Here is a 57,671-nt window from a genome sequence, read left to right as displayed (position 1 = left end):
GATGACGACTTGCCCTACGGTAAGGAACAACTGACATTCGAACTGACCGCCCAGGGCCGCGCCCTAGGACTAACTCTCAGTGAGGTAGCCACCCAGCTACGGGCGGCCTTCGACGGCAGCTTGGCTCAACTTTACAACGAAGACGATGACGAAGTAGAAGTGCGTGTGATGCTGCCCGACAGCGAACGTCGCCGCTTCAGCGCCATTGAACGCCTACCGATCATCACCAGTCAGGGTGAAGCCATTCCTCTGCGCGACGTTGTCACTTTTGACGCCCGCAAGGGGGTCGATCTGCTACGCCGGGTTAACGGCGAGCTGGCAGTGACCGTATACGCAGACCTAGACCCGGAACAGGGCAACGCCAACGAAATCATCGCCATACTCAACGACGGCATTCTCCCGGAGCTGAAGAGCCGATATGGCATCGGCGTTGGCTACGAAGGCAAACTGCAAGAACAAGCCGAAAACCTGCAAGATCTGGCCACCGGCGCCCTGGTTGGCCTAGCCATTATCTATATCGTGCTGGCCTGGGTGTTCAGCTCCTATTCCTGGCCGCTAGCGATCATGACAGCGATCTTCTTCGGCCTCACCGGTGCGGTCATCGGGCATATTTTCACCGCCCCGTTTGGAATCAAATTTTCCATGTTCTCGGCCATGGGACTATTTGGTCTGTCCGGCATTATCGTTAACGACTCCATTGTTCTGGTGAGCTTTTACCAACAACTGGTGGCGGAAGGCATGGAACGTTTCCAAGCAATCACCGAAGCCTGTGTGCGCCGTTTACGTGCAGTGTTGCTCACCTCCATTACCACCGTGGCCGGGCTCACCCCGATTCTGTTCGAAAGCTCCTTGCAAGCCCAGTTTCTCAAACCCATGGCGGTGAGCCTGGTGTTCGGGCTACTGTTCGGCACCGGGCTGATTCTGCTAGTCGTGCCCGCCATGCTTATGCTGATCGAAGAACAGCGCGATCGTTTCCAAGGGCTCAGCCAACATCTAGCACCACGCCATTGGCCCAACCTGCTACAGCGCGCTTGGCGCTTTGATCCTATCCATTATCGCCAACAACCCGGCCCGCAAGGCCTAGGCGGCAACCTATGGTGGGCGATGCTACTAGGGCCCACCCTGCTACTAAAAGTGTTTGCCTGTCTGCCACTGCTCAAATCAGTGGCCAGCGAACACGCTAACCTGCAGCTGATCGCCCCCGCCGGCGTGCTCTGGTTGCTAATGCTTGGCTTGGGTCTGGCCTTCCTGTGGAGCCTATTCCGTCGTCGCCAACAGACCCAGGCATTGGCGCTGTACTGGCTGCTAATAACGGGGCTGGGCAGCCTTACCATTGCCTCATTCGCCCCACTGGTGGGGCATCACGGCGAAGCCCTGGCCAACAGCTTCTGGTCCCTGGCCCGCTGGACCCTGGTGACGGGCCTGATTGTGCTACCGATCCTGCTATGGGGACGGCGCAGCGCTCACACGCTGACGAGATGACAACGCAAGCACAAGTCACACCCGAGTATACTGGGCGCACAGCGGCGAACTGTTACCGCTTGCTGCCCCCTCGCGACGCTAAGCGGCACACATGTGCCATAATTCGACAGCTTACCTTTTAAGCCGCCACTGGTATGATTCGCGATTGGGTCGAGACATATATAAAAAACAGCCGATGGGATCAATACCGGCTTGAGGAGAGCAGCATGGCCAAAATTCTTGTGGTGGACGATTCCCCAACCCAGCGGAGCAATCTGGTTAAGATTGTCCAAGGCCAGGGCCATGATGTCGTTACTGCCAGCAACGGCATGGAAGGAATTGAAAAAGCCAAACAGGAACACCCCGATTTGATCCTTATGGATGTGGTTATGCCGGAGCTAAACGGCTTCCAGGCAACCCGAAAGATAACCCGCGACCCTGTCACCGAGAGCATCCCGATAATTCTGGTAACCACTAAAGATCAGGAAACGGACAAGGTTTGGGGCGAACGGCAAGGCGCCTTCGGTTATGTGGTGAAGCCGCCGCAGGAAGCGGAACTGGTCGCCAAAATCAATGAAGCTCTGGCCTAAGTGATCGTCTGCGGGCCATAACCCGCACTGACCAAGTGTCCATGACCTTCACCGCAGCCACAGCCGCTTTTACAAGTCAATCTATCAACGACCGGATTCATTCCCTATGATTCCGGTCGTTTTGTATTTAAAGAGCGCTTGCACGCAGCACGCTTGCAGACCGTACGCCGTCAGGATATATCATGCGTAGTATCGAACAGATTATTGCCGAAGAAATCGGTTGCCAGGAACGCCAGGTCAACGCTGCCGTTGCCCTGCTCGACGAAGGTTCCACCGTCCCCTTTATCGCCCGTTACCGCAAAGAGGTGACCGGCGGGCTGGACGACACCCAGCTGCGCAACCTGGAAGAACGGCTGCGTTATCTGCGCGAGATGGAAGAACGCCGCGAGACCATCCTGAAGAGCATCACCGAACAGGAAAAGCTTACCCCTGAACTGGAAAAAGCCATCAAGGCTGCCGACACCAAGACCCGGCTGGAAGATCTCTACCTGCCCTACAAGCCCAAGCGCCGTACCCGCGCCCAGATTGCCCGCGAAGCTGGCCTGGAACCGCTGGCTAACAGCCTAATAGATGATCCTACCCAGGACCCGGAAGCACTAGCCGCCGGTTACTTGAACGAGGAACACAAGATTGCCACCGCCAAGGACGCCTTGGACGGTGCCAAACAGATCCTCATGGAGCGTTTCGCTGAAGATGCCGAGCTGCTCACCCGCCTGCGCACCTTCCTCTGGGACAAAGGCCAAATTCAGGCCAAAGTGGTGGAAGGCAAGGAAAAAGACGGCGCCAAGTTCAGTGACTATTTTGATCACAGCGAAACCCTCAAAGGGATCCCCAGCCACCGCGCACTGGCCCTGTTTCGGGGCCGTAATGAGGGCATTTTGCATGTCTCAATGGTGCTGCCGGAAGAGTTGGAAAATGCTCAACCGCATCCCTGCGAAGCCATGGTCACTGCCGTAGCGGACTGGCAGCACGCCGGCCGGGCCGCCGATGATTGGCTCAAAGAAGTGATGCGCTGGACCTGGAAGATCAAACTCAACACTCATCTGGAAACCGAATTACTGGGCCGAGTGCGTGAAATGGGTGAAGAGGAAGCCATTCAGGTTTTCGCTCGTAACCTGAAAAGCTTGTTGATGGCCTCCCCCGCCGGCCCTAAATGCACCATGGGCCTGGACCCTGGCCTGCGTACCGGCGTGAAAGTGGTTGTCGTGGATGCCACCGGAAAGCTGCTGGAACACACCACCATCTTCCCTCACCAGCCAAAGAAGCAGTGGGATCAGTCCCTCAGTAAGCTGACTGCGCTGAGCAAACAGCATGGCGTGGAATTGATCGCCATCGGCAACGGCACTGCTAGCCGGGAAACCGACAAGCTGGCCGGCGAAGTGGTGAAATTGCTCAAGGATCAGCCGATCCAAAAAATTATCGTTTCTGAAGCCGGCGCCTCGGTCTACTCTGCCTCGGAAATGGCGGCCCTGGAATTCCCAGAACTAGACGTGTCTTTCCGTGGCGCGGTATCCATTGCCCGCCGCCTGCAAGACCCACTAGCCGAGTTGGTAAAAATCGATCCGAAAGCCATCGGTGTTGGCCAGTACCAGCATGACGTAAGCCAGGTAAAATTGTCCCGCTCACTGGATACCGTGGTGGAAGACTGCGTGAACTCGGTGGGCGTGGATGTGAACACCGCCAGCGCCCCCTTGCTGGCCCGTATTGCCGGCCTTAACAGCACCATCGCCGGCAACATCGTTTCGTTTCGAGAGAAGAACGGCGCCTTTGCCAGCCGCGCCAACCTGAAACTGGTGCCGCGCCTAGGCGACAAGACCTTTGAGCAAGCCGCTGGTTTCTTGCGCATCATGAACGGCGAAAACCCGCTGGACCGCTCCTCGGTTCACCCAGAAGCCTACCCGGTGGTGGAAAGAATTGCCGAGCAGCATGGCCGCCCCCTAAAGGATCTAGTGGGTGATGTGCCGTTCCTGAAGAAGGTCAACGCTGCCGACTTCACCGACGATAACTTCGGCTTACCCACCGTCACCGACATTCTCAGTGAATTAGAAAAACCCGGCCGCGATCCGCGCCCGGAATTCAAAGCCGCGGTTCTCAAGGAAGGGGTGGAAACCCTCAAGGATCTCAAGCAAAACATGATCCTCGAAGGCACCGTCACCAACGTGACCAACTTCGGCGCCTTTGTAGATGTGGGTGTTCATCAGGACGGACTGGTGCACGTATCCGCACTGGCCGACAAATTCGTGGAAGATCCGCACCAAGTGGTCGCCCCCGGCGATATCGTTAAAGTGAAAGTGCTGGACGTGGATCTAGACCGCAAACGCATCAGCCTGACCATGCGCATGGGCGATCAACCCACGGAGAAACCCAGCGGCCAACGCCCCACCAGCAACCGCGCCAACCAAGCAAACAAAGGCAATAACCCACGCCGTGGCGGTGGTAATGGTGGAGCTCAACGCGCTGGCGGCCAGCCCCAGGGCGGCGGCGGCACCTTCGCCGACCTATTTGCCAAAGCTAAGGAAGAGAAGCAGAAGAAAGACAGCAAGAAGCGCTCCTGAGTGGAGCGACTTCTCAGCGTCATTCTATTGCCCCATGATTGTCGGAATTCCGTCACACCCGCGGCCGGTCCCTTATCTGACTGGTCGCACGACAGGTCCCAACCATGAAGCATCTTGAACAGCGAATTCATGCCCTGCTGAATGCAGATGCCGCAGCCACCTTGGCCGGCATCCGTCGTGGCATCGAAAAAGAAAGCCTGCGCATCACCACCGATGGCACCCTGGCGCAAACGCCACATCCTCGTGCCTTGGGCTCTGCGCTAACGCATCCGTACATCACCACGGATTATTCTGAAGCCCTGCTGGAATTTATTACGCCCCCGAGTACCGAGCTGCACAAGCCCATTGAATTTCTCGAGCAACTGCACCGCTATGTGTACAGCCATATCGGCGATGAAGTGCTGTGGGTGAATTCCATGCCCTGCATGATCGGCAAAGACAGCGACGTACCCGTAGCGCAATATGGAAGCTCCAACGTGGGCCGTATGAAAACGGTGTACAGAGAAGGGCTCGGCCACCGCTACGGTCGCAAGATGCAAACCATTGCCGGAATTCATTACAACTTTTCCTACCCGGACGCATTTTGGAAACTGAACCAGCAACTGGAAGGTGATAACGCCCCATTACAGGATTACATTTCCCGTCGCTATTTCGACCTAACACGCAACTTCCAGCGCTATTCCTGGTTGCTGGTCTATCTGTTCGGGGCCTCACCCGCGCTGTGTGCTTCTTTCCTGGCCGGGCGCGAGCACGACTTGCTGGAGCGCTTCGATCACTCCCTGTATCGCCCCCAGGCCACCAGCCTGCGTATGAGCGACCTGGGCTACCAGAACAACGCCCAATCATCGCTGGCGATTAGCTACAACAATCTGGATGAATACGTCAGCACACTCACTCATGCCATCAACACCCCGGAGCCGGCCTACGAAAAAATGGGCGTTAAAGTCACCGACGCCGATGGCAACGTGAAGTATCAGCAACTCAACGCCAATATTCTGCAAATCGAAAACGAGTACTACTCGTCGATCCGCCCGAAACGCACCATCAAACCCGGCGAGCGCCCCACTACAGCGCTGCAAGAACGCGGCGTGGAGTACATTGAAATCCGTGCGTTGGATTTAAACCCGTTCGAGCCGGTGGGCATCAACCAACAAGAAATCCGGTTCTTGGATCTGTTTGCCACCTATTGCCTGCTGCGCGAATCACCGCAACTGGAAAAATGCGACCTGCATGCCAGCAAGGAAAACCTGCGCAAGGTGGTTTACGACGGTCGAAATACCGACATCCAGCTATACAACTGGGGCAAGTCGGTGAGCCTAAAAAACTGGGCATCAGAAAAACTGACGCAAATGCAGCCCATCGCCGAGTTGTTTGATCGCGCCCACGGCGGCAACAACTATGCCGAGGCGCTGGCGCACCAACAGGAAAAAGTCGACAACCCCAGTGCCACTCCGTCTGCACAGATTTTGGAACAACTGGAGAGCCGTAATCAGGGCTTTTTCCAGTTCGCCATGGAGCAGGCCTTGGCCCACCGCGATCATTTCCTGTCCGGTCAGCGTTGCGACGCCACCAACCAGCAGCTGGAAGCGCTGGCCGCCGACAGCTTGGCCGAACAAGCCGCAGGCGAAGCCGCCGATCAGCAATCCTTCGAGGAATATCTAGCGGATTACTTCCACGATTAGCTCCCTCGAGATCCGAATCCGCCCTATGTATCAACCGTAGGGCGGAAGTCGGCCGCCGGCCACCTCACCCGCCGCCAGCAATCAACATGACATTGCATTGCGACCCACTCCGCTGTACAGCCCACCGTTAATACCTCAGTAGAATCGCGCCTGCTGCTTTTGCACAAAAAGAATGCGGACTCGCGCGCTATGTAAACCGTGCAACAGCGGCATGTCTCTAAACCGGAAGTGATGCCTGGTGTGGCTGAAACCTGCAGGCAAGAAAGCACCAAGAAAGCCTGACGCCGCTCCCGCAAAAGAGTCCAGACTCACTCTGACCTCTTGCGTGGAAAACAATGCTTGCAGGCGAAGACCGCAGCCGTGGAGCGCAAGCATCTCTTCATGCACCGGGCGCCCTGCGTTAACGGGCTATCGAAAAGCCCCTTGCTGCCACCGCCGCTTTTGCCTACCCTTCGCCGATCCCTCGACGAAAAGAGCCGCCCATGTCGTCCATTATTCCTGCTCCACGCCCGCTTAATGCTCTCGCTTTTCTGGCCTGTCTCGCGGCCATTGTCGGGGCGCTCTATCTGCAGCATGTAGATGGGCTCGAGCCCTGCCCGCTGTGTATTTTTCAACGCGTCGGCGTGATCGCCGGGGCCGTGATTCTGCTCATCGCCAGCCTGCATGGCCCGAAGAACATTGGCGTGCGCATCTATGGTGCCCTGACCACCCTAGCGGCCCTTGGCGGCGGTGCAGTCGCCGCTCGTCACATTTGGCTGCAGAATCTGCCCGCCGATCAGGTGCCTGCCTGCGGCCCCGGCCTGGATTACATGCTAGAGGTTTTCCCTCTGCAGAATGTGCTTCAGCAAGTGCTGGCCGGCTCCGGCGAATGCGCCGAAATGGATTGGTCCTTTCTGGGGCTGAGCTTGCCAGGCTGGTCCATGGTGGTGTTTGCTGGGCTGCTGCTCGTCGGCCTGATTCAGATGTTCCGCCCCCTGACCCGCTGAGCCCGCCATGATTGATGGCTTGCTGATTCTCTTACTGTTCCAGTTTTTCGGTGAGGTCATTATTCGCCTCACCGGCATCCCCTTGCCTGCCTCTGTGGTCGGCATGGTACTGCTATTGTTGGCATTGCTGTTGAACGCCCCCTATACCCAGCGGGTAGCGCCTGCCGCCGGTGGCCTGATCAAACACATCAGCCTGCTGATTTTTCCGCTCGGAGTAGGTATCGTGCTGCAATGGCACCGCTATGAAGACTATGCGCTGGCGCTAGGCGTTGCCGTAGTGTTGGGGACCATTCTCAGCATGATTGTGATCACATTCATGTTGAAAAAACTGCTCGGCGGCAAACACCAGGAAGCCAGTAACAAGCCCCATGGAGACGACCATGCTGGCTAATTTAGATAACCTGGCCGAACTGGTACATACGCCGTTGTTTGGCCTGCTATTAACCTTGGCCAGCTACCGTTTTGCACTGTGGGTATACGGGCGCAGCAACAGCCTGCCCATTTTTCACCCGTTTCTTGTGGCATCCATTCCAGTAATTATTGTGCTGCCGTTGGTCAACGTAGACTACGAGGAATACCGCGAACAAACCCAGATGATTTCTTTCTTGCTAGGCCCAGCCACTGTCGCCCTGGCCTGGCCGCTATACCGGCAGTTACACACCGTGCGCAGCGTGCTCAAGCCCATTCTAGTAGCCACGGTCTTCGGCGCCACTCTCTCTGCCGCCATTGCCGTAGGCTTGGCCTGGTGGCTGGGTGCACCACCTGAAGTTGTGGGCTCGCTGGCACCTAAATCCATCACCACTCCGATTGCTGTTGAAGTGGTGAAGTCCACGGGAGGGTATGTGTCGCTAGCAGCTGGCGCTGTGGCCATTACCGGCATCGTCGGCGCACTCAGCGCCGGCCCCATCTTTCGATTGCTCAGGGTCACGGACCATCGGGTGAAGGGGTTTGCGCTAGGGCTAGTTGCCCACGCCATCGGCACCGCCCGCGCCTTCGAATACGGTGAGAAAGCCGGGGCCTTCGCGGGCCTGGCGCTGGGCTTGTGTGGGCTAGTGACGGCCATCGCCCTCCCCTGGCTTTGGCCCTGGGTGGCGCAATACTTGTAAACAACCCCACAGCCTGCACGCGCGCTTTACGTTACATACCGCTGTTACAAAGCACTAAAAATACCCGCCTTATAAGAAATCCGTCTTTGCCCGCAAGTGGCTGACGTTAGGCTGTTTTTTCGCCAATTTGAGCTCGCCCATCAAAAAGGTCACTTTCTGCCCATTGCCCCACCATCTCACCCCGTCCTAGTCTCAATAGCCCTGCTGAAGAATCAAAACCATCGGCCGCCGAGCTATTCACTGCTTACCGGCCTAAGGCAGTCTCAGCCATTCACTAAGGAGGGAATACAATGGCGAGTTCAACATCTGCAGCACTGGCTCAATGGCAACGTATCGAAGCACTGGTTCAGGCTTGGCTGGATGAACGCCAGCAGCTGATTGTGCTGCTCTGCACTATGCAGGGCTTGAAAGGGCTTTCTGCAGTCCAACCCAACGATAACCCACAACCCATACACCGTCAGGTTCAACGCTTTTGCCAACTGTTGATGGATTACATCAGCGCAGGTTACTTCGAGGTATACCGAGAGCTAGTCAATGAAGCCCGGCATTTCCAGCGAGACAACCCGACACTGACCCGGCAGATTTTGGCCAAGCTGGACCGCTCCACTGATGCAGCTCTTGCCTTCAACGAAGATTTTGAGCACCCAGACCAGTGTTTGGCGCAACGAGATGTGCTACCAGAACGCATCAGTGCGCTGATGGAAACCCTAGAAGAACGCTTTGCACTGGAAGACCAGCTGATCCTCAGCATCCATCAGCAAGATCCCCCTTACCAACAGGCCACACATTAATAAAGGATATATTGCGAGTTGAACGTTGAACCGCGGGGTGGAGATGTTGCAACACGACTTTGTTTAGGGCTTCGCCCGTAACCTTCAGACCCGCCGCGGATTTATAAAAAATCGCGCGCCGTTTGAATTCAACGGTGTAGGCTCTCTTCACCTATTCGTTGCATTTTAACGTTGAATGTTCCTCGGCATTTCATCAAAAAGGGCGCCCGAAGGCGCCCTTTTTGATGAAGCGTGAAACGGCGGGGTTTATTCCGCGTCATCACCACTGCCTTTCACATCCAGAAGCTCGATTTCGAAAATCAGCACCTGGTTAGGGCCAATGTCGCCACCGGCGCCTTGCTCACCATAGCCCAAAGACGGCGGCAGGACGACTTTCCACTTGTCGCCTTCCTTCATCATGGGTAATGCTTCTTGCCAACCTGGGATGATCTGCTGCAGACCGAATGTGGCCGGCTTGTCGCGCTCGATAGAGCTGTCAAACACCGTGCCATCGGGCAGAGTTCCGTGATAGTGGACTTCCACGGTGTCTTCCAGGGTCGGAGACGGCGCACCCTCTTCACCCGAAGCCAACACTTCGTATTGCAGGCCGCTCTCGGTGACGGTAACACCTTCACGCTCGGCATTGTCAGCCAGGAATTTTTCGCTGGCTTCCATGTTCTCGCCAGCCTTTTCTTCCAGTTTTTCCTGCTGAGCCGCGATCATGCGCCCCTGAAAATCGCGGATCAGTTGATCCAGATCTTCGTCACCGAGACGGGATTCACCCTTCTCGTCAATACCATCACGTAGGCCAGCGACCATGGCATCCAGATCCAGGCTCTCTAGGCTGCGCATTTGCTCTGCACTGCGAAAACCCAGTGCGTAGGACGCCTTTTGGTCATCCGTTTTTACTTCTGCATTGTCCTGACCACAGGCTGCCAGCAAGACGGTACCCGCCAGCACGATTCCCAATTTCTTCATTCTGCCTCCAATTGGCCTACGATTATTGTTTCTGTTGTGTCTCAAGCCCCTTGCCACCGCGCATCTCTTCCGCGCTGATCGTGCTTGGAGCCTTCACTGTAATGGGGTCCACCGACACTCCCGGCGGTGGAATTTGGCCATACTGCCAGTTTCCACCCGGGTCACGCCAGCGATACAGCTCAGTCTCGTCCTTTTTTCCCAGCCAAGGCGACACTTTGCCATCGAACAGTTTTTCCGGCTGTTGCCAATTCCGCTCAACATGTTGCCAGTCCAGTAGAGGTTTGCCTCCACCTAACGGCACAGTAAACAGTGCCGTAAGCACCGCTACCAACAGCACGGTAATAATGAGCCCGAAGCGCATAATGCCGAATTCCCCCTATATTGAGCCTCTTCACAGGATCGAGTTCCCGATGAGAGCAAAATACGATCACAATTTACATGACTTTTGCCACTTTTGCGGTAATGCCAAGTTCGAGAGCACAGCTCACTTTCGTTCGACCATGCTCCAGCCGGCATTCCGGGTGAGCTAGAATCATGCGAAATAACCATACAGAAACTGTATAAACAGCGCACAGAGTCGCCTATCGGAGGGGCAGCGACTCCCTGAATAAACCCCACATATCGCGCTTAGTGATTCTGGTCGCAAACAGAAAAGAGGCTTACTGCAAGACCAGCATTGATATCCGCGCCACCGCCCCCACCACCCGCATCCTGCAAAGTGTGGCGCTAACACCCGGCTACCGCCGTCGTCGCCAACCAGGCCCGTACCCGCACGAAAATCTACGAAGCGCAGCGTCAATTTCTGTTCAGCCTGAAAATCCCCTTCCTGGTAACCCTGCACGATACTCAACGGTATGTGCCGGCCAGACTCGCTGTCTGCGCGATCACCACACGGCCCGCCAGATTCATTTGAACCTTCAACGTGAAAGGTTCAAAAGAAAAAAACCTGGAATGTTTCCGATTCCTTCATCCAAGCTTGCCGTTATTTCTGTTCAGCCAAATCCCGCATCGCGCCAGTTAGCTTGCTCAAATCATCCGCTTCAATGACGAATGGCGGCATGATGTAGACCAGCTTGCCGAATGGACGAATCCACACACCCAACTCAACAAAACGCGCCTGCACCTGCTCCATGGCGACAGACTCCTTCATTTCCATCACGCCAATGGCACCCAGCACCCGGGTATCGGCCACCGTAGGCAACGCCTTCAACGGCATCAGTTCGTCTTTGAGCTGAGCTTCGATAGCGGCCACTTTTTGCTGCCAGCCGGAATCCAGCAACAGCTGAATGCTGGCATTCGCCACGGCGCAGGCCAACGGATTGCCCATAAAAGTGGGGCCGTGCATCAATACGCCCGCCTCACCTTCACAAATGCCTGCGGCCACCTGGCGGGTGCATAACGTGGCTGCCAAGGTCATGTAGCCGCCGGTAATCGCCTTGCCCAAACAAAGGATATCCGGGCATACATCCGCATGCTCCAGAGCAAAAAGCTTGCCTGTGCGGCCGAAACCGGTGGCGATTTCATCAAAGATCAGCAGCACACCGTACTCATCACACAGCGCGCGCACCGCTTTCAAATAAGTCGGATGGTAGATACGCATACCGCCGGCGCCCTGCACGACAGGCTCCAGAATCACCGCGGCAATTTCCTGGTGATGCTCCGCCAACATGTGCTGAATGGAATCCAAGTCCGCCGTATTAAAATCACTGTCGTAGGGGCACTGCGGCGCCTCCGCAAAATAGTGCTTGGCCAGCACACCACTGAATAGCGAGTGCATGCCGTTGACCGGATCACAGGCAGCCATGGCGCCAAAGGTATCGCCGTGATAACCGTTACGCAGGGCCAGCAATTTGTCCTTCCCGGCATACCCCTGACTCAACCAATACTGCAGCGCCATCTTAATCGCCACTTCCACAGACACCGAACCGCTATCGGCAAGAAACACTTTTTCCAACGGCTCGGGCGTTAGATCAACCAGTTTTTTCCCCAGTTCCACCGCCGGTTCGTGGGTCAATCCGCCAAACATCACATGGGCCATGCGGTCGATTTGATCCTTGGCTGCCTGATTCAGCACGGGATGGTTATAGCCATGCACCGCCGCCCACCAAGACGACATACCGTCCACCAGCTCGCGGCCATCCTCCAGCATTAACCGTACCCCTTTGGCACTAGCCACGGGAAATGTGGGCAGCGGTTTGGAGGTGGAGGTATAAGGGTGCCAGAGATGGTCACGGTCGAAGTCGAGATCGGTGGTCATGGGGCGAGGTCCAGATAAAACGAGGGAAGACAGGATGGCAGCGGAGGGGGGAAAGTTCAAAGTTGAACGTTCAAAAGAGCGTCTGAAATGTGTGCCAAATCGTTAACGCTCCCGCCGCACCATCACACCTGAATCCACGGTTTTAAACTTTCAACTCAACCAATCGGCAAAGTGCGCTCTGCAACCCTTCGCACTGAGCCATTTCCGGCACCAACACCAATAACCAGCTCAGCGGGTCTACCGATTTGCCTGCCGGTAGCAGGTTATCGCACAAAGCGGGCAAGGTAGTCAGCAACCAACGCTCACCTTCCAGCTCCACTTGCTGGAGTTGGCGTTTGAACTCGGGCAACCGGTCATCCTGCCCAGCCTTGCGGCGCACCGCGCGCAAAGGGCGCAGATAATCCGCTTCGAATTGCTCGGCCACTTCTGCCAACCGCCGGCCGGTTCGGGCATCCGGCTGCTTTCCCGCCTCCGCCAGCCATAACCCACACAGCAGTAATGACACCGGAACTTGATATTCATCCTGCAAATGCAGGCAGCCATTCTCGAATGCCTTGTCCTGCCAGCACCCCAGCGCAAAACGCCACAGATCCGTTTTTATTTTATTACTCACTGGCATCCCCTGATTTACCGCCCTCGGGCAGGTTGGTGCTTAAACAGGCCATCGCTTACACTGCGCCGGTTTCCTGCATGTCTTTCACTGCACGCAGGCCACCGTTTTCAGGCACAAATAGGCTTACCATGCTGTCTCTTGAACATATCAACCTTCGCCGCGGTCCCGACTTGCTGCTGGAAGACGCCAACCTGGTCCTACACAAGGGCTGGCGCGTAGGCTTGGTGGGCCGCAACGGCAGCGGCAAGAGTTCGCTATTTAAGCTTATCATGGGCGAACTAGAGAGCGATGGCGGCAACATTAACTGCCCAGCCGACTGGCGCTTGGCCATGATGGCCCAAGAAGTCCCGGCGCTGGATCAGCCCGCCATCGACTATGTTCTCGACGGCCACCATGGCCTACGCACCGCGGAACGCAAACTGGCCAAAGCGGAACAGGCCGGCGATAACCATGCCATTGCTCTGGCCCACGGCGAGCTGGATGCCTTGCATGCCTGGCAACAACCAGCCAACGCGGCCATCTTGCTAGCCGGCCTCGGCTTTAGTGAAGCCCAACAACAACAACCGGTCTCCAGTTTTTCCGGCGGCTGGCGCATGCGCCTTAACCTAGCCCAGGTACTGATAAGCGATGCCGACCTGTTGCTTCTCGATGAGCCCACTAACCACCTGGATCTGGATGCCATACTCTGGCTGCAGAGCTATCTGGTTCAGCAGCCCGGAGCACTACTCGTTATCTCCCACGACCGCGCCTTTCTGGATGCCATCGTCACCCAAATTCTGCACATCGAGCACAATAGCCTGAAGCAATACACCGGTGGTTATTCTGACTTCGAGCGTGAACGTGCCGAGAAACTGGCGCTGCAGCAAAAAATGCACGACAAGCAACAAACCCAAGTAGCCCACTTGCAGAAATTTATTACCCGCTTCAAGGCAAAAGCCAGCAAAGCCAAGCAGGCCCAGAGCCGGGTAAAAGCGCTGGAAAAGCTAGAACTGATCGCCCCCGCCCATGTGGATTCCGGCTTCAGTTTTGATTTCCACCAGCCAGAAAAACTGCCCAACCCTATGGAAAACCTGGATGCGGTGCAGTGCGGCTATCGCAATGACGGCATAGATACCGTGATTCTCGATCAAGTCACCCTGAGCCTGCGGCCGGAAAGCCGCATCGGCCTGCTGGGCCCCAATGGGGCGGGCAAATCAACACTGGTACGCACCTTGGTCGGCGAACTGCCCACCTTGGGCGGGCATTTTGAAAAAAACGACGACCTGAAAATTGGTTACTTCCACCAGCAACAGGTGGATCGTTTGGACGCCAACGACACCCCATACCAGATGCTGTCGCGCTTCTACCCTCAGTGGAGCGAATCAGAATTACGCAGCGAACTGGGCCGCTTCGGGTTTCAAGGCAATGACGTATTCGCGTCCATCGGGCGTTTTTCCGGAGGTGAAAAAGCGCGCCTGGCTCTGGCCATGATCGTTCAACAAAAACCCGCCTTGCTGCTGCTGGATGAACCGGCCAACCACCTGGATCTGGACATGCGCGAAGCGCTGACACTGGCCCTGCAAGCTTTCGAAGGCGCGGTAGTGATGGTCTCCCACGATCGCCACCTGCTGGAAACCACCGTGGACGACTTCTACCTTGTGGCCAACGGCAGTGTCAGCCATTTCGATGGCGACCTGGACGATTACGCTCGCTGGCTGCAACAACACCGCCGCGACGGCAAACCAGTGAAAGAAGAAAAACCCAGCGATGGGCAAGATGCCAAAGCCCGTCGCCAGCAAGCCGCCCAGCTACGTCAGCAGCTACGGCCACTAAAAAAACAGGTAGACCAGTTAGAACAACAGCTAGGCCAGTGCAGCGAAAAACTGCTAGCCGTGGAAGCCGCTTTAGGCGATGAAGCGTTATATACGGACCCAAATCGAAAGAACGAAATGAACGGCTTGCTCGGTGACCAAGCGCGCCTGAAGAAACAGCACGACGAATTGGAAGGGAAATTATTAGACGCCATGGAAGTGTTAGAAGAGGCAGAAAGCGCAACGTCGTAAGGGGGGCTTTCCTATCACTCCCGGGTACCGCGCTCACTATCGAGGTTGCAGATAACGAGCCAACACCCCAGGCCCACAACCAATATAAAAAAGCCGGCTAAGGAGACCTTGGCCGGCTTTTTTTATCTCCATCGAGATCTCAGCAATGAGGAACTCGACCCTTACTCTGTAGCCGCTTCTATAACGCTTCAATAATGGTAGCGTTTGCCGTCCCTAAGCCTTCACAGATAGTCAGCAGGCCGTACTTGCCACCACGGCGCTTGAGCTCATAGACCAACGTACCCATCAACTTGGAGCCGGTGGCCCCCAATGGGTGGCCTAACGCCTGAGCACCACCGTTCACGTTCATTTTTTCGTAATCCGCACCCACCGCCTTCATCCAGGCCAATGGCACCGAGCCGAACGCTTCGTTCACTTCATACAGATCAATATCCGCCATACTCATGCCGGCCTGCTTAAGCACTTTCTCAGTGGCCGGGATCGGGCCTTCCAATACCATGGTCGGGTCAGAGCCCACCACCGCCATGGCATGAATACGCGCCAGCGGTGTCAAACCCAGTTCTTTAACCGCAGCCTCGCTGGCGATCATAACGGCGGAAGCCCCGTCCGTTATCTGGCTCGCGTTGGCGGCACTGATATGTCCCCCTTCCTGCAGAGGTTCTAGCGCTTTGATCGCGTCCAGCTCTGCTTCCCAGCGAATCCCTTCATCGACCACATGGTCTTCCTGAGAGCCGTCTTCCAGGGTCACCGGTACCGGGATGATCTCATCGCTGAAACGACCCGCTTGCGTCGCTGCAGCACCACGCTTGTGGGAGTCATAGGCGAACTGGTCTAGCTCTGCCTTGCTCACTCCGTATTTTTCCGCCATACGCTCAGCCCCATGGAATTGGCTGAATGTTGCACTGGGATATCGCTTGCTGATTTCACCGGTAAACGGGTTGCCCAGTTCTTTCGCCGCAAGCACCGGGGAACCGATCGGCAGCTGGCTCATGGATTCCACACCACCCGCAATTACCAAATCCTGAGTGCCACTCATCACTGCTTGGGCTGCAAAGTGGATGGCCTGCTGGGAAGACCCACACTGGCGGTCAATCGTAACCCCCGGCACAGATTCCGGTAGGCAGGAGCTCATAATGGAAGTGCGCGCCACGTTAAAGGCCTGTGGGCCAATCTGGCTCACGCAACCAAAAATCACGTCGTCGACTTTCTCTGGAGCCACACCCGTGCGCTCTACCACTGCATCAATAACACGGCCACCCATGTCCGCCGGGTGTACCTTGCTCAACCGACCGTTCTTTTTACCACCCGCGGTACGCACCGCCGCTACGATATATGCTTCTGCCACCGTACTCTCCTCGTCATCACACGCTGTTGACTATCAGGTCATAAAGATGGCATCGAGGCTACGCCCTCTCCACAAGGAACCTCAATGACCAAAATAGACCACCGGGCGTGGATCTAGTCATTTCCAGGTCAACACAAGTGCGAGGGAATACGAAATCGATTACATAGCCAATGCTATAGCGAGCACTATGTACCTCCCTGCCCCCTGTTAGGCTTGCTCACCAACATGTTGCAAAATTAACGAGGTCAGCCCGTGGGCATTACCGAAATATTCCAGTAGCTCAATCGACAAATCCGGGAAGCGCTGGCGGGCATCCTCCACTTGAGCGGGGATATCCCTGCCTACATGCTTTCCCTTATTAAAGAATAAAGGATACAGCTGCACTGTTTTCACTGGTTGGTGTTCAAGCTGTTGAATCGCTTCGATCAATGAGGGGTTGGCGAGCTCAAGAAAACAGGGCAACACGGCCACATATTCCTGCCCGGCACCGGGGCCAGACTCTGCCACCGTATTCACCAACACACGAAACTCATCATTCGCCGTTTCACTGCGGCTGCCATGGGCCATGATCAATAAAGCTTTGGACATGATCGCTCCTTCGGAGCAGCGGGAAATTGGAAGCTCCACATTGCAAGAATTTCACTGACCTCGGGTATTACCCGCGCTTGATCTTTCAACTTGCAACGCAAAGGCTTGCTCTATAACGATTGCATGGCGGCGGGCCAGCGCCTCACGATCGTCATCGTAGCCGCCACCAATCACCGTTGCTATAGGAATATTCCGGCTTCGGCAACGGACGATGACACCCCGGTCTCGATCGGCGATGCCTTGCTCAGAAATATGCAGCCGCCCTAACGGATCATGCTGGAAAATATCCACCCCGGCATCGTAAAGCACCAGATCCGGCTGCTCTGATTTCAGCAATGATTCCAACGTGGAAAATACCGTATCCAGATAATCCTGATCCGTCATCCCCAGCGGCAACTCCACATCCAGATCACTACGCATTTTGCGAACAGGAAAGTTTTTCTCGCAGTGAATGGAACACGTGAAAGCCCGAGGCTCATCTGCCAGCATGGCAGCCGTGCCATCGCCCTGATGCACATCGCAGTCAAACATCAACACCTTATTGACCACGCCCCGATCCAACAATTGGCGGACCGCAAACACCTGATCATTGAAAATACAGAAACCGGAACCGAAATCGTAATGGGCATGATGGGTGCCACCGGCTAGATGGCAGGCAATACCATTTTCTAGTGCCAACTGAGTTGTCATTAGCGTTCCCATAGGCGCAATACAGGATCGCTTCAATAAGGCTTCACTCCAGGGCAACCCCATGCGCCGCAACGCCTTGGCATCCAGCGTACCGTTCACCATGGCCGATACGTACTGCGGGCAGTGAGCCTGACTTAATAATGCGGCCTTAGCCCGGCCAGGACGGAATTCGTTGTCGACACACGCAATTCTGCGGCGCCGCAAATGAGTATGTAATAGAGAGAATTTCTCCATGGGGAAGCGGTGCTTCCCAGGAAAAGGAAAACTGTATTCGGGGTGATACACAAGCGGCAGCACGGGCAACCTGGCAGGCAGTGGTAGGTCGCCGTATTGTGTCGTTTGAAAGATAAACCGGCAAATAACTCAGGATTCAGCGGAGGCCTTGCCCCCTTCACCCAACACCCGGTACAGAGTGACGCGAGACTGATACTGATTATAAATCAGGTCGAGACTGTTCTGGCGGGCACTGTTAAAGCTGCTTTGTGCACTGAGCACATCGGTAAGTTCAGTTTCTCCTTCCCGATAACGCACCTGCGCCACCCGGTAGGCTTCCTCGGCTTGCCGATATGCCTCTTCACGATACTGTTGTTGCTCAGCCAAGCCCTGCACATTACTCAATGATTGCTCCACTTCCTGCAAGGCCACCAACAGAGTACCGGTATAGCTGGCCACCTGTTCTTCCCAGGCGGCCTTGCTTTGCTCAATCCGAGCATCACGTGCACCACCATCAAACAGCGTTTGCGCCAGTGACACTCCGAGGCTGTACACCGCGTCGCCATTGAATAATGAAGACAATGCACTGCTGGCATAACCACCATTGCCGGTGAGCGAAATAGAGGGCCAGTAGTCCGCCCGGGCGGCGGCCACGGAATAGTCCGCCGCCATCAAGCTGGCCTGAGCCTGAGCAACATCCGGGCGCTGGGCCAGCACCTGATCCGGTAGCCCGGCCTGAATTTCCGGTAATTGCAGGCTACTCAGGGCGCCACCGCCCACCAGGAATGCCTGCGGCATTTCGCCCACTAATACCGCCAGGGCATAGCGGCTCTGGCGAAGTTGATGACGCAGGGAGGGCAGCTGCGCCTCCACATTGGCGACCACCGTTTTCTGCTGAGCCAGATCCTGGGGAGAAACGGCACCGTTCTCTACCTTGGCTTGCACCACATCCAATACTTGCTGGGCCAGCGCCAGATTTTCTTCTGACAGCGCCAGATTATCCTGCAGATACAACACCTGCAGATACATATTCACCACACTGGCAATGACCGTGAGCTGCACGGTATCACGGCTGAACTGACTCGCCAGCAGGGAAGCCCGCGCCACATCACGGCTATTGCGAAGCTGCCCCCACAGGTCCAGCTCGTAACTGGCACTCAGTGAGGCATTGTAGCTATCGGTGCTTCCGCCTTCGCCAAATACACCACTACGACTGCCTCCTGCTCCCAGCCCTATGGTGGGAAACAGTGCTGAACCGACCTGACTCAATTGCGCATCGGCCTGCTCAACTCGCGCCGCCGCCACCAGCAAATCCGTATTGGCCGCCAGCGCCTTTTCCACCAGCTGATCCAGCTCCGCGCTGTTAAATTGTTGCCACCATTGCGGGTGGTTCACCATGGCCTCACTGGCCTGCTGCTGGTTGAGCCATTGCGTTGGCATTCCCTGTTCCGGAGCTTGCAGGCCGGACTGCATGGCACAGCCGGAAAGCAAAACAAATACCATCACCCACAACTGTTTATTGATTGCCTTAATCATTACTGAGCGCCTCCACTGGGTTTAGGCGCGCGGCCTTCAACGCAGGTGCAAAACCAAATAACAAACCGATTCCCGCAGCGCAGACAAAAGACACCACCATCACCGGCACGGAGAACACAATCGCCATGCCAAACAGCATCAATAACCAACCCACCAATACCCCTATCACTACGCCAACAATGCCGCCCAAGGCCGATACCACCACCGACTCGGTAAGAAATTGCTGAAGAATATTGCGCTGTCTTGCCCCGGTAGCCATACGGATACCAATTTCATGGATACGTTCGGTCACACTCACCAACATGATATTCATCACTCCGATTCCGCCGACTAACAAGGAAATGGCGGCAATGGAACCGAGCAGAGCCGTTAAGGTGTTTTGGGTTTCCGACACCATTTCCAGCAGCGAGGCCATGTTGAAAACGCGCACATCCTGCTTGCCATGACGCTGGGTTAACAGCGCCACCGCAGCGGCTTCCGTGGCATCGATTTGCGTCACATCATCCACCGCCACCGTAATAGAGTTAAGATAGTTTTGTCCGAATAAACGCAGGGTTCCGGTGGACAGTGGAACAATGACCACATCATCCTGATCCTCCCCCCGATCACTGGCGCCCTGAGCGCTCATCACACCAATTACTTGAAAAGGAATACTGTCGAGTAACAGGAACTGCCCCAATGGATCACCCTCCGGAAATAGATTCTCTTTTACTGTCTGGCCAATCACAGCCACCGGAGAATAGCTCTTGAGATCCTCCTCCCCGAAAAATATTCCCTGCACAGGCTGCCAATCACGTAGCGATGGAAAATCTTCGCTCACCGCCTGCACACTGGTCGAGATATCCATACCATTGGCCCGGGCAGTCACATTCCCAGAAATTTCCGGTACCGCGATGCTTATATTAGGAAGGGACTCTAACGCTTGCGCATCCGCTGGCACCAAGGTGGCAATCACGCCATCCGCCACTCGTTGCATGCCCCGGTCCGGGCGAACGACTAGAAGATTGGTGCCACGCTCATTGATCTGTGCCACCACATCCTGTTTTGCGCCCTCACCAATCGCTAACATCACCACTACCGCACCAACGCCAATAACAATGCCAAGTAATGTCAGCAGGGTGCGCATCCAATTAGCACGCAAAGAACGCAAAGCCATCACCACAGCTTCCATCACCTCACCAGGATCCGGCATCACGGATTCTTTTGGCGGCGCTGACACTGGTTTGGCACGCTCATGGAGATGATCATGATGTCGCGTATCGCTAATCAGGTTGCCATCATGAATCTCCACTACCCGGTCCGCATGGGCGGCCACCTTGGCGTCATGGGTAATCACAATAACGGTGTGGCCTTGCTCCGCCAGGCTGCGCAGCTGATCCATTACCGCTTCACCACTGGCGCTGTCCAGCGCACCGGTGGGCTCGTCGGCAAGAATCACCTTGCCGCCATTCATCAAGGCCCGAGCAATAGATACCCGCTGCTGCTGCCCCCCGGAAAGTTGGCTCGGACGATTTTCCAGGCGATCTTCAAGACCAAGATCTGTCAGTAACTGCTGCGCTCGCTGTTTGCGCTCTTCTCGGGGCACGCCTGCATAAATAGCCGGTAACGCTACGTTTTCCCAAGCACTGGCGGTGCCAATCAAGTGATAACTCTGGAATACGAACCCAAACATTTCCCGACGCAACCAGGCCAGCTGGTCATGATCCATGGCCGTCACCGGTTGGCCGGAAAAGCGATATTCTCCGTCACTGGGTTGATCCAGGCAGCCAAGAATATGCATCAGGGTAGACTTCCCCGAGCCGGAACTGCCCATAATGGCAAGAAACTCCCCCGCCTCAATGGACAAATCAATGCCGTGCAAGACTTCTACATCTTGATCCCCGGCAGGATAACGCTTGCGAATGTTACACAGTTCAATCAACGGCATTAGAACCGTCCTTGACGTGGCAGACTATCCTTGTTTTTTTTCAACGCAACATTGCTGCTCGCTTGGCTCAGCGTCACAACATCGCCCTCTTCAAGCCCCTCATCAATCACGATACGAACGCGATTGTCGATACCTATTTTCACTGGTTGATCCTGTGGTTCCCCCTTGCTATCCAGCACCTGAACTTTCCACGCCCCTCGCCCCGCTCGCTTTACGGCAGCCATCGGCAAGCTCAGCACATCGCGGGCGGAATTAACCACGAAGAAAACCTGCGCGGTCATCCCCGACATTAACTGACCATTATCGTTAGCCACATCGAACTCAGCGGTGTACAGGACCACATTATTCACCACTTCCGGCGTAGGCAGCACTTGCCGTAGCTCACTGTCGTAGCGCACCGTCTCATTGCCAAGGGTGTTGAAATAAACCGGCATGCCTGCGCTTAGTCGATGAACGTCTGCCTCGGACACTTCCGTGGAAATCGTCATCACGGACAGGTCAGCAATGCGCATCAGTGTCGGGGTAGTCTGGTTAGCGTTAAGCGTCTGGCCTTCACGGGCATCCAAGCTCACAACCGTGCCGCTGCGTGGAGCATAAATTTTCGCATAGCCAAGGGTCGCCTGATCGCCCTCCACACTGGCTTGTTTTTGACGAATCTGTGCTTGCAATACTTTGATCTGGGCACCGGTAATCGCCAAGTTTGACTCGGCACTTTGAAAAGCATCTTCACTGGTAGCATTCGCGTCACGCAAACGCTGCTGACGCTGATATTGAAGCTCAGCCAGATTCAACTCGGCCTGCCGCTGCTCTAACTGAGCACGTAACGCTTCCAGCTCAGCAAGGCCCGCATCTACTTGCGTTTGCTGCACGGAGGCGTCAATTTCAGCCAGCAGCTGCCCCTCCTCCACCGAGTCCCCTACATCCACATACAAATGCGTCAACTGCCCTGAGACCTGCGCACCCACATCCACATAATCTCCCGGCTCCAGGGTGCCCAGCGCGGTGACCAGTTCCTCCACATCACCACGCTCCACCGTGGCTGTTTCCCACTGCGTGGCCGGCGCCGACGAAAAGCCCCAGCGCCAACCGGCGAACAACAGGCATACGATTAAAACAACAACGAAAAGAACCGTTTTCGGGAAACGACGAATCCAGCGAGGCATGGGCAATTCCACAGACCAGTAATGATGGTGAGGAATATAACGGGAAATGTTGCAAGAAATGTGGAGGGAGGAAATTGCGAGTTCAAAGTTAAAAGCGCGAACAGCGCTGTGCCACGCAGCCAAAACAACCCCGTGGCCCCGGGAAAAAGAATCGCGGCACTACCGTTTCTAATGTGGCTCTGCCACCGAGCCACGCTTTTCAAGTTTCAACGTTGAACGTTGAACGTTGAACGTTGAACTAGAGCAACCACTCCATCCCATGGCGGACCTGGTTACGGGCGTTTTCAGTGATGACCTCGCCGTGGGCCAGGCTGAGTTTTTCAAAGGGCCACTCGAGGATTCGGGTCACGCTGGCGCGGGCTTTGCGCCGGTTCAGATACACCAGCCGTAAAACCGGATGCCAGCCCGGTGATTTCCACAAGCCTCCCAGTTTCAAATACCAGCGAGTGAAGCCATGGTCGCATTGATGGAAGTTTTCAATCAGATCGGCGGCAATTAACGTTTTACTGGAACAATGATAGAACACCGTCTCGTGCAACATGGATCCTTCGATAAACACTAACTCGAAATCATCCCCCCAGTCTGGATGCGGGGTTTGCGAGAGCACCGCATCCAGTGCCAGATCCTTGCGCTTGCTCGCCAGTTTTGCCGGGCCGTGCAGCACGGCCTGGGGATAACGCTGTTTCACTTCATCGGCAAACACATGGTGAAAAAGGTTCGGGCAAACGATATGCGCCACTTCACCTAACGCCGCCAGTTCCCCGGCCAACGCATCGTCCACCGGAACCGGGGAGTGCAGCAACAAACCACCCGAAGACAATTTGACCACAGTCATCCGAGCGCCCACATGCAGCCCCATAAAGTGATGGGGAATGGCATAGGCCCAGACATTATTGGCAACCACTTCAAGTAACGGCACAGCTGACTCCTTAACGGGATATGCGCTCAGGATACCTGCTTGATCCCGGTGATACAGCCTATTTGCGTAACGGTTCCAGCAAACCTTCCGTGCCGTCCATTTTCAGCATCAGCGCCAGTGCCATCAGCCGGCCTAGCTCACCTTTCGGGAAACCCTTCTTGGTAAACCACAACAGGTATGGCTCGGGCAGATCGATCAATACCCGGCCGGCATATTTCCCGAAGGGCATGGTACGTTCAATCAGGGCAGTCAGATCTTCCTGTTTAAATTCCATAGAGCTCATCTTGATCACAGTGGAGAGGCAGAAAACATAAGCTGCCCAACTCGGTGCAGCCTACCGCCCCACCTTCTCATCGCCAACAATAATAACCATTTGCTCACGACGTACCGCACCCGTGCTCTGCGGCGGACTCGTTCTGCGCCTGACGCAAAATCGACACGGCGCTGTGGGTAAACAGGCCCGCAATGGCCACTGCCACCAGCAGGTCTGGCCAGCGGCTGTCTAGCCATACCACTAGGGTGCCGGAGATCAGCACTGTCAGGTTGGCCAACGCATCATTGCGCGAGCACAGCCAGGCGGATCGAATATTGGCGTCCCCCTGCCGGTGGCGCAGCAATAACAGCGCACTAATCACATTGGCCGACAGCGCCAAACTGGCTACACCCATCATCAGCTCGCCCTGCGGCGCACTGCCCTTCACCAGCGCCCAAATGCTGTTCGCCAGCACGATCACGCCCATCAACAATAACGACACCCCCTTGATACGGGCTGCGCGTACCCGCCAGGCCACCGACTGTCCCAACGCCCACAAGGTTAAACCGTAGGTAGCGGTATCGCCCAGAAAGTCCAGCGCATCGGCCTGCAATGCCCGCGAATCCGCCAGCACTCCAGAGGCCGCCTCCACCACAAACATCACCGCATTAATCGCCAACACGATCCATAGCACTCGTTGGTAATCTGGTGCCGGGTTTCCCACTATCTCGTGATCACAACAACCCATATTGTTTCTCCACTCTCTTTGGGCCCGACATGGCAGTGGCAAACGTCTATTGCTGCCGGTAGCGCCTGCTTGGGCTCCTTGATTTCACTGATTCAGGTTCCATTTAAAAAGCTATAGTAACTACAGGTTCAAGCCCAGTTATCGGCCCATGAGGTAATAATCATGCCAACCCTGTTCTCTATCGGCGCGCTCAGTAACGCCGCCGGCTGCAAAGTGGAGACGATTCGCTACTACGAAAAAATCGGATTGATGCCGGAACCGGCACGCAGTGAAGGGGGACAGCGACGCTACCATCAGCGCCACCGGGAACGATTGGCCTTTATTCGTCACAGCCGCGAATTGGGCTTCACCCTGGAAGATATTCGCGAGCTGCTCACCATGAGTGAACAGCATGGCTGTGCCGATGATATTGCCCGCCGCCACCTTGAGACCGTCGAGCAACGAATTCGATCACTCAGCGCCTTGCGCGATGAACTGGGCCGAATGATTAACGAGTGCGAACAAGGGAGGCCTGGCGAATGCCGGGTTATAGAAGTGTTAAGCGATCACCGCAAATGCACCACCGAGCATGGCCACTAGACCCAGTGGCCACCTCCTGGCCCTTCCTGTCTCTTCCCGTTACAAGCGCCTTGGCTGACATTTATACAACACGTTATGCACCCGTTTACCCCATATGGGTGAGGCATATTCCCGGCAGCTTTCTACAATAAACATAGCCGGCTCTTTTGGGGAGCCAACTAGGTCAACAAAGAAGGGAACAAGGGGAAGATAATGAAATGGACCATTGGCATTGCCATATTACTGGCTTCACAGTTTGCTGCCGCAGACTATTACTCCAGCCTGGACGATGACACCTGCTGGGATGCTCGCAACAGTGGTGGCGCCCCCTGCATGGTGGTGCACAACACCAAATGGAGCCAGTACAGCAAAGGGAATTTTATCGTTACCTACCGCAATTCCTGCAACAATCGTATCTACGCCCGTTTCTGCAATGAACGCAAAGACGGCTCTGAAGATTGCGGCGCCTCCGGCATCGGGGCCGGTAAAACCAAGAGTTGGTCTACATCCAACGCCAATGGCCGCTACAGTTACAGATCCATTGGGGTCGAACGGGGCTCCAAGGACTGGGTGTGCAGCGGCAAGGTATCCGGCTGGCACGATTAACATTCAGTGGCTTGTTTTTGGCGCCCGCTATCACGGGCGCCTAACCTAACCAGAGATGGTTATCCCAGCCGCCCCCCGGCAATGCCAGCCACTGCCCCTGCACATCCGCAGTACGGCTATCGAAGTAACGGCATTTGCCCTGCCCCGAGGTCACCGCAAACCCGCCCGGCACTGCCCCCACACCGGCACAATCTGACATCGGCGTATCTAGCAAGGTCTCCCCGCTATCCAGGTCCCAGATAAAGAACCGGTTGCCCCGTGGCGCCGTCATGGCCACTTGCCGTTGCTGGCGATGAATGGCGATGCTGGCGGTGTACTGATCCATCATTGCCAGCTGTGTCTGGCTGACAGGAAACGGTTGATAGGCCTCACCGGGGCGCTTGATGGCCAGCAACGGCACACGGTTATAGGCGGGGCCATGATATTGCTGCCCGGTCACCACCGTGCCGTCGCCAGCCACATCCAGGTGACGAATACTGCTTTGCGTATCCGTGAGAATTTCCTTGCTGATTAGCGCACCGTGACGATCCATGATTACTAGGCTGGAGGTCATGGTCTCCAGGTTCATTTGTTGGCGGCTGAGCCCGTCAGTGCGGATACCGCCGTTACCAATCGCTAGGGATTCGCCATCTGGCATCCAGGCCAGTTCGTGGGGGCCAACACCATGGGTGGACGCTTCGCCGTCATGGACTAGCTGCAAAGCAGCGTGATCCAACCGGTAGCGCCCCAACACGCCACGGCCGGGCTCATTGAGATCGTTTTCGGTGGTGTACAACCATTGGCCCTGCGCATGGAAAACGGCATGCCCATAGAAGTGGCGATACGGCTGGCTATGCAGGGTTTGCAGCAAAGAGCCATCGCGCAGATCCAACAGATAACTTTCCCTTGCTGGCCGGCGCCCCACAAACAAAGCAACAGGCAGGAAAGGATGGCGAGCCACCGCATGGCAGCGTTCGCGCACCGGCGTCGCGAAGGCCCGCTGGCCATTCAAATAATAGCCCATGGCATAGTGCTGGCCGGCATCATCGTTGCGCGCGGAAAGCAGCAGGGGAGATTTGCCCGCCGTACGGGTCCACAGTGACCCGCCACCCAGAGCGGCCACACCGGCCATCGCCGCACCAGCACCCAGCAACTTACGTCGTGTTAGTGGCATAACGCTCCCCGCAAGCTTGCACCGCCCACTGCGACCAAACTTTTAACTATTAACGCGCAACGGACTCTAGTCTCCGTCGTTGGCGTTAAAACCAATCTGGATATTCAGTGCCCGAGCCAGCTCTATCTGCTGCCGATTTTCCAATTGATCCAGCGCGGTATAAAGCGCCGCCAACGTATCCCTGTGGGAGGGGGCCTGCACCAATTCCACCAGCGGCCCAGGCAACGCCTCCATCCGGCTATTCACATCCGCATAGGCCTGATCAATATCACTCACCAAGCCTTCATCGCTCACCAGAGAACGTACCCGCTGCCATACCGCCCACGCGCCTTTTAGTGACGCTTGCAGGTTTTCAATAGATTGCTGGCTACGCCAAGCTTCCGCTTGATAGGGCTGCGCCACGCCTTTATTCAGCCGGCCCATGGGCACACCCAATTTTTTCTTCAGCACGTCCACACCGGTAATCTGCACCCGCAGAATCGCCGCCAGACCATCATCCGCAGTGGCATAGCGCTCGTTGGGAAAATCGCTTAACTGCAACAACATTCCCTCAGGCCCACGCCACAGTTTCAACACCTCTTCAGACAACGCCCATTGGTGGTTCGCAATACCCTTCAGTAACGGACAATAGCGATCACGGCTGGAAGCCAGTGCTATCGATTCATCAAACAGCACAAATTCAAAAGCGGTTAGCCCCTGCACTACCACACTGGCCTTCTCCAGCTGCTCACCGGTGAGTGGGCCGGCCTCGTCTAACAACGCTTCAGTCTGGCGAACCACCAGGTTGCGTTTGTCCGGCCAGAACTGAACCTGCCAGCTACGATTGCCTTCCGACAACGGGCCGATCATCAACGGCTGCAAGTAAGACCACTGTGATTGGGCGTGAAAAAATGCGGCCTTCATCTTTTCCACCGAGGCCTGCGGGTCCGCGCAGTACGCCTCCACACTGTCCATCAGCGCGGCATTGCTGTCGTGCCATTGTTGGTGAGCCGGCAATAACACCTCAGTGGCCAGCTGAACAGTGACCTCCTGCCGTGGGTTGCTACACGCTGCCAGCATCAACACGGACAACGCGACCGCCCCCTGCATAATCAAAGCACGCATGGTGAATCCTCGACCTTAATCGTCGTTATAAAGAGTTCAAGAAAGCCAACAACGCCGCGCGCTGACTAGCATCAAACGCCAACACCGCATCCCGAGACTGAGCCGCCTCACCTTCGTGCCAGAGAATCGCTTCCATTAGATTGCGGGCGCGGCCATCGTGGAGAAACTGAGTATGGCCATTCACTGCCTCCGTGAGGCCGATACCCCACAGCGGCGGGGTACGCCACTCCTGGCCATTAGCCAAAAACTCCGGGCGACCGTCCGCTAAACCCGGCCCCATGTCATGGAGCAACAAATCGGTGTAGGGACGAATCGTCTGGTTGGCCAGCTCCGGCTCCGCGGCCTCGGCTCCGGTGGTGAACACGGCCACATGGCAGCCTTGGCAATTCGCTTGGAAGAACAGGCTTTTACCCGCCAGCACCTGTTTATCGTCTACATTACGGCGGGCCGGCACGGCCAGGTTGCGGGTATAAAACGTGACGTTATCGAGGATGGAATCACTCACCTCCGCGTCGCCGCCGTTGGGCATGGCCAGGCAATCGTGCTGGGCCGGGGAGCAGGAATCGGTGGGCACCAAATGGCTGGTAAGGCCCATGTCATTAGCGAAGGCTTCCGCATTTTGCTGGCGCAAGCTGGGCTGCCCTGCCTTCCAGCCAAAACGTCCCATGGCCGTGGTGTCATTACGGCGATCCCAAACGCGATTTGCCCGGCCACTGATACCGTCACCGTCCGCATCCTCCGGGTCAGCATGGGCTAACAGGTCTGCTTCCGGAATGGCTTCCAGCAACCCCAAACCAATCACCGGCGGGGCAATGCGCGCGGAAAACAGCGTGGCAGGATGCATGTCTCCGTACGCCAAGTTACTGAAACTCAGTCGAGGCACACGCAGAGCAACTTGGTAGCCATCTTTAAAAGTGACAATCCGGGTGCGGTAATCCACCCGCACCCGGCCTTCCGGCTCAACCCCGGGAATGGCCGCATCCTGAAATTGCCCGCCATAGGTTGGCTCGGGCATTAACCCACCTTGGGTCAAATCATCTTCTGCTTTAGCAGGCACCGACAACCGCACCAACATGGAAACCGCTTGTTTGGCATCAGGGCCAGGCGGGTGACCTCGGCCATCCTTGATATGACAGTTCTGACAAGCGTTGGTATTGAATAATGGGCCAAGGCCGTCACGAGCATCCGTGGAGGCCGGAGCAATAACCCAAGGGTTCCGGAAAAAGCTGTTGCCCACACTGAAATCCAGCCGCCGAGACGGTGGCAGATTCGCTAGCGGCAGCGAAAACGCATTCTGGTCTGTTTTAGTCACTGTGGCCTTACCCGCAGAAAGCTGCTCACCGGGCTCGGCTTCGGTAAAAGTGGGGCCTTGATCACAAGCCGCCAACAGGGCCGCCAAAGACAGCAAGAAATATCGCAAGGGTGGGTATCCTTCTCTCTTGAGAGCCTAGCTGTGCAGACTCAATACTTGAGTCACGAAGACAATGAGCAAGCTTTCCGCTTTTCGCTGGAATGTACGGCTCCAGCACAGCGCCCGAGATAACGGGCCGGCGGCCGGTGCTTTCAACCCACCGCGGGCCTCATGTCAGAAGCTGTGGTTGGCGGTATCCGGATTCAGTGCCTGAATATTTAGCACCGCTGCGGCCGCCTCAATACTGGTAGTCTGCGCGACCAAGGTATCGATGGCCGCATTCACCGTGGCCGCCCCCTCGCTATTCCCTGGCGCAATCAACTGATCAAAATGAATGCCTTTGTTGGCACTGTCCACCAGCCCCTGCAGCGCCGCGCGGCTAGCCTCCAAGTCGGCTTTCAATTGGTTGTCGATGGCCGGCTTATTGGCGGCCACCAAGTCACTCAAGGAAGGGCCGGTCAAGGTTTCACCGTTCACTCGCCGATACTCGCCCAGATACACATTGCGAATGCCCTTACCATTATAAAAATGCGACGCATGCGTATTGTCACTAAAACAGTCGTGCTCGTCTTCTGGGGAATGGGCCGCAAGTGCCACCTTCATCCGCTCTCCAGCCAACTCGCCCAATGACAGGCTTCCCATGCCAAACAACATCTTGCGAAGGCCGTTCTCCACTGAGTCGGCTTCCAGCTCAGCCCGGTAGTTCTCTTCACCCGGACGCCATTCGTCTACCATCACTTCCAGATCGTTAATCAGCAGATCGGTAACCACCGACAGGTACTCGCGGCGGCGGGCATTATGCCCCCCAGTGGCTTGCGGGCCGGTGGCAAAATCCGTTGCCGGGCGCTCACCGGCACCAGCGTCGGTTCCATTCAAGTCCTGCCCCCACAACAAAAATTCAATAGCATGATAGCCGGTGGCCACATTCACCTCGGAGCCCCCTAGCTCATTCAAACTGGCTAACAACTCTGCGCTCAGGTCCGTCAAATCCAGAGCCTGCTCACCAATCTTCAAGGATTCGCTGGCAATAATATTGGCGCGGGCGCCGGGGTTGCCCATCACCGCGTGATAATCCTCATCCACGTAATCAATCAGGCCCTCATCCAGCGGCCAGGCATTCACCTGTCCTTCCCATTCGTCCACCACCACATTGCCGAACCGAAATACTTCACTCTGCATGTAGGGCACCCGGGCCGCACGCCAAGCATCCCGGGCCGCAGTTAGGCTATCTTCCGTAGGTGCTGCCAGTAACGCATCAATTTGAGTTTTCAACTTGCGAGCTTCGGCAAGCGCATCGGTATAGGTCGCCAACGCCACGTCAGCATAGTGGCTGACCACCTTCTTGCCCTGCGTCTGATCATAGGCCTGCGCAACAACGGCCCCGCTGGACTGCGGTTCATCGCTACAGGCAGAAAAAAACAGGGTGGCCAGTAAAAGGCCGCCGGTGGACAGGCGAGTCAGCATGAAAATTCCCCGAGCAGATCGAATATCACAAGCAAACGCGCCGAGCAGATCGACGCGGAAACAGTCTAGGCATACATAATGCGAATTATTCGCATCTTTTAAAAGGGCTGCGTCCAAAATCTGCACATATCCAGCATTTTTCCGCCACAATTCGTCGAATGCCCCCCAATAAACAAATTGTTTACGGTGAACCCAGTTCACAAAAAGTCTAAGATAGCGCCGATCTCCGCTCTCTTTTTTAGCTACAGTGCGAGTCGCCCGCCATGACCACCGTTCTACTAATCCTGGTGGCGCTGGGCTTTTTGTCCATCGTCGTCGAAGATATCGTCCATATTGATAAGGCAAAAACCACGCTGTTTTTCGGGTCCTTCGCCTGGCTACTGTTTTTTATTGCCCCCCCGGCTCATCTCAGTCACGACGCGCTGATGAAAAGCCTTAATGACAACCTGCTGGATATTGCCACCCTGTGGTTGTTTCTGATGGCCGCCATGACCTTCGTGGCTTATCTATCCGGCAAGGGCATTATCGACAGCCTGGTCAACAAACTGCTACCCGAGCGCATTAGCGAGCGCAAACTCATGTTGCTCACCGGCGTGTTTGCCTTCCTGTTCTCTTCCATGGCCGACAACATCACCGCCACCCTGGTGTGTATCGCCGTGTTGATGAACCTGAACCTGCCGGTCAAAAAACTAATGCGCTACGTGGTGCTGGTGATATTTTCGGTTAACGCTGGGGGCACCGCGCTGATTACCGGCGATGTCACTACACTGATGATTTTCCTGGCAGGCAAAGTGGAAATTCCGGACCTTCTATTGCTTAGCCTGCCCGCCGCCGGAGCAGTTGCTGCACTAGCATTAATGCTCTCATTAGGGCTCAGTGAAGAAGTGCACATCAAGAAACAAAACAACGTCATCGAACGCGGAGACAAGGTTATCGCGCTGCTGTTCTTCGGCACCATTGTCGGCACCATCGCCGCCAACGTAGCATTCGGAATTCCGCCGGTGCTGTGCTTCCTGTTCGGTCTATCGTTGATGTTCATGGTGGTGCAGTTCCTAAACAAGGACGAGCCAATTCTGGAATATATCCGCAAGATTGAATTCGACACCCTGCTGTTTTTCCTGGGCGTATTGCTGTTGGTAGGTATGCTCAAGGAGCTGGGTATGCTGGCCTACTTCCCCGCGCTTTATGATGTTATGCCACCCGTGGCCGCTAATTTCCTGGTGGGCTTGGCCTCGGCACTATTCGATAACGTGCCGCTGACCGCCGCGCTGCTCAATTCCGGGATAGAAATGAACTTATCCCAATGGCTGTCACTAACCTATTCGGTCGGTGTGGGCGGGTCGCTACTGGTCATTGGCTCCGCCGCCGGGGTGATCGCCATGAGCAAGATCGAAGTGCTCACCTTCGGCAGCTACCTGCGTTACTTCGGCTACCTGTTGGTGGCCTACAGTATCGGCTTTGTCGCGGTGCTGGGGTTGGGGCTGCTGGTTTAGCCACCGCCGGCATGCCGACTATCGTCCTCGCCGAGCATAGCGAGGGCGATTACCGCAACAAATCAGTTCGCGCCGTAAAAATCATCATCCAATTCTTTCAAATCATTATCGAGCTGTTGCCGATTAGCCTGGCCATCTACGCTACCTGCCCCGGTCAACTCACGGTATTCATCAATACGCTGTTGCAATTCAGTCAACACATCCTCTAGTGCCAGCTGGTGTCGCTCCGCCTCCGTGCTACGATCTGCTTCACCTTGCTTCTCCAATTGATCCAGCTCGCTCTCCAACTCGTCCAGCTTACTTTTAATATCAGCAATCATTTGTTTACCGGCTTCCATAATCAAAACTCCTTTTCAATCGGGGACTTCAAACAAAGCCCGTTTCAGAGTGAGCCCATTTGCCGAGCAGGGTCAAGGCTGCCACCAGCCACGGTTCTTACCGCCAGAAAATCTGGCCAACAATGCACGCCTCTTCCGCCACTAAATGGGTATGGTCGCCGTTACCCAACGCTCAACCGACCAGCGCATTATCATCGCCGGCCTTTCCCTATTAGAATGGACGGCTGGCCTATCCGCACGACACTGGGCGGCACTCACAGCCTATGGCTGCGGTCGCCGGGTAGGCCCGTTTCGTTCACCGCCGCCATGGACAACAGTATGTACAGGACGCAAACACCCGCGCATACCGGCCCCGCCGGCAGCCGGCTGGTAGAGCTGCTTGCTAGCCTGGACCCAAAAGCAGCCTCGTCCTCCCATGCGTGTTTCGCTGAGCGGCTAGGCCGGCTGTTTGACCTGTCCGACACGATTGCCCTGGATACCGCCACCCAGCACCGTCCAAAAGGACCGTTTACAGCTCAGCCCGATATTTCAGAGACTCTGCAGGCTGATCTACTGAAAACCCGCAACACCCTGCTGGAGAACCTGAGCCACAGTTTCGCCGGCAAACAGGCCGCCTCGGTGATCAGCCTGCCACCGTTGAACAAAGACATACCGGCGGGCAAGCGGCCCACCTTTGGCCCCTATGAGCGTTTCCACCAAGCTCACCAGCGGCAGATGATTGCCGCACTAACCAACCTGCGCTTGCGCGCCCGGCGCCACCTCTGTGCCCATAGTGCAGAGCTGGCCCGACTGGCGGAGCTGGATGCGGTGTTCGAACACGGCCTCTCTACATATGTGCGCCGCTGTTTCAGTGCCATGCCCGCGTTTCTGGAAAAGCGCTACCGCGTCCTGTGGCAACAAGGTCAACACACACCCCCACAAGAGTGGATGGCCGCCAACGGCTGGCTATCCCAGTTTTGCCAAGAAATTCAAATGCTGTTACTCGCTGAGCTGGACGCCCGCCAGGAGCCCATTCTGGGGTTACTGGACGCGGCGGCAGGTGCCACCACCGACGCCGACACCCGGCTCACCGACATTGATGATAAGGAAAGCACCACCCCATGAGACGTTTTCTATTTGCTCTCCCGTTTGTCCTCGGCGCCGTGGCCGTTATCTGGATCGGCACCACCTTCCTGGGTAACCCGGTGGCCTTCACCGTTACCCTGCTGATCGCCGCCGTCTACGGGCTCGGGTTTGTCGAATTACTGCGCTACCGCCGCGATACCGCCAAGTTAAACCTGCGACTACAACAATTACCCCACCCTAACGATGGCCGCGAAACGCTGACTCGCTGGCTCAGCGAACTACCCAACACCCTGCGCCACGCCGTGCAACGCCGTGTTGACGGCCATCCGGCCACCCTGCCCGGGCCGGTACTGACCCCATACCTCACCGGTTTACTGGTAATGCTCGGCTTGCTGGGCACCTTCGTGGGCATGATCGTCACCCTCAAAGGCGCCGCCACCGCCTTGGATGGCAGCAGTGAGCTGAGCGCCATTCGCAGCGCGTTGTCCGCACCTATTGCCGGCCTAAGTCTGGCCTTTGGTACCTCCATCGCCGGGGTTGCTGCCTCCGCCATGCTTGGCCTCACCGCGACCCTGTGTCGCCGCGACCGCATGGACGCCTCCCGTCAGCTAGACGATGCAGTGGACGGCCAGCTGTATCGCTTTTCTCTAAACCACCAACGCGAAACGGCCTACGCGGCCCTGCAAAGCCAGTCCCAGGTGTTCCCGGAACTGGTCACCGCCCTGCACACCCTCACCGGGCGCATGGAACAAATGGGCGAACAGCTCACCGGCAACCAGCAGGCCTTCCACAATGGACTCCAAGAGCAATACCAAGGGTTGGCGCGTTCCGTTGCTGATTCTTTACGTGACACCCTAACCGACAGCAGCCGCCTGGCCGCCGAGAGCGCTCAATCAATCATGGCGCAATCCCTCGCCAGCCTCAGCGAGCAGGCTCAAGGCACCCACGAAAAGCTCAACGCAATCACCGAACAACAGCTCGGCGCCCTTACCGAACGTTTCCGTGACACCACCGAGCAAGCCGCCGAACACTGGCGCGCCGGGCTGGCCGAGCATCAGCAAACCAGTGCCCGGCTGGTGAGTGACATCAGCACCTCGCTGGCGGCTCACCACGATCAGTTCCAACACAACAGCAATTCCCTACTGCAACAGGTCCGTGACACCCAACAACAATTGGGCAATGCCAGTGAGCAACAACTCGCCACCATCACCGGAGAATTCCAGACTGCCTCCCGTCAGGCACTGCAAGACTGGAACGCCGGGCTGGAGGCTCACCGGGCCAGCGGCGCAGAACTTCTCCAACAAGTACGCGACACTCAACAGGCCGTGGCCGAACACAGTGAAAAGCAGTTTTCTGCCATCGCCGGCCAGTTCCAGGCCAGCACCGAACAGGCCGCTCAACAGTGGCAAACCGGCCTCAGCGAGCAGCAACGCACCGTGGCCACCTTGGTTAACGATATTCGTAACGCTCTGCACGAGCACAACAGCGAATTCCGTGACAGCGCTGCCGGCCTGCTCAGCGGCCAGCAAACGGGCATGGACAGCCTGATCAACCAGCTGGGTGAGCAACTCAGTGTGTTGCGCGATCAAGAAGCCGCTCGCGGTGACGCCGCCAGCGAGCGCCTAGCCAAGCTTGAGGCCACCGTCAGCGAGCATCTAGGTCGCCTGGGCACTGCTCTAGAAGAACCAATGATGCGCTTGATCGAAACCGCCTCGGAAACACCGAAAGCGGTCGCGGAAGTGATTTCCCGCCTGCGCGAAGAAATGACCCACAGCAGCGAGCGGGACAACGAACTGTTGGAAGAACGTCGCCGCATCATGGCCGAGCTGGATACCTTGCTCAGTGCCCAGCAGGATGCCGCCGGCGCCCAGCGTGACGCTATCGACACCTTGATTCGCACCTCCAGCGAGACGCTGAGTCAGGTGAGCGACACCTTCTCGCAACAGGTCAGCGACCAGGCCAGCCAACTTAATCAGGTCGCCGGCGACGTCGCCGGTAGCGCCGCCGAAGTAGCCAGCCTCAGCGACGCCTTTGCCACGGCCGTGCAAGTGTTCAGCCGCGCCAACGACACCCTACTGGACAATCTTCAGCAGGTGGAAAGCTCACTGGAGAAATCCTCTGCCCGGGCCGACGAGCAACTGGGCTACTACGTGGAGCAAGCCCGCGAGGTGATTGAGCTCAGCATGGCCTCACAGAAAGAAGTCATTGATGCCCTGGCCAACCTACGCCATGGCGATGCCCCTGCGCACAATGGCCAGCGCTCGGTTTCCGGGGTTAATTGATGGACGAATTACACGACAGCGATGCCCAGGCCTCGCCGGTCTGGGCCATCTTCTCGGATCTCATGGCCGCCCTGGTGGGCATTCTGGTGTTGCTGCTGGTGTGGGTGATCGGCATCCAGCTGGAGCTGAGCCAATCCCTAGAGCAGGAAAAAGCCAAACGCCTCGCCGAAGAACAACGGCGCATGGCATTGGAAGAAGCGCTGGCCGACCCGTTGGCCAGCGGCCGGGTGACGTTCAACAATGGCCGTATCGGCATCAGCGGCAGCGTGCTGTTCCAGCTCAACTCCGACCGGCTGCAACCGGAAGGCAAAGCCCTGCTCAGTGATCTGGTAAAACCGCTACAGGTGTTCCTCAGCCAACACGACGATATGCTCATGGTTAGCGGCTTCACCGACGCCCTACCCATCAACCGGGGCAACGGCCGCTATGCGGATAACTGGGGGTTGTCAGCCCAGCGAGCACTCACCGTCACCCGTACCTTGATTGAGCAGGGCATGCCCGCCGATCAGGTGTTTGCCGCCGCCTTTGGCGATAACCAACCGGTGGCCCCCAATGACGATGCGGACAGCCGTGCCCGTAACCGCCGGGTGGAGCTGACCACCGTGCCCCGACAAAGTGAGAAATCCGATGCGCCCTGACGCGGACTCTCCCTCGCCCTCCCCCTCAGCAACTCTGGAGGCTCTGACAGAGCGCCTGGAGGCCCTGCAAGAGCAAGGAGGAGAACACTTTGACCCGGTACGGTTCAGTTTTCTGGCCAGCCTTACCCAACGGCTGGCCACATTGCCGGCCCCTCCCGCTGGCACACTGAGCAAGCTGGACAACCAACTCAGCGAATACCAAAGCGCGTTCAGCCAAGCCAAAGCAACGCTGGACGCTGCTGGCGAAGCCGGCGACGACCCCGCTCAGTTCCGCCCCCGCTTGCGCCGAGCGTCGCAACCCGCTGGGCCCTCACCGTTTGCTCCGCTGCATCGGGCTTACAGCCTGATGACCACAGATGACAGCCCGGAGGAAAACAACACTCTGGCGGGTCTATTAAAACAACAGGAAAAACAGGTACTGGCGGATAATGGCGCCAGTGCTCCACCGCTACCACCCAAACAACGGGAGCTGAACGCCCTGCGTCAACTGCGCAGCCAGCGTCAGGCCCAGCAGGCTCGCCAACGCATCGACGATGCCATTACCCAAACGCCCAGCGACGCAGGCCCACTTAACTCTCACCGGATGGTCACCCGCGCCATTGAAACGCTGCGCGAGCTGTCGCCCGCGTATCTAGAGCACTTTGTGAACTATCTGGATACCCTAATGAGCTTGGAGAAAATCGCACCGAAACGCTGATGCCTCCGGCTCTCCTGTTCAAGGCGACCCCCAGGAAATGGGTTACGGCTAAATCTAAGTTCCACCGCCAAAACGAAAGACGCCCCAAAATGTGGGGCGCCCAAGCGGTAGTTCTACTCCCGTTAGCGAGCCATTACGCTGGCTTCACACTCCCCCCGTCTTCCCCTTTTTTGCCTTCGCTGTCGCCGCCAGACTGATCGCGCAGCAGGTCATCATGCTCCGCCATTTCCCAGGGCAGCTTACCCGGCGCCACATTCAAGAAGTGCAAATAGTTTTCGAACTGGTCGAGCATATCGCGAATGATATCCACCTCATCGTAGCCGAATACATCATAAGAACGGCCACCTCGACGCAAGAACACCTCAGCGCGGCAATACTCATGGGCATCGTTTACCCTGGCCTCACGGCTGCTGTAGGCATATTCCGGCACCGGTGTGGTGATCAAACGGATGTCATAGATAAAACCCACGTGCTCATCGCGATTGACCACCAACTCGGCGCGGATAAATTGCTCATCGAAATCCACCGACGCATCCCAGCCAACCTTACGCAGCTCATCAACGACCTTTGTCATACTGCCCATGGCAGTATCACGGATGAAGGTTTCCACCTCTTGCCGAGTAGGGTAACGAATCATCGCCGTGAGGCGATGGCGCCATTGGCTGCCAGTCATGTGGCGGCTATGAGCCATATGCGCCTGCAAGCTGGTTTCCCGGTGCCCTTCAATCACCAGCGCCCGCCACATGCCCACTGCCGCCAGCAGGATAATGATCGCAAACGGCAAGGCGCTCACCATAGTCATGGTTTGCAGTGCGCTTAAGCCTCCTGCCAATAACAACACCGATGCGATGACTCCTTCCAGAACAGCCCAGAAAATCCGCTGCCAAGCCGGGGTTTCCAGCACCCCACCAGACGCGAGGGAATCCACCACCAGGGAGCCGGAATCCGACGAGGTCACAAAGAAGGTAACAATCAACAATACCGCCAGGAACGACACCACGCTAGACAAGGGAAGGTGATCAAACAGCTGGAACAAAGCCACCGCCTTGTCTGCCTGCACCTGGGTTACCAGCTCGGTATAACCCTGCTCCATAATCAGGTTAAGCGCGGTATCACCAAACACTGAAAACCACAGAAAGGTAAAAATACTCGGCACCAGCATCACCCCAACCACAAATTGGCGGATGGTACGACCTCGGCTGATCTTGGCAATAAACAGCCCCACAAACGGGGCCCAAGCAATAGTCCAACTGAAGATAAACAGGGTCCAGTTACCGATCCAGTCACTGTGGGTGTAAGCCTGTAGATTAAAGGTGCGCTCCACAATATTGCTCAGGTAGCTACCCGTATTCTGCACAAAGCTTTCCAAAATATGCACCGTGGGGCCGACCACAAACACAAACAGCATCAGCAGCACCGCCAGCATCATGTTCAGAATCGACAGGCGCTTCACCCCCTTGTCCATCCCCGCCACCACCGACACCGTGGCCATCGCGGTGACAATGGCGATAGCACTGATCTGCACCATATTGCCCACCGGCACGTCCCACAGATAATTCAGGCCTGCGTTTATCTGCGCGGCAGATAAACCCAGCGTAGTCGCGATGCCAAACATGGTGCCCAAAATAGCGAACACATCGATAGCATGGCCAATAGGCCCATAGATTTTTTCGCCTATAAGAGGATAGAACGCCGAACGCATGGATAAGGGCAACCCATGACGAAACGCAAAGTAGGCCATCACTAGGCCAACCAAGCCGTAAATGGCCCAGATATGGAAGCCCCAGTGGAAAAATGCAATCTGCATGGCCTGCTTAGCAGCTTCCACCGTCTGCGGGTCGGCTACAGGCGGCTCAGAATAATGTAATACTGGTTCAGCGACCCCAAAGAACAATAGAGCGATGCCGTACCCCGCCGAGAACAGCATGGCGAACCATTCTGGAAACGAATATTCCGCCTCGCAATGATCCGGCCCCAGCTTAATATTGCCCCACGATGTCATGCTGATACCGACAATAAAAAGAAAGAATAGCGCCACCACCAGCATATAAAACCAGCCGAACGTTTCAGTGATCCATGCCTGGGCAGAAGAAAACACCTCCCCAGCCAGCTCCGGATCACTGATGGTGCCGATAATCAGCAATAAGGAAACGATCACCGCCGGCAAAAACACTGGCACCAAAATCGTCGAGTTGCGCATCATTCCTTTGTTTACCATATTTCAGCCCTGTTGCTTGTGTGGAGAGGCATGGTGACTTCTACCCTATAGACATCTTTACCCTGCTTCCAGCAGATGTGGTTACACGCGCTTACTATATGTACGCACCATTTTGCGGTAGGCTTTCGATTTTCCGAATCCACTACCACGCCCTATGACACTTGCAACCATGCGCCAACCACTTCTGATCCTATTCACCTTTTTCGCACTAATCTCAACGGCTCAGGCCTATGAGCAGGACTGCAAACTCGACATTCTTCACAGCGCCATCGGCGCCAACCATAGTTTCAATCTCAAGGTGACCTGCAGCGGCTACTACAACACACTGACCTATCTGCTACGGGCAAAACAAAACAAAAACGGTGTCTCACGCCTCGACAGCGAAACAGGACAGCTCTACATTCGTGGCAACGACCAAACCAGCGGAGGCATTACGATAGAGATGCAGGAAGGAGATAAAGTCAGCATTGAAGCTAAAATTCTTCAAGCGTGCGAAGTATTAGGTGAGGCCACACTGGAATATACGCACAAAGAATCACGCTGACTCCCTGTGCCCCTAGCAGACTAATGCGAATGTTCTTGCCGTTGGAAAACCTAACCGTAAGAAGGAAAAAGCACCAATTCATCCCCCTCGCACCATGGCTTATATTTGACCATGGCTTGCAAGAAAAATGGATGCTGCAACCAGCGCTTCAGCCACACCTGCAGGTTAGGGTAAGGCAGGCTGTAAAAAGCATCGCGATCTACATGCGCGAATTGGCGGACAAACGGCATAATACCGACATCCGCAAGGGTCACATTATCCCCCAGCAAGAATGGGTGTTTAATCAACAACCCTTCCAAGACCTGCAAAAAGGCTTCACCGCATTGTCGATACTCTGTCTGGGTCTTCTCTGGGTAACGATCCGCGTATTTATAGCGATCAAGCCAATATTTGAATTCGCTATCATTTTGCTCAATGAGAGCATCAATCTGACCCGCGCCCTTTGTATACAGCAACCCTTGCGGATCATTTTTCTCAAGCGCCCATATCATTATATCTCGGCTCTCTTCAATTACAGTCCCGTCGAAAAGCTGCAAGACTGGCACCGTTCCTTTAGGGCTAATTGTTAACATCTGGGCTGGCTTATTCTTTAGTTCCACCTCACGCAACTCCACCCGCATCTCAGCAAACAAGAGTCCTAGACGAGCGCGCATGGCGTAAGGGCAGCGGCGGAAAGAATACAAGCAGTGAAATGAGGAGGTCATGGAGTTTATTTATTGTTGAATGAAGTAAGTTAAGTAGAAGAAATACATAGAACCACAATCGTATTAACGCCCTAGCTGAAACAAACCCACGAAGCCCCGGTTTCGACACGGTAGTCTATCAATCGGAAGTGAGAAAACGATTCAGCCTTATCGCTTTCGATATCGCCGGAACCAGAGCCGCCTGTTATGAGTAAAAACTGCACGTTCCCGATTAGGCTGAGCACGCAAAGGGGTTTTCAAAGGCCCCTAGCGAACGATTTTCCGATGTCTTCGCCAAACATAATTCTGTGCCCATCTGGAGTAACTACGCCAAACTCACGCAACCCCCAAGGTTTATTAGAAATAGTCTGAAAAATATCAACACCGCGCTTCCGATAATCACCATAAATATCATCAATGCCCACGCAATTCACATACGCAAAGTAAGAATGTTCATTGGTCGCTTCAGCAGAAATCTCATCCGGGCAATGCCCCAACATAATATGAAAACTGCCAAGGCTCAGGAACGACCAGCCGTCTACTCGAAAGCGAACAGAAAAACCAAGCTTATCTAAAAAACATCGTTCACTTTCATCAACATTATTGACCGCCAAAACATGCTGAGTTGCTTTAACTTCAAACACCTACGACTCCTTTCATCGGCATGTGAATTTATCAGTAACAATGAGGCCGGCGCGCAAAGAGCACCCGCAGGCCACTGATTGTGAGCGGGCCTCCCTCAAAATCGGTATGGCACTCTCTTTGTCGAATTAGAGAGGCACATAAATGATAACGTCGGATGACCACTTCCCATTTGTTAGCCATTGCTCAGGGAACTCTTACGAGAATGCGCTTTCTCAAAATAGCCAGCCCATGCCTCACCTATTTGCCACTCTGAATGCTCAACATCTTTTCTCATCGTTGAAATGAACCAAAGATCAACCGTACTGAAGAGTATACGTAGCAACAAAAACACCCAAGCGATAATGCCAGCATGCATGCTAGACGCAATGAGAAACCCAAACCCGCCAATAACCAGAGAAGTTATGAGTTCGCAATACTGCTGGATGATCTTATTACGACAAATTGAAAGTGTATGCTGAATAAGAGCGGATACATCAGACCTTTCGTTAGCAGTAGTGGATTCATCGACAACTCTGACCAGAAAATCACGGAATTTATCAGCTCTTTTATCCCTTTCCGACCGATAAATACGGTACTTACGAAATAGTTGTATAACTCCACCGATCCCCATGGCTATTAGCGCAATAACTGACGCTATGGAGCCGACAACGCTCAGTTCCACATTCACTTAAACTATCTCCAATTTTGGCTAACTCCGTAATAACCGGTGCAGCCTTGCTGCGCCAGGCGCCGTAGGCGCGAAGATGATTGATTTGCTCGGCATTTTCAATCATCTTTATCGGCATGATAACTGCTTGAGCAGTAATAACAGCGAGCTTCAACGCCACCATCATCGAGCGGCCAATAATCCACCAGCTCTTCCTGCGCTCTATGAACTCCACAGATATCACAGGTACCCGGCAATTCGTTGCTTTCCTCGTTTTAACAGAATGTGTAACGATATCCCGTGCTAGAATCATCGGTGACGACTAACGTAAAGCAACCACAGTCCGACCAATCTAGGCGCACTGGGTCTGCATCAGAATCAGAGGAGCAATCGATTAAATTTGCTTCCTCGACTTCATCGGCCTCTTTAATAGCAGTACGAATAGAAAATTCATACTCCTCTGATAGAAATTTAAAGGTCTATTTCGTTTGTATTGGAATATTGCCTTCGATATCTAATTCAGCACGATCGTCTAAAAACTCCATTATGGAGCGAAAGAGTCGACCGGTAGAGCTTATAACTTGCGGAAGATCCATTGTGACTTTGTGCTGCTAATGCAGTGGTCAACTAATACCGGACAGTGATTTAGATTTTCCCTCGGCCAGCACAGGCGCGATCCCACCATTGTAACGCTGAGGCTTACGGGGACTGTAGCAACCCATCAGGCAATCTCCGATATCTTTCTTTGCCTCATAAAATTACTGATAACCCATCGTCGGCCGCCACTCTGACTTCAGGCTACGGAACAGCCTTTCCATAGGAACATTATCCCAGTAGTTACCCTGCCAGCTCATGCTTTGCCACATTCGATTGCGCCATAGACGTTGCCGGAACAGACGGCTGGCGTACTGGATACTGGCCGCCCTAATCCGAGTGGAACATGACTTTATCAGGTTGTCCTCGCTGCTCCCAAGCATGATCCAGAGCCTTCACAAGCATGTCTGCATCGGGTGGCTGGAGATGGCCCAGCCCACAACCCGCCTGGCTTAGAAATCCAGGACGACGGCCAGGTAACTCCGACCCTCCCCGTCCAGATGTGGGCGATGTCTCCGCACCACAACTGGTTCGGCTTCTGCACCGCAAATTCTCGATCCTGATAATTTGGTATATCCAGTCGCGCAGCTGTCGCCTGCTTTTAAGCATTGGCAGAACTGCTACAAACTACCCCGAGTGCACGATAAGACTGCGGTCAACTTCTCCCCCCTGCTCATTGAGGAGTCCTTGTACCGTATGGCTTCGCGCCGAACTGCGGCTCTGGTTGAACAAGCGGTTCACTTTGACTTGTAGGTCCACGCGCTCTGCATCAATGAGACAGATCCGCTTAAGGTGATCAGAAGCAACAGGAACGATGCACATTAAATGTTGAACGGACCAATTCCACAGGGCCTTGCTCACCCAGCTGGCCCTATCAGGCAGTACGATTCCAGCCGTCCGACATCAAGAGCGCACTAGCCTTTTTTAGGAGACACTTCTCGCGTTCCAGACGCTCACACCGAGCGTCAAGCTCTTGCATCCGGCGCTGCTCCCGGTAACAGCACGGCTTTTTTAGGGGTAACGCCCTGACGCTCAGCCTCAAGCGGTTTGACCCCGCGCCGCAACACGCTCTTGACTACACCAAGCGATGTACTGGTTTGGGAAACAGTATAGCCTTGATCCAGCACCAAGCTGGCCACTTCTTGCTTGAATTCAGGAGTAAAGGAGCGTCGCTTTCTAGTCATCTGACACCTCCCAAGGTGGTAACTTTACCACCTTCGGAGGTGTCCAGATTTAGTAGACCACTACACTACTGGCCCGAAGCACATAATGCCTGGCTGCATTCAATCAGTGACATCGCACCTTGCCTTGCATCATCAACACTCACTGTCAGCGTACCAAGCTGAACACCCAACGATGATAAAAGCGGCGTTAATATGCTGACAGACAGACTACTCAGAATGGGGGAGACAACACTATTAATCAAACCTTCAACAAGGCCCTGCAAACCTAACAATTCTAATAACCCCAAACCTAAAAGCCTTACCTCAAGGTTCTCGAGGGTTAACCGAATACGCCCAACATTAGTAACCGACTGCCCACTATTATAACCATGAGCCACGGTTCGCGGCTCATCGCTCTCAAGAAGAGTAACCTCGAAATGAAGCTGTCCATCATCTGACGAAAACAGGCTGGCATCTACTTGAGCATTTACTGCTATCAACCCTCCCGCAATCGTAGTATCGATCTCACCATCAAGGCCCACCCCACTCACTGAGGCATTTGTGGTAAACGTTACCTGCTGGCTATTTCCTGAAGCACATTGTGCAGCAATCAAATCTACCTCACCTTGCCCTGTTGATATTGCCAAGGGCACAGTAAGCGAGCCTAGCGATAATCCAAGCAAAGAACCCAAATCTAGATTCACCGTCAATGTTAGCTCAATATCGGCACCATACGCCTTGGAAAGCCAGTCACCTTCAACTGGATCCCATCGGGCAGCACCGATAAGTACCGTTGGTGCCTGATTGACTACCAACTCAAGAGTCACCTCTTCGCCTGGAAGGCCTGGTATATCGAGAGTGATTGAGGGGAGCGAGAAGGCAAGCTCAGCCACTTTAAGTACAAGCGACGTCACCGTGTCATAAAGTGGGAATTCGCTATCTTCCGGAACGGTTGTACCTTTAACAATCCCCAACACATCACTTAATGGAATACCGTCCAACCCACCTGCTTGGATTGCTGCATCAAGTATATCAATGGTTGGCTCTGTTACCGCTCCTACAACCTGTAAAGCTTGCGCTAAATCTTCTGCACTCAACACCGGTGAAACCAAATCAGCCACGTCATCAACGCCCAATGCCTGAAGCAGCTCACCAATCGATGCCGTAGTCCCTGCCAGGCTGGTTAAATCTGTAGGATCAATTGGACCAATACCCAGCACGCCCCCCAAAACCGCACCTAAAACAGTATTATCCTGCGCCAATACAGCAGTCTGATTGACTGTGCTGATTGTCGCTATCACTTCTTTGCGTGCAACGCTATGTGCTGAAAGATCACCCTCCAGAAAAATAGCCAAGAGCCCACGCACAGGAGAAGAAAGAGAAACCGCCACACCATTACTTTCCCTGGCATCAAAAACAACGGGGCTAACCTGATAGCGTCCATCAACTCCATCTACTGTTACAACCTGAGCACTGGTAACAACAAAGTCCCTACCAGGATAGTCCCTAGCTAAAATCGTTTCTGCATTATTGGAAAGATCTGTCGCATCCGAAGCTAGCTCCGAACCAAAACAAGTTTGACCACTAGCTGCAAGTTCAGACGCAACGGCATTAGCTGCGGCTTGCAACCGACGCTTTTCGTTATAAAGGTTACTGCCATCAACAACCAACGCGACCATTAAAAATATAAAAGTCAGGCTCACAAACCAAACCAATGCGGATCCATGCTGTTTTTTATTACGCATATAATTATGCATGGCACACCTCATACTATGACAACGCATACCGCCATCGGTTATACAGGTTATGGCTTAATCTATGAAAGACAAACAGACCAGCCAATTACTTTCTAATCACCTTCACTAAGAGAGTCCGCTCTTTCTTGCAAACTATCCGGGATAGCTGTTTTAAACGTTTCACCAATCCTTATCTGACTATCTACATATAATTGCGCTGACAACTCACTTTCAGGTGTAACTGGCGCTAATCTTTGCTGCTTCAACAGCCTCTCTGTTGTTGTCTCATGCTGAGAAAGCAATCCCGGCGAAGATAAACCGTAATCGTATTGCTCAGCGTCAGCATAAGAAAAGGCGCTCATAAATACCGTAACGAAAAATAAAAGTGTTTTGTTCATAACTCCACTCCGAAACCACTCGCTAAACGTTCCGCACGCTCTAACTCACTTCGCTTAAACCCGTACTGCTCTTTAAGCATCGCTATACCGCGCTCATTTCCACCAAGAATGTAAGCGATAGCTAAGTTTTGGCGCGCCACGCCTTGCCCGTTCTGCAACTCCAAAGCCGTGCGCAGATGATACTGAGCTTTCTCATAATCACCGGATACCAATAGCGCATAGCCATAATCATTGCGTACTTTTCCAGAAGCGGGCAGCGCATTCACCGAATAACGGAACAGATCCATTGCTTCAGATAAGTCCCCCTGCTTCATGGCGACAATACCCAGCCCGTGATATGCCTCACCACTCTTGCACTCATCTCGCAATACAGTAAAGACCGTTTTCGCACGAGAAAGATCACCGGTTTCCGCCAACAACCGACCGTAACGACTCCAATATTCCTGGTTTTCCTGTGGCGCTTTTTGTAGCTGAGCCAAAGCAGCGTAAGGGCGACTTTTACTCATCAGAGAGTCAACCATTTCCAAGTCGACCATTCCTTCCGGATCACTTGCCTTATCGCAATGGACATTCGGACTAAAACTTTCAAAATCTGATATCACGAGCTGCTGGTCTTGGCTTGCACATCCGCCCAAAATTAAGGCTAGCACCATTGCCATACCCGGGTTCATCCTTTTCATTAAATGCTCCTGCTTGACCACTTAGCGGGTTATCGCTTGTACAATGTTCACGCCTGCCGGACCACCAACAATGATAAATAACGCCGGCATCATGAAAATCATCATTGCCACTGTCATTTTAGCGCCAACACGATTCACCTCTTCTTTAATACGGCTCTTCTCAACATCTTGAGCCTCGAGTATCAACTGCTCAATACTTTCACTAATAGCTCCACCCAATGCTCCCCCTTGTTTTAATAGCCGGGTAAGGCTATGCAGAACAGGAATCTGCTTTCCCTCTCCAATCTCATCAAGAGCAACTCCACGCTCCGCCCCACTCTCCATCAACCTATTAAAACGGTCTAACCGGTGGACCAAGCCGGGAATCATGGGCCGAGACTGAACAGCCGCTACACGAAAGGCTCGCTCAATCGACAAACCCGCCTCCAGCAACATCGACAATAGCTGAGCAAACTCAATCGCCTCCTGGTTCTGGCGATGGCACGCTACTTTAGCGACAGATCGAAAATAACGACGACTACCAATAAATCCGACAACACCTAGAAAAAGCGCTATAAACGGCCCCTTTAAAAGAATTCCCAAAAGGGCAAGCGCGATGGGCAAGACCCAACAAAAAGCAAGGTATAGAGTCGGTATCTTTTCCGGCTCCTTACCTGTTAGCTTCAACGCCTCGTAAACTTCGTTATAATCCTCACGCATCAACGCCGACGAAATCAGCCGTGAAGACAGGCCCAGGGCCACCAGATCTTGGCTTTCAGTTTCATCCCCTCCATGATTGTGGAGTCGCCCCATCACCTTCCTGCGGCGTTCCCAGCGCCCAGCCTTAAACACTAACCAAAGGGCCAGCAGAGCGCACAGCAGTGCTAACATGAAATTAACCACGGCCAACTCCCTGCACCATACGAAATACAATAATCGTACCGACCACAATCAGCCCAATCGACGTCATTAGCATTTTTTGCCCAGACTCAGTATCAAGCAACACATCGCGGAAACTTTCATTTAGGCCGATCAACGAAGCGCCGATCACTAGAGGCAACACAGCAAACGCCATTGCGGTAAAACGAGTTTCTGCGGTGGCCGCGAGAAACTCTCTACGCATTTCCTGTTGCGACCTTAGTGAGCGAGACACTTTTTTTAGAACAGGACGCACCGCACTACCGTAGTGACTTGACGTTCTCAACGCCACAGCCACAAAAGTTAAAGGAGGGATTCTGTATAATTTTGAGAAATCATCGATAAGTCCAGTATAGTCACGCCCGGACTCAACAGCACTTCGCAAACGGAAAAGCAACGGAAAGAAAACTTTGGGCGCATCGTTTAACGCGTTAACTAACGCCTGCTCCAAAGAGCGCCCCGCATCAATGCCACGAATAACATCATCAATAACTTCAGGGGTAGATTCAAAGATCAAACGTCGTCTTTTTTGATACCGATAATTCCAATAAAAAACGGCAAACAATATTGCACTCACCAACAAGAGGATCACAAACATTAGCCCGACAAACGCTTGAATTATTGCTAGCAGTGCTAAAAATAATAACAACCCAACAGCTATTGACGAGTTGCTCAATCGCAAACCCGCTTTTAACTGCAGGCGGTCAAAGCTTCCAGATCCCAAGCGGGAATCGATTGCAGCACTACTGACATCCAAAGACTGGCTATAAATTCGTGCCTGCACCGCTCTTTTTTCTTTCTGTCGGTTTCGGATGACAATCCATACCCACTGAATAAACAACAAAAAAACAGCGAATATTGCCAAGATCTTTGCTGCCGATAGCAGATGCTCGCCATCCATAATCAAGACTCCTTACTACTTGGAGAGCGATATAAACACTCCATCTGATAGGGATCTTCTTCAGTTGGCTGAAGAGAGACAATTTCACTAATCTCCCTGCGTCCATCAGGCAACCTTTTTAACTGGATAATCATGTCTAAAGCGGAACCAATAAGTCGCGCAATAGCCTTCTCACTTGCATCATAGCCGCTTACCGCCAATAGAGTTTCTACCCGCACCAAGGCTTCCCTGGAACCATTTGCGTGAATGGTACTCATCGACCCTTCATGGCCAGTGTTCATGGCTTGTAGCAGTTCAATAATTTCCCCAGACCGCACCTCACCAAGAACAATTCGATCAGGACGCATGCGCAGCGCATTCACTACCAGCTCACGCGCAGTCACTTTACCTTTTCCTTCGGTATTGGCCGGGCGAGTCTCCAAGCGCACCACATGCGGGTGCCCAAGCATAAGTTCTGCAGAGTCCTCAATCGTCAATATCCGCTCATTTTGAGGAATATAATGGCTAATCAAATTCAAAATTGTGGTTTTACCTGTCCCCGTCCCCCCACTCACTAAAATATTTCTTCTGTTCTGCACTGCAGTAATTAGAGTATTTAGACACTCTTGCGTCATGGACCCGCTGCGGATGAGCTCCTCAGCTGTAAGATGGTGTTTGTTGAATTTCCGAATGGAAATGGAAGACCCATCAAGAGCCAAAGGGGGAATGATGGCATTAACTCGCGAGCCATCGGGTAGCCGCGCATCAACCATGGGACTAGCTTCATCAAGCCGCCGTCCCAATGGGGCCAAAATACGACGAATCACACGCACTACATGATCGTCATCAACAAAGCGTACCTGCGCTCTTTGCAATACACCCGCAACCTCAATAAAAACATTTTTCGGGCCATTCACCAGAATATCATTGATTCGATTATCACGGAGCAGAGGCTCTAAAGGACCAAAGCCTGTGACTTCATCAATCATGTCTCGGATCAGCTGCGCCACATCTTGATTTGACAAAGGTATACGACGCTCAACGATATGTTGCTGAACGGCACGATTGATCGCCTCTTCCACCCGCTTTTTATTATTTCGGGCGACCTCAATGCCATCCTCGTCCAACCTCTCTACCACACGTTGGTGCACGCTGGCTTTTAGTTGTTGGTATTCCTCGTCAATTCTTCCTGCCACGATTGCCTTCCTGGTTTATTGCTTTTATTCCCTGCAGCCTTGCCGCTGAAAAAAGGCTCACCGCAACAAACGCCGACGGCAAATTACGCCTTATTTCCATGCATCAATTTCGCGACCCAACCGCCTTGAACACTTTTAATATTTGGATCCCGCCCACCCATCAGGTCACTAACTAATCCATTCATTTTTCGATTATAAGCACTGCGTGGAGCACTCTCGCGAATAGGCACACCTAAATTGATTGATTCCAGACGATGCTTCCAGTCCATAGGAAAGGCGGCTGCGACTTCTACGCCCGTACTTCCATTCACATCATCCAAACTTGGAGGTATAGCAGATTCGTACCCATCTATAACAAAGTGAACCTCGCTATCTTTAGGCAGATGAGGCCTCCAGTTAGCTATATGCTCACGTACCGCCTTTAGCTGCCCCACTTCAGGATGCGCAGCGACAATCAAATCACTGACATGGACACCTATCGTTTTGATCCATGAGGAGTGCTGTTCACAGCCAACATTAAGGATGATTCGATCAAACATCCCCATTAATCGGGACAAGGCAATAAATAAATCAACACCCTGATCTCCAAGAAAATCAACACCCGTCCCACCGGCCAACAACCGCAACCCAGGGCGGTATTCCTCCAGCGCGGTTTCTATAAGGGTGTGATCCACAGTGTCTGGACTTGCCAGTAATTGCGTCAGATCATAGGTGCCGCGATTTTCAAGATGAAAGATTTGCTCACTATTACTGACCACATCTATCGCGAGCGTCGTCTGCTGTGAGCTACAGCTAGCCATCGTGGCCGCTATATTCTGTGTCAGAAACGTAGTGTCAACTCGTGGAGAAACACCGGCCACCAGAATTAAATTTTTGGTACGAGATGTCAGCTCATCTCCTACGTGCCCCGGTCGCACAAGCTGATGACGCCGCAAGCGGTCACGTAATTCCACCGCTTCACAACCAACAATCACACAATCACGGGCCCCTGCTCGCATACATTGCAGCAGCGTTTCTTGATCTGCATAACGGCACAACGCCATCACCGTAATCCATGGTCGAGCATTACTGAGCGCGGTAATCACAGCCATAGATTGACTGCTATCTACATCAGAAACTTCCACCAAGGCCACTGTAGAATTCGTGGCCTCAAGTAAACGCAGAACACGACTCAGATCAGAGCGACTTACACGCTCGATACGTCCGCTTCCTTGAAGAGCATCATCCAACCAAGCGTAAGCACCCTCGTCCTCAACTACTGCTAACAGGCTTTCTTCAGTCATCGTAGTCGCCCCCTACCAGCTCAAGCCATGACGAACTGGCCGAGATCCATTGCGAGTTTCAGTCATCATGTCCAACCAACCTGTACTGCTATTGTGGTAGCCAGCACCGGGCAATGGACCGGCCTCAGTCGACGATCCCGGTGACACAAGATGAGGCGTCACCACCATCACCATTTCCTTGTCTTCTCGTGACAGTTGACCCGAGCGAAAAAAGGCACCTAGCACAGGCAAATTGCCCAAACCAGGAATTCTATTGCTATTATTCACCGTGTTTTGACTTACCAGACCACTAATAATGAAGGTCTCCCCCGGCGCCAACGAAACGGTTGTTTCGGAGCGGCGAACCCTAAGCCCAGGAATAGACGTCCCAGCACTTTCCACCCCGGCGGAGAAATCTAGCTCACTCACCTCTGGCGCTACTTTGAGAATAATTTGGTCGCCACTGATAACAGTTGGCGTCAATGCCAAACCAATACCAAAACTCTTAAACTCAACCTGCACGCCGTTATTATCACTGCGAGTAGGAACAGGAAACTCGCCACCAGAAAGAAAAGTAGCCGTTTGACCACTGAGTGCGGTCAGAGAAGGCTTCGCCAGGGTATAAGCAAACCCTCCACTTTCTAGCGCATTAATAATCGTTGTTGAATTCTTGCCAAGACGAAATAAGTTGAAACTATCGGAGGGGCCTCCGCCTCCCGGTGAGGCAACGCCCACTTGAGTATTGCCCCCATCAAAAATATTAGAATATTCAAAACCAAAGCTATTAAGCTTGCTCCGGCTAACTTCCATAATCCGAATATCCGTTTGCACTTGGGTTCCAAACGGCAATCTTTTTCCTGCCGTCGCGGCAACAACCACCGTACTCCTTAATGGCTCATCCATACCGTCTAACCAAACAGTAAGCACCGACGATCCTTCCTGCTGAGCAGTCAGCAATAGCTCAGCAGGAGCACTGACAGCCACAGCGACAGCATCAGGGCTGGAGGTGGCAACCTTTGTTACACGATCAGCAAAAGCTACCACATGCTGATCCCCCGGCCCCATGCGCATCACCTTTTCAAAGGAGTCCGCACCCACTGGCACGGAAAAAAGCGCAGACAGGGCGATCCCAACAACTGATAGATGCGACAACAGCATTGCAAACAAAGAGCGTCTAGACAGAACCGTACCGGCAACTCGAGACTTTCCATTGCATCGTTCCGACACCTTTTTCTGTATCACCTCAACGTACATAAGTACTCCTTGAAGTCGATCCTTCATAGACTTCCACTTTATTTCCGCGAGGGGGGGCCACACTCCGTCTTACCGGTTTTTTCTCAGGGAACAAAGAATCCAGCTTAGTAGTAAGCATCAATTCCTTCTGCTCTTTTCCACTGAGACCGACAGCTCCACCGCCAGCACTCTCATTTTGTTCGCTTCCTATATCCTCTCCAGCCATAGCCAAGCGCAGCTCGCCATTGCTGTCAGCTAACAACAATTTAGGCAAGGCTTCGCGGGGTATCGCCAAGACAGCAGTCGCGTTTCTTGAACGACTCTTTTCCTTCTCTTCATCCGTCTTATCGGCATCCTGAAGCTGGCCTTTTACCGCCAATACTTCAATAGCCTTAAGCAAAATCATGCTCGTGGGTTGTTCATCTTGCCCCTTGCGAAAATGCACCAACACATCCACCAAATCACCAGGCTCCAACAGCCCGCCAACAGCCGAGGCATTATCAATATCGATGGCAAATGCTCGGAACTGAGCAGGAACAGACTGCGCCAGACGATTACCGGCTTCTAGGTGAACCTGAGAGAGAATTTCGCCGTTGCGAACATGCTGAAATAAACGCTGCCCCACCACTTGAGCGTCAGCTTGCAGAGCAGACGACAATGGCGCAGAAACATCAATTTTTTGAAAATCATCATCCGCAACAATCGAACCTATGTTTAGCTCTCGTGTTGCAACCCAGTAAGTATATTTAGGTTTATCCGCAGCACGCTGTTGCGCAAGCGCCTCATCCGCTCCTGCCCTTTCCGGTTTTGCCGGCGAAGGATCTCGAGCCAGACCCACTAGGGCTAAAATCACCGCCACCACACTCAGTATTAGCGCAGGTAGCATATAGAGCCAACGAGCCCCCATGTCCCCTCCTTAGGTTTTACTTGCCAGCAACCACCTGAACACAAGCGCTGACGCCAACAGTCTCGCCCCACCAAACGGCAGTGCAATCAAATTGTTACCCTAGATGTTACGCTCAAACAGTCTGGCAAAGGCGGAAAACCACCGAAGATGCCTAGCTGATCAGGCCCAGTCGCGACACCCGACGCCTCACTGCAGCCCCCATCCGTTAGAGCAATACTCAAATCACACACGACCTCAGCACCCACTGTCACACAAGCGTCAGCGGGCACCGAGCCCATAAAGGTAGGCACATTATTAGCCAACGCGCCATTGGCCAAACTTGCAGCCATAACCCCAGGATCACTAGTGGTATTACGGTCCAGCGTGGTGGCTGCCGCCGCGGCTCTGTCGACAGACACCTGCATTCTCATTTGCCAAGAAAACAGAACGCCGTAGGTCGCCGCAGCGTAAACCAGACCGATCACCAGGGGAGACACTAGCAGAAACTCCAGTGCCACAACCCCTTTAACAATTTTCTTCACGCGTCTGATGAGCCGCCGCATGCGGAAGAATCGTTGAGGCACTCGACAATGCCGTCGAACACACCATCAACCTCACCCGAAAATGCGACAAAGATCACGGCCAATGCAATCACCAGTACAGCGGCGAGCATAATATATTCCAACGCACTGGCCCCACGCTGATTGCGTGCCCGGCCGGGGAGCTGAGTGAAAAGGCGAACAAACAAAGCCTGAGAAAGGGTTTTCAACATATCCATAGTATTCTCCATACATCTAACTACGTAGACTATTGTTGTGTGAAATCAAGGTGAAATTTTATGCATTAATATAGACGTATTCCGTTGATCCTATGCAACCGTGATACACCCCACAACTGCGAGCATGTAGCCTTTTGTTGCAAAACATCCCGCTCATGTAAAGCTAGCACCAGCCCTATTTTGTGACGCGGATCAAACCACTGTTCGGGTAGGAAAGACGATAGACGGGCACCCTAACGCATATTTTTTTATATTTAACGTGAAGATAAAGCGCGCACTTTTCTCCAAGCATAAAAAAACCCGGGAGAGAATCCCGGGTTTTTTTATGTCCGCTACCAGGCAGGCAAGCTAAAATCGATTATTTGATTTTAGCTTCCTTGTAGGCCACATGCTTACGCACGACCGGATCATACTTCTTGGTTTCCATCTTTTCAGGATGAAGACGCTTGTTCTTGGTGGTGGTATAAAAATGACCAGTGCCAGCAGAGGACACCAGGCGGATTTTTTCACGAATAGGACCGGCCATGGGTTAACTCCTTCTGTTAGCCTTAAACGCGATTGCCGCGAGAACGGATATCGGCGAGTACTGAATCGATACCTTTCTTGTCGATGATGCGCATACCTTTAGAGCTTACCCGCAGACGCACAAAACGCTTCTCGGATTCAACCCAGAAACGATGGTGGTGCAGATTCGGCTCGAAACGACGCTTGGTCTTGATGTTCGAGTGAGAAACGCGATTGCCCGTTACAGGGCGCTTACCGGTCACCTGGCAAACTTTGGACATTGTCTTGCTCCGTAAAACTTCTTGCGGGGGACGGTAGAGCCCCGGAAAAGGCGCGTTTTATACCAACCCACCGCTCAAGTTTCAAGCTAAATTTGAATTTAAACGACCACTGGAGGCCAAACGGCGCAAGCTAAGCGCCACCAAGATCTCTTCTTGTACGGCTAAAACATGCTCAACAGGCGACATTGTGAGAGGCTAACACGCTCATTTGCTTAGTTCCGCATGTTTCGTCAGGCATGCCATGCCAGCACACACGTGCTTACACTGCTCCGCGAGACGCCAACGACACCCAACCGCCATCACCAATCACCAAATGATCCAGTACTCGCACTTCCACCAGCCCCAGCGCCTCCACCAAGCGGCGAGTAATAGCGTGGTCCGACTGGCTAGGCTCCGCCACACCGGAAGGGTGATTATGCGCCAGGATCACCGCCGCAGCATTGTGCTCCATGGCTCGGCGCACCACTTCTCGAGGGTAGACCGCAGCGGCATCAATAGTGCCCTGAAACAGTTTCTCGAAAGCAATCAGCCGATGCTTGTTATCAAGAAACAAGCACGCGAAAACCTCAAACGGCAACCCGCGCAACTGGGCAGTGAGCAACTGTCCCGCTTTGTCCGGATTATCCAAAGGCAACCCCCGCTCTAGAGGCTCTGCCAAATAGCGGCGACCTAATTCCAGTGCCGCCAGCAACAATGCCCGTCGGGCTACCCCCATCCCAGGCAAGTGCGCCATTCGTTCCGGGCTCAGATCCAACATGGCCCGCAAACCGCCACTACTCACTAACTGCCGACGGGCCAAATCCACCGCCGTTAGCCCCTGCTGCCCAGTACGCAAAAAGATCGCCAACAACTCCGCATCACTAAGCGCCTGCGCCCCTCTCGCCAATAACTTTTCCCGCGGCCGCTCATCCTCCGGCCAATCTGTTATAGCCATAACAATGCTCCACGCGGCAACCTGTACGCAGCCATCACCCTCTTCATCCCCGCCTGCCACACGCTGAATGACTTATATATTCGTCTCAAAGCTCACCTCCCCCAAAAACATCTTTGTTTTATGTGTAGCCTGTTGCGCCCCGCGTGCCGCGCCTCTTATAGAGTGCTACTCTATGTAGCCTGACTTGATAGCAGTTTAGCGGCTGCAGCGGCAGTGGAGATTCGCCATATCTGCCGTCATCCAAACAAGGGTTTTTGCATGCAACGTCTGATGAACAAACGCGTCCTGCTGGGCGTCACCGGTGGCATCGCGGCCTATAAAGCCGCCGATTTGGTACGCCGACTGCAGGATGTCGGCGCACAAGTGCGGGTGGTCATGACCCAGGGAGCCTGTGAATTCATTACTCCACTGACCATGCAGGCGCTATCAGGGCATCCCGTACACACTACACTGCTGGATCCAACGGCCGAAGCCGCCATGGGCCACATAGAACTGGCTCGCTGGGCAGATCTGGTACTGATTGCGCCCGCGTCCGCCAACTTCATGGCCCGTTTGGCCCATGGCCATGGCAACGATCTGTTAACCACCCTGTGCCTGGCCACCGGCGCCCCTATCGCCATTGCCCCGGCCATGAACCAGCAAATGTGGGCGGATATCAGCACCCAAAAGAACCAGCTGATCCTTCAGGAAAAGGGCATCACCATTTTCGGTCCCGGCAGCGGCAGCCAGGCCTGTGGCGAAGTCGGCGCCGGGCGCATGCTCGAGCCGCTGGAAATCATTCAGCAGGCGGCGGAAGTGTTTGATAACCAGCTACTCACCGGCAAGCATGTGGTGATCACCGCCGGTCCCACCCGGGAGTCCATCGATCCGGTGCGTTACATCACCAACAAAAGCTCCGGGAAAATGGGCTTTGCGCTGGCCGAAGCCGCGGCCGAAGCTGGGGCCAAGGTCACCCTGATTGCCGGGCCGGTGTATCTACCCACCCCTTCACGGGTGGAGCGCGTGGATGTGATCCGCGCAGTGGATATGTATGAAACCTGCATGGACGTGGTGGAAAATGGCTGCGATGTCTTTATCGCCACCGCCGCCGTAGCGGACTACCGCCCGACCGTGACCGCCGACCACAAGATCAAGAAGTCCACCGAAGAAATTCACCTTACATTGGTAAAAAACCCAGACATCGTGGCCTCCGTAGCTGAACACGCCAAACGCCCCTTTACCGTAGGCTTCGCAGCAGAAACCCAAGACGTGATGGCCTACGCCCAAGGCAAACTGGTGAACAAGAAGCTCGACATGATCGCCACCAATGATGTCTCCGGCACCAATGTGGGCTTCAACAGCGACAACAACGCCCTCACGGTAATCTGGCCCAGCGGCCACAAGGTATTGCCGCTGGCCTCCAAAGCCCAAATTGCCAAACAACTGATCGAACTGATCGCGATACGCTATAAAGACTAACGCTGACACGCTGCACGCAGCATGTAACACGCCCGATTTTATCCCGTGATGCATGTAACCTGACCGAAGGAAACACCATGAGACTGCAATATCGGGTACTCGATACCCGCCTTGGCGACAGCATTCCTCTGCCTCATTACGCGACCGACGGCTCCGCCGGGCTAGACCTGCGCGCCATGGTCAAGGAACCGCTAACCCTGCAACCAGGAGACACCGAGCTGCTGCCTACCGGCATGTCCATTTTTATCGATGATCCGGGCTATGCGGGCATGATCTTGCCGCGCTCAGGTCTCGGCCATAAACACGGCATCGTGCTAGGCAACTTGGTAGGACTCATCGATTCTGATTATCAGGGCGAACTGATGGTGTCCTGCTGGAACCGTGGGCAGCAGCCCTTCACGCTGGAGCCCGGTGAGCGCGTCGCTCAGCTAGTGATTGTGCCGGTAATGCAGGTAGAACTAAAACAAGTAGAAAGCTTCAGCGCCAGCAAACGCGGCGAAGGCGGCTTCGGCCATAGCGGCCGCCAGTAATACAACACAAAAGCAACAAACCATGCGGCACAACAACGCAGCATCGCTCGCACCACAACCTAAACCGCAATAACACAGTGGTAGCGCCGGGTAAGCGGAGGGGATATGGGGACAAAAAAGAACAACAAGCAAGATGAATCCACCAACGTCATGAAGCAACTGCTGCCCTTGGTTACAGCGGGCATTATCGGGGTAATTGCGGCCACCGGCTGCCTTTACGTCTATCAAATAAAGCAATTACAACCCGAACAACAGCATACTCAGGCTCAATTGTTGGCTCGCTCTTTGGCCAAT

The 57,671-nt window shown here is 54.4% G+C and carries 56 protein-coding genes and 1 pseudogene (2 of these 57 only partly in view); 20 read left to right on the top strand and 37 right to left on the bottom strand.

Annotated features, from left to right (window positions below; translation table 11 throughout):
- The 8 genes from ABO_RS01355 to rsd all read left to right on the top strand — a co-directional run.
- Positions 1 to 1,482, top strand: the 3' end of a protein-coding gene (locus ABO_RS01355) for an efflux RND transporter permease subunit (protein WP_011587562.1). Its footprint begins 2,130 nt before the window's first position; only the last 1,482 of its 3,612 coding nucleotides appear in the window; its start codon lies beyond the left edge, outside the window; its stop codon occupies positions 1,480 to 1,482.
- A gap of 206 nt (positions 1,483 to 1,688) precedes the next feature.
- Positions 1,689 to 2,051: a response regulator gene (locus ABO_RS01350; RefSeq protein ID WP_011587561.1), complete on the top strand. Its 363-nt coding sequence runs from the start codon at positions 1,689 to 1,691 to the stop codon at positions 2,049 to 2,051.
- Positions 2,052 to 2,233: 182 nt separating this feature from the next.
- On the top strand, positions 2,234 to 4,606 hold the full coding sequence (locus tag ABO_RS01345) for a Tex family protein (RefSeq protein WP_011587560.1): 2,373 nt from the start codon (positions 2,234 to 2,236) through the stop codon (positions 4,604 to 4,606).
- Positions 4,607 to 4,710: 104 nt separating this feature from the next.
- Positions 4,711 to 6,288, top strand: a complete 1,578-nt coding sequence (gene gshA / locus ABO_RS01340; protein ID WP_011587559.1) for a glutamate--cysteine ligase — start codon at positions 4,711 to 4,713, stop codon at positions 6,286 to 6,288.
- A gap of 482 nt (positions 6,289 to 6,770) precedes the next feature.
- The gene (locus tag ABO_RS01330; RefSeq protein ID WP_011587558.1) at positions 6,771 to 7,274 is read left to right on the top strand and encodes a disulfide bond formation protein B; all 504 of its coding nucleotides are present in this window, start codon (positions 6,771 to 6,773) and stop codon (positions 7,272 to 7,274) included.
- A gap of 7 nt (positions 7,275 to 7,281) precedes the next feature.
- The gene (locus ABO_RS01325; RefSeq protein WP_011587557.1) at positions 7,282 to 7,665 is read left to right on the top strand and encodes a CidA/LrgA family protein; all 384 of its coding nucleotides are present in this window, start codon (positions 7,282 to 7,284) and stop codon (positions 7,663 to 7,665) included.
- Entirely contained in the window at positions 7,655 to 8,380 is a 726-nt protein-coding gene (locus ABO_RS01320; RefSeq protein ID WP_035458968.1) for an LrgB family protein, read from the top strand. The genes ABO_RS01325 and ABO_RS01320 overlap by 11 nt, the downstream gene beginning before the upstream one ends.
- Positions 8,381 to 8,670: 290 nt before the next feature.
- Positions 8,671 to 9,171 (top strand): sigma D regulator, encoded by a 501-nt coding sequence (gene rsd, locus ABO_RS01315; RefSeq protein WP_011587555.1) that lies wholly within the window; start codon positions 8,671 to 8,673, stop codon positions 9,169 to 9,171.
- Positions 9,172 to 9,417: 246 nt separating this feature from the next.
- Here the strand turns inward: rsd and ABO_RS01310 are convergent, their stop codons facing one another.
- From ABO_RS01310 to ABO_RS01295, 4 genes are all read right to left on the bottom strand, one after another.
- Positions 9,418 to 10,128, bottom strand: coding sequence for an FKBP-type peptidyl-prolyl cis-trans isomerase (locus tag ABO_RS01310; protein ID WP_011587554.1), 711 nt, complete (start codon positions 10,126 to 10,128; stop codon positions 9,418 to 9,420).
- A 22-nt stretch (positions 10,129 to 10,150) separates the two neighbouring features.
- Positions 10,151 to 10,489: a DUF4124 domain-containing protein gene (locus tag ABO_RS01305; RefSeq protein WP_011587553.1), complete on the bottom strand. Its 339-nt coding sequence runs from the start codon at positions 10,487 to 10,489 to the stop codon at positions 10,151 to 10,153.
- A gap of 621 nt (positions 10,490 to 11,110) precedes the next feature.
- Positions 11,111 to 12,385, bottom strand: a complete 1,275-nt coding sequence (gene bioA / locus ABO_RS01300) for an adenosylmethionine--8-amino-7-oxononanoate transaminase (protein ID WP_011587552.1) — start codon at positions 12,383 to 12,385, stop codon at positions 11,111 to 11,113.
- A gap of 142 nt (positions 12,386 to 12,527) precedes the next feature.
- Positions 12,528 to 13,004, bottom strand: coding sequence for a TIGR02444 family protein (locus tag ABO_RS01295; protein ID WP_011587551.1), 477 nt, complete (start codon positions 13,002 to 13,004; stop codon positions 12,528 to 12,530).
- Between the two features lie 122 nt (positions 13,005 to 13,126).
- Between ABO_RS01295 and ABO_RS01290 the strand changes: the two genes are divergently transcribed.
- Positions 13,127 to 15,040: an ATP-binding cassette domain-containing protein gene (locus ABO_RS01290; protein ID WP_041704685.1), complete on the top strand. Its 1,914-nt coding sequence runs from the start codon at positions 13,127 to 13,129 to the stop codon at positions 15,038 to 15,040.
- Between the two features lie 178 nt (positions 15,041 to 15,218).
- Here the strand turns inward: ABO_RS01290 and ABO_RS01285 are convergent, their stop codons facing one another.
- From ABO_RS01285 to ABO_RS01245, 9 genes are all read right to left on the bottom strand, one after another.
- Positions 15,219 to 16,385, bottom strand: a complete 1,167-nt coding sequence (locus ABO_RS01285; RefSeq protein WP_011587549.1) for an acetyl-CoA C-acetyltransferase — start codon at positions 16,383 to 16,385, stop codon at positions 15,219 to 15,221.
- A 207-nt stretch (positions 16,386 to 16,592) separates the two neighbouring features.
- A complete protein-coding gene (locus tag ABO_RS01280; protein WP_011587548.1) occupies positions 16,593 to 16,973 on the bottom strand; it encodes a sirohydrochlorin chelatase in 381 nt (126 codons plus the stop codon).
- Positions 16,974 to 17,024: 51 nt separating this feature from the next.
- On the bottom strand, positions 17,025 to 17,897 hold the full coding sequence (locus tag ABO_RS01275) for a histone deacetylase family protein (protein ID WP_011587547.1): 873 nt from the start codon (positions 17,895 to 17,897) through the stop codon (positions 17,025 to 17,027).
- Between the two features lie 129 nt (positions 17,898 to 18,026).
- Entirely contained in the window at positions 18,027 to 19,412 is a 1,386-nt protein-coding gene (locus tag ABO_RS01270; protein ID WP_011587546.1) for an efflux transporter outer membrane subunit, read from the bottom strand.
- Entirely contained in the window at positions 19,405 to 21,339 is a 1,935-nt protein-coding gene (locus ABO_RS01265; RefSeq protein WP_011587545.1) for a MacB family efflux pump subunit, read from the bottom strand. Before ABO_RS01265 ends, ABO_RS01270 begins: the two co-directional genes overlap by 8 nt.
- Complete coding sequence (locus tag ABO_RS01260) at positions 21,339 to 22,502, bottom strand: efflux RND transporter periplasmic adaptor subunit (protein ID WP_035458982.1); 1,164 nt, start codon at positions 22,500 to 22,502, stop codon at positions 21,339 to 21,341. The genes ABO_RS01265 and ABO_RS01260 overlap by 1 nt, the downstream gene beginning before the upstream one ends.
- 238 nt (positions 22,503 to 22,740) lie before the next feature.
- Positions 22,741 to 23,421, bottom strand: a complete 681-nt coding sequence (locus ABO_RS01255; protein ID WP_011587543.1) for a DUF4336 domain-containing protein — start codon at positions 23,419 to 23,421, stop codon at positions 22,741 to 22,743.
- Positions 23,422 to 23,479: 58 nt separating this feature from the next.
- Positions 23,480 to 23,695 carry a DUF3820 family protein gene (locus ABO_RS01250; protein WP_035458987.1) on the bottom strand — a complete coding sequence of 72 codons (216 nt, stop codon included), beginning with the start codon at positions 23,693 to 23,695 and terminating at the stop codon, positions 23,480 to 23,482.
- A gap of 103 nt (positions 23,696 to 23,798) precedes the next feature.
- A complete protein-coding gene (locus tag ABO_RS01245) occupies positions 23,799 to 24,422 on the bottom strand; it encodes a cation transporter (protein ID WP_011587541.1) in 624 nt (207 codons plus the stop codon).
- A 171-nt stretch (positions 24,423 to 24,593) separates the two neighbouring features.
- Between ABO_RS01245 and ABO_RS01240 the strand changes: the two genes are divergently transcribed.
- Positions 24,594 to 25,001 (top strand): MerR family transcriptional regulator, encoded by a 408-nt coding sequence (locus ABO_RS01240; RefSeq protein ID WP_041705214.1) that lies wholly within the window; start codon positions 24,594 to 24,596, stop codon positions 24,999 to 25,001.
- 192 nt (positions 25,002 to 25,193) lie between these two features.
- Positions 25,194 to 25,586: a hypothetical protein gene (locus ABO_RS01235; RefSeq protein ID WP_011587539.1), complete on the top strand. Its 393-nt coding sequence runs from the start codon at positions 25,194 to 25,196 to the stop codon at positions 25,584 to 25,586.
- A gap of 40 nt (positions 25,587 to 25,626) precedes the next feature.
- Here ABO_RS01235 and ABO_RS01230 read toward each other — a convergent pair whose 3' ends face one another.
- The 4 genes from ABO_RS01230 to ABO_RS01215 form a co-directional block, all read right to left on the bottom strand.
- Complete coding sequence (locus ABO_RS01230; RefSeq protein ID WP_011587538.1) at positions 25,627 to 26,739, bottom strand: DUF1513 domain-containing protein; 1,113 nt, start codon at positions 26,737 to 26,739, stop codon at positions 25,627 to 25,629.
- A 66-nt stretch (positions 26,740 to 26,805) separates the two neighbouring features.
- Positions 26,806 to 27,843: an imelysin family protein gene (locus tag ABO_RS01225; protein ID WP_011587537.1), complete on the bottom strand. Its 1,038-nt coding sequence runs from the start codon at positions 27,841 to 27,843 to the stop codon at positions 26,806 to 26,808.
- A gap of 25 nt (positions 27,844 to 27,868) precedes the next feature.
- A complete protein-coding gene (locus ABO_RS01220) occupies positions 27,869 to 29,263 on the bottom strand; it encodes a di-heme oxidoredictase family protein (RefSeq protein ID WP_011587536.1) in 1,395 nt (464 codons plus the stop codon).
- A gap of 165 nt (positions 29,264 to 29,428) precedes the next feature.
- Entirely contained in the window at positions 29,429 to 30,718 is a 1,290-nt protein-coding gene (locus ABO_RS01215; protein WP_011587535.1) for an imelysin family protein, read from the bottom strand.
- 263 nt (positions 30,719 to 30,981) lie between these two features.
- On the opposite strand from ABO_RS01215, the gene nhaD reads away from it, so the two are divergent.
- A complete protein-coding gene (nhaD, locus tag ABO_RS01210; RefSeq protein WP_011587534.1) occupies positions 30,982 to 32,211 on the top strand; it encodes a sodium:proton antiporter NhaD in 1,230 nt (409 codons plus the stop codon).
- A 62-nt stretch (positions 32,212 to 32,273) separates the two neighbouring features.
- On the opposite strand, the gene ABO_RS01205 is transcribed toward nhaD, so the two are convergent.
- A complete protein-coding gene (locus ABO_RS01205) occupies positions 32,274 to 32,549 on the bottom strand; it encodes a hypothetical protein (RefSeq protein WP_148201413.1) in 276 nt (91 codons plus the stop codon).
- Positions 32,550 to 32,867: 318 nt separating this feature from the next.
- Here ABO_RS01205 and ABO_RS01200 point away from each other — a divergent pair, with 318 nt between their 5' ends.
- From ABO_RS01200 to ABO_RS01185, 4 genes are read left to right on the top strand one after another with little or no spacing between them, the layout of a single operon-like run.
- Positions 32,868 to 33,653 (top strand): DUF3348 domain-containing protein, encoded by a 786-nt coding sequence (locus tag ABO_RS01200; protein WP_231868091.1) that lies wholly within the window; start codon positions 32,868 to 32,870, stop codon positions 33,651 to 33,653.
- Complete coding sequence (locus ABO_RS01195; RefSeq protein ID WP_011587531.1) at positions 33,650 to 35,896, top strand: DUF802 domain-containing protein; 2,247 nt, start codon at positions 33,650 to 33,652, stop codon at positions 35,894 to 35,896. Before ABO_RS01200 ends, ABO_RS01195 begins: the two co-directional genes overlap by 4 nt.
- Complete coding sequence (locus ABO_RS01190; RefSeq protein ID WP_041704674.1) at positions 35,896 to 36,534, top strand: OmpA family protein; 639 nt, start codon at positions 35,896 to 35,898, stop codon at positions 36,532 to 36,534. Before ABO_RS01195 ends, ABO_RS01190 begins: the two co-directional genes overlap by 1 nt.
- Positions 36,524 to 37,231, top strand: a complete 708-nt coding sequence (locus ABO_RS01185) for a DUF2894 domain-containing protein (protein ID WP_041704670.1) — start codon at positions 36,524 to 36,526, stop codon at positions 37,229 to 37,231. Before ABO_RS01190 ends, ABO_RS01185 begins: the two co-directional genes overlap by 11 nt.
- Before the next feature lie 133 nt (positions 37,232 to 37,364).
- Here the strand turns inward: ABO_RS01185 and ABO_RS01180 are convergent, their stop codons facing one another.
- Positions 37,365 to 39,449, bottom strand: coding sequence for a BCCT family transporter (locus tag ABO_RS01180; RefSeq protein ID WP_011587528.1), 2,085 nt, complete (start codon positions 39,447 to 39,449; stop codon positions 37,365 to 37,367).
- Between the two features lie 169 nt (positions 39,450 to 39,618).
- On the opposite strand from ABO_RS01180, the gene ABO_RS01175 reads away from it, so the two are divergent.
- Entirely contained in the window at positions 39,619 to 39,993 is a 375-nt protein-coding gene (locus ABO_RS01175; RefSeq protein ID WP_041704666.1) for a hypothetical protein, read from the top strand.
- Between the two features lie 50 nt (positions 39,994 to 40,043).
- Here the strand turns inward: ABO_RS01175 and ABO_RS01170 are convergent, their stop codons facing one another.
- The 18 genes and pseudogenes from ABO_RS01170 to radC all read right to left on the bottom strand — a co-directional run bounded on the left by ABO_RS01170 (position 40,044) and on the right by radC (position 55,389).
- Positions 40,044 to 40,697, bottom strand: a complete 654-nt coding sequence (locus tag ABO_RS01170; protein ID WP_011587526.1) for a glutathione S-transferase — start codon at positions 40,695 to 40,697, stop codon at positions 40,044 to 40,046.
- Positions 40,698 to 40,933: 236 nt separating this feature from the next.
- On the bottom strand, positions 40,934 to 41,320 hold the full coding sequence (locus tag ABO_RS01165; RefSeq protein WP_011587525.1) for a VOC family protein: 387 nt from the start codon (positions 41,318 to 41,320) through the stop codon (positions 40,934 to 40,936).
- A gap of 173 nt (positions 41,321 to 41,493) precedes the next feature.
- Entirely contained in the window at positions 41,494 to 41,988 is a 495-nt protein-coding gene (locus tag ABO_RS01160; RefSeq protein WP_035459006.1) for a hypothetical protein, read from the bottom strand.
- A 602-nt stretch (positions 41,989 to 42,590) separates the two neighbouring features.
- A pseudogene (locus tag ABO_RS14175) lies at positions 42,591 to 43,745 on the bottom strand (IS3 family transposase).
- Positions 43,746 to 43,810: 65 nt separating this feature from the next.
- Positions 43,811 to 45,481, bottom strand: a complete 1,671-nt coding sequence (locus ABO_RS01140) for a TadE/TadG family type IV pilus assembly protein (protein ID WP_011587522.1) — start codon at positions 45,479 to 45,481, stop codon at positions 43,811 to 43,813.
- A gap of 92 nt (positions 45,482 to 45,573) precedes the next feature.
- Positions 45,574 to 45,858 carry a hypothetical protein gene (locus ABO_RS01135; RefSeq protein ID WP_011587521.1) on the bottom strand — a complete coding sequence of 95 codons (285 nt, stop codon included), beginning with the start codon at positions 45,856 to 45,858 and terminating at the stop codon, positions 45,574 to 45,576.
- The gene (locus tag ABO_RS01130) at positions 45,855 to 46,538 is read right to left on the bottom strand and encodes a tetratricopeptide repeat protein (protein WP_011587520.1); all 684 of its coding nucleotides are present in this window, start codon (positions 46,536 to 46,538) and stop codon (positions 45,855 to 45,857) included. Before ABO_RS01130 ends, ABO_RS01135 begins: the two co-directional genes overlap by 4 nt.
- Before the next feature lie 21 nt (positions 46,539 to 46,559).
- Positions 46,560 to 47,408, bottom strand: a complete 849-nt coding sequence (locus ABO_RS01125; RefSeq protein ID WP_101235049.1) for a type II secretion system F family protein — start codon at positions 47,406 to 47,408, stop codon at positions 46,560 to 46,562.
- Between the two features lie 4 nt (positions 47,409 to 47,412).
- Entirely contained in the window at positions 47,413 to 48,336 is a 924-nt protein-coding gene (locus tag ABO_RS01120) for a type II secretion system F family protein (protein ID WP_041704658.1), read from the bottom strand.
- 2 nt (positions 48,337 to 48,338) lie between these two features.
- A complete protein-coding gene (locus tag ABO_RS01115; protein ID WP_011587517.1) occupies positions 48,339 to 49,511 on the bottom strand; it encodes a CpaF family protein in 1,173 nt (390 codons plus the stop codon).
- A gap of 83 nt (positions 49,512 to 49,594) precedes the next feature.
- Entirely contained in the window at positions 49,595 to 50,794 is a 1,200-nt protein-coding gene (locus ABO_RS01110) for an AAA family ATPase (protein ID WP_011587516.1), read from the bottom strand.
- Between the two features lie 12 nt (positions 50,795 to 50,806).
- Positions 50,807 to 52,027, bottom strand: a complete 1,221-nt coding sequence (locus tag ABO_RS01105) for a type II and III secretion system protein family protein (protein WP_011587515.1) — start codon at positions 52,025 to 52,027, stop codon at positions 50,807 to 50,809.
- Positions 52,017 to 52,865 carry a Flp pilus assembly protein CpaB gene (cpaB, locus tag ABO_RS01100; RefSeq protein ID WP_231868092.1) on the bottom strand — a complete coding sequence of 283 codons (849 nt, stop codon included), beginning with the start codon at positions 52,863 to 52,865 and terminating at the stop codon, positions 52,017 to 52,019. The genes ABO_RS01105 and cpaB overlap by 11 nt, the downstream gene beginning before the upstream one ends.
- Positions 52,866 to 52,999: 134 nt before the next feature.
- Positions 53,000 to 53,434, bottom strand: coding sequence for a TadE/TadG family type IV pilus assembly protein (locus ABO_RS01095; RefSeq protein WP_231860902.1), 435 nt, complete (start codon positions 53,432 to 53,434; stop codon positions 53,000 to 53,002).
- Positions 53,431 to 53,670, bottom strand: coding sequence for a Flp family type IVb pilin (locus ABO_RS01090; RefSeq protein WP_041704654.1), 240 nt, complete (start codon positions 53,668 to 53,670; stop codon positions 53,431 to 53,433). The genes ABO_RS01095 and ABO_RS01090 overlap by 4 nt, the downstream gene beginning before the upstream one ends.
- Before the next feature lie 358 nt (positions 53,671 to 54,028).
- Complete coding sequence (rpmG, locus tag ABO_RS01085; protein WP_007151127.1) at positions 54,029 to 54,196, bottom strand: 50S ribosomal protein L33; 168 nt, start codon at positions 54,194 to 54,196, stop codon at positions 54,029 to 54,031.
- Positions 54,197 to 54,218: 22 nt separating this feature from the next.
- Positions 54,219 to 54,455 carry a 50S ribosomal protein L28 gene (rpmB, locus tag ABO_RS01080; RefSeq protein ID WP_011587512.1) on the bottom strand — a complete coding sequence of 79 codons (237 nt, stop codon included), beginning with the start codon at positions 54,453 to 54,455 and terminating at the stop codon, positions 54,219 to 54,221.
- 259 nt (positions 54,456 to 54,714) lie between these two features.
- Positions 54,715 to 55,389, bottom strand: a complete 675-nt coding sequence (gene radC / locus ABO_RS01075) for a RadC family protein (RefSeq protein ID WP_011587511.1) — start codon at positions 55,387 to 55,389, stop codon at positions 54,715 to 54,717.
- Positions 55,390 to 55,647: 258 nt separating this feature from the next.
- Here radC and coaBC point away from each other — a divergent pair, with 258 nt between their 5' ends.
- The 3 genes from coaBC to ABO_RS14665 form a co-directional block, all read left to right on the top strand.
- On the top strand, positions 55,648 to 56,847 hold the full coding sequence (gene coaBC, locus ABO_RS01070; RefSeq protein WP_011587510.1) for a bifunctional phosphopantothenoylcysteine decarboxylase/phosphopantothenate--cysteine ligase CoaBC: 1,200 nt from the start codon (positions 55,648 to 55,650) through the stop codon (positions 56,845 to 56,847).
- 77 nt (positions 56,848 to 56,924) lie between these two features.
- Positions 56,925 to 57,377, top strand: a complete 453-nt coding sequence (gene dut, locus ABO_RS01065; protein ID WP_011587509.1) for a dUTP diphosphatase — start codon at positions 56,925 to 56,927, stop codon at positions 57,375 to 57,377.
- A 105-nt stretch (positions 57,378 to 57,482) separates the two neighbouring features.
- Positions 57,483 to 57,671, top strand: partial view of a phosphomannomutase/phosphoglucomutase gene (locus tag ABO_RS14665; protein ID WP_050731494.1) — the 5' portion only. The gene runs 2,211 nt beyond the window's last position; the window shows 189 of its 2,400 coding nt (coding positions 1-189); its start codon is at positions 57,483 to 57,485; the stop codon falls past the right edge of the window.

Source organism: Alcanivorax borkumensis SK2 (assembly GCF_000009365.1).
Lineage (GTDB): Bacteria > Pseudomonadota > Gammaproteobacteria > Pseudomonadales > Alcanivoracaceae > Alcanivorax > Alcanivorax borkumensis.
This window is presented reverse-complemented; position numbering and strand designations above follow the sequence as displayed.

What these genes read in the sequence shown, in the direction of transcription:
- ABO_RS01170 (WP_011587526.1), bottom strand. Translation starts at nt 40,697, where the DNA reads ATGACCTCCTCATTTCACTGCTTGTATTCTTTCCGCCGCTGCCCTTAC.
- ABO_RS01105 (WP_011587515.1), bottom strand. Translation starts at nt 52,027, where the DNA reads ATGTACGTTGAGGTGATACAGAAAAAGGTGTCGGAACGATGCAATGGA.
- ABO_RS01200 (WP_231868091.1), top strand. Translation starts at nt 32,868, where the DNA reads ATGTACAGGACGCAAACACCCGCGCATACCGGCCCCGCCGGCAGCCGG.
- ABO_RS01195 (WP_011587531.1), top strand. Translation starts at nt 33,650, where the DNA reads ATGAGACGTTTTCTATTTGCTCTCCCGTTTGTCCTCGGCGCCGTGGCC.
- ABO_RS01270 (WP_011587546.1), bottom strand. Translation starts at nt 19,412, where the DNA reads ATGATTAAGGCAATCAATAAACAGTTGTGGGTGATGGTATTTGTTTTG.
- ABO_RS01090 (WP_041704654.1), bottom strand. Translation starts at nt 53,670, where the DNA reads ATGGATATGTTGAAAACCCTTTCTCAGGCTTTGTTTGTTCGCCTTTTC.
- gshA (WP_011587559.1), top strand. Translation starts at nt 4,711, where the DNA reads ATGAAGCATCTTGAACAGCGAATTCATGCCCTGCTGAATGCAGATGCC.
- ABO_RS01110 (WP_011587516.1), bottom strand. Translation starts at nt 50,794, where the DNA reads ATGACTGAAGAAAGCCTGTTAGCAGTAGTTGAGGACGAGGGTGCTTAC.
- ABO_RS01190 (WP_041704674.1), top strand. Translation starts at nt 35,896, where the DNA reads ATGGACGAATTACACGACAGCGATGCCCAGGCCTCGCCGGTCTGGGCC.
- radC (WP_011587511.1), bottom strand. Translation starts at nt 55,389, where the DNA reads ATGGCTATAACAGATTGGCCGGAGGATGAGCGGCCGCGGGAAAAGTTA.
- ABO_RS01295 (WP_011587551.1), bottom strand. Translation starts at nt 13,004, where the DNA reads ATGCCAGTGAGTAATAAAATAAAAACGGATCTGTGGCGTTTTGCGCTG.
- ABO_RS01310 (WP_011587554.1), bottom strand. Translation starts at nt 10,128, where the DNA reads ATGAAGAAATTGGGAATCGTGCTGGCGGGTACCGTCTTGCTGGCAGCC.
- ABO_RS01305 (WP_011587553.1), bottom strand. Translation starts at nt 10,489, where the DNA reads ATGCGCTTCGGGCTCATTATTACCGTGCTGTTGGTAGCGGTGCTTACG.
- rsd (WP_011587555.1), top strand. Translation starts at nt 8,671, where the DNA reads ATGGCGAGTTCAACATCTGCAGCACTGGCTCAATGGCAACGTATCGAA.
- bioA (WP_011587552.1), bottom strand. Translation starts at nt 12,385, where the DNA reads ATGACCACCGATCTCGACTTCGACCGTGACCATCTCTGGCACCCTTAT.
- coaBC (WP_011587510.1), top strand. Translation starts at nt 55,648, where the DNA reads ATGCAACGTCTGATGAACAAACGCGTCCTGCTGGGCGTCACCGGTGGC.
- ABO_RS01250 (WP_035458987.1), bottom strand. Translation starts at nt 23,695, where the DNA reads ATGGAATTTAAACAGGAAGATCTGACTGCCCTGATTGAACGTACCATG.
- ABO_RS01120 (WP_041704658.1), bottom strand. Translation starts at nt 48,336, where the DNA reads ATGGATGGCGAGCATCTGCTATCGGCAGCAAAGATCTTGGCAATATTC.
- ABO_RS01135 (WP_011587521.1), bottom strand. Translation starts at nt 45,858, where the DNA reads ATGAACAAAACACTTTTATTTTTCGTTACGGTATTTATGAGCGCCTTT.
- ABO_RS01215 (WP_011587535.1), bottom strand. Translation starts at nt 30,718, where the DNA reads ATGCTGACTCGCCTGTCCACCGGCGGCCTTTTACTGGCCACCCTGTTT.
- ABO_RS01205 (WP_148201413.1), bottom strand. Translation starts at nt 32,549, where the DNA reads ATGGAAGCCGGTAAACAAATGATTGCTGATATTAAAAGTAAGCTGGAC.
- rpmG (WP_007151127.1), bottom strand. Translation starts at nt 54,196, where the DNA reads ATGGCCGGTCCTATTCGTGAAAAAATCCGCCTGGTGTCCTCTGCTGGC.
- ABO_RS01350 (WP_011587561.1), top strand. Translation starts at nt 1,689, where the DNA reads ATGGCCAAAATTCTTGTGGTGGACGATTCCCCAACCCAGCGGAGCAAT.
- ABO_RS01235 (WP_011587539.1), top strand. Translation starts at nt 25,194, where the DNA reads ATGAAATGGACCATTGGCATTGCCATATTACTGGCTTCACAGTTTGCT.
- ABO_RS01265 (WP_011587545.1), bottom strand. Translation starts at nt 21,339, where the DNA reads ATGCCGTTGATTGAACTGTGTAACATTCGCAAGCGTTATCCTGCCGGG.
- dut (WP_011587509.1), top strand. Translation starts at nt 56,925, where the DNA reads ATGAGACTGCAATATCGGGTACTCGATACCCGCCTTGGCGACAGCATT.
- ABO_RS01230 (WP_011587538.1), bottom strand. Translation starts at nt 26,739, where the DNA reads ATGCCACTAACACGACGTAAGTTGCTGGGTGCTGGTGCGGCGATGGCC.
- ABO_RS01175 (WP_041704666.1), top strand. Translation starts at nt 39,619, where the DNA reads ATGCGCCAACCACTTCTGATCCTATTCACCTTTTTCGCACTAATCTCA.
- rpmB (WP_011587512.1), bottom strand. Translation starts at nt 54,455, where the DNA reads ATGTCCAAAGTTTGCCAGGTGACCGGTAAGCGCCCTGTAACGGGCAAT.
- ABO_RS01320 (WP_035458968.1), top strand. Translation starts at nt 7,655, where the DNA reads ATGCTGGCTAATTTAGATAACCTGGCCGAACTGGTACATACGCCGTTG.
- ABO_RS01180 (WP_011587528.1), bottom strand. Translation starts at nt 39,449, where the DNA reads ATGGTAAACAAAGGAATGATGCGCAACTCGACGATTTTGGTGCCAGTG.
- ABO_RS01330 (WP_011587558.1), top strand. Translation starts at nt 6,771, where the DNA reads ATGTCGTCCATTATTCCTGCTCCACGCCCGCTTAATGCTCTCGCTTTT.
- ABO_RS01245 (WP_011587541.1), bottom strand. Translation starts at nt 24,422, where the DNA reads ATGGGTTGTTGTGATCACGAGATAGTGGGAAACCCGGCACCAGATTAC.
- ABO_RS01345 (WP_011587560.1), top strand. Translation starts at nt 2,234, where the DNA reads ATGCGTAGTATCGAACAGATTATTGCCGAAGAAATCGGTTGCCAGGAA.
- nhaD (WP_011587534.1), top strand. Translation starts at nt 30,982, where the DNA reads ATGACCACCGTTCTACTAATCCTGGTGGCGCTGGGCTTTTTGTCCATC.
- ABO_RS01140 (WP_011587522.1), bottom strand. Translation starts at nt 45,481, where the DNA reads ATGCATAATTATATGCGTAATAAAAAACAGCATGGATCCGCATTGGTT.
- ABO_RS01290 (WP_041704685.1), top strand. Translation starts at nt 13,127, where the DNA reads ATGCTGTCTCTTGAACATATCAACCTTCGCCGCGGTCCCGACTTGCTG.
- ABO_RS01225 (WP_011587537.1), bottom strand. Translation starts at nt 27,843, where the DNA reads ATGCGTGCTTTGATTATGCAGGGGGCGGTCGCGTTGTCCGTGTTGATG.
- ABO_RS01275 (WP_011587547.1), bottom strand. Translation starts at nt 17,897, where the DNA reads ATGGAGAAATTCTCTCTATTACATACTCATTTGCGGCGCCGCAGAATT.
- ABO_RS01185 (WP_041704670.1), top strand. Translation starts at nt 36,524, where the DNA reads ATGCGCCCTGACGCGGACTCTCCCTCGCCCTCCCCCTCAGCAACTCTG.
- ABO_RS01325 (WP_011587557.1), top strand. Translation starts at nt 7,282, where the DNA reads ATGATTGATGGCTTGCTGATTCTCTTACTGTTCCAGTTTTTCGGTGAG.
- ABO_RS01280 (WP_011587548.1), bottom strand. Translation starts at nt 16,973, where the DNA reads ATGTCCAAAGCTTTATTGATCATGGCCCATGGCAGCCGCAGTGAAACG.
- ABO_RS01125 (WP_101235049.1), bottom strand. Translation starts at nt 47,408, where the DNA reads ATGTTAGCACTGCTGTGCGCTCTGCTGGCCCTTTGGTTAGTGTTTAAG.
- ABO_RS01130 (WP_011587520.1), bottom strand. Translation starts at nt 46,538, where the DNA reads ATGAAAAGGATGAACCCGGGTATGGCAATGGTGCTAGCCTTAATTTTG.
- ABO_RS01260 (WP_035458982.1), bottom strand. Translation starts at nt 22,502, where the DNA reads ATGCCTCGCTGGATTCGTCGTTTCCCGAAAACGGTTCTTTTCGTTGTT.